Genomic DNA, 54,738 nt, shown 5'->3' with positions numbered 1-54,738 from the left:
CCTCCACGGCGGCGCCCGCGTCGTCGACGTGCACGTGCACGTTCCACAGTCCGTCGCCGCCCACCACGACGAGGGAGTCCCCGAGCGCGTCCAGCCGCTGCCGCAGCCGGGCCACGGCGGTGTCGTCGGCCTCCAGGAGGTAGATCACCTCGAAGGCGGGTCCACCAGCGGGTGTGGCGGGTGGGGTGGGTGCAACCGACGTGACTGGTGTGGCGGGTGTGGCGGGAGCCGTGAGCGCCGCACAGGTTCCCTGCCCGGCCTGGACCTCCTGCCCCGCTGGGGCCGCCTGCCCTGCTGGGGCCGCCTGCCCTGCTGGGGCCGCCTGCCCTGCTGGGGCCGCCCGCCCGGCCTGGGCCGCCTGCCCGGTGAACGTCTCGCCCGTGAACGTCTCGCCCGTGAACGTCTCCACCAGGGCGGCCAGCACCGCCACCAGGCCGCGGCCGCCCGCGTCGACCACTCCGGCGTGCCGGAGGGCGGCGAGCTGGCCCGGGGTGGCGGCGAGGGCCGTGCGCGCGCCCTCGTAGGCGGCCCGTGCGACGGTGCCGCAGTCGCCGCCGGTCCGCCCGGCCGCGTCGGCGGCGGCCGAGGCGACCGACAGGACCGTGCCCTCGACCGGGTGGGCCACCGCCTGGCGGGCCGAGTCGGCGGCGCGGCGCAGGGCGAGCCGCAGGCCGTGCCCGTCGGCGCGGTCGCCGTCGCCGCCGGCGGCGAGGACCTCCGCCATGCCGCGCAACAGCTGGGCGAGGATCGTCCCGGAGTTGCCCCGCGCGCCGATCAGCGCGCCGTGCGCCATCGCGCGGGCGGCCTCGGCCAGGGAGGGGCCCGGGACGGCCCCGGTGCCCGTCTCGTGGGCCGCGAACACGGCCTCCACCGCCGCGGCGGCGGACTCCGCGGTCAGGTACAGATTGGTGCCGGTGTCCCCGTCGGCCACGGGATAGACGTTGATCGCGTCGATCTCCTCGCGCGCCCGTCCCAGCGCCCGCAGGGACAGGGAGCACCAGATCCGCACCGCGGGCGCGTCGAACGTCTGCGCCACCTGCGCCACCCGCGCCTCCCTGTGCCCCGGTCCCTGTGCTCCGGACTGGACGCAGCGTAGACCCAGCGGCGGCGCTCACCGGAAGAGGGCCCGGGCGGGGTCCGGGAACGCCATGGTAGTTTCGTTGTACGGGAGCAGCCGTTGTATGCTGCTCCGGTTGCCCGATCCGATCGGGCTCTCCCCCTGGCACCGCCACTTCAGAGTTTCTCGTGCTCCTCGGAGTCCGAGATCTTGATCCCGGCATGCCGGGATCAACCGTAAGTGCATCTGAAGTCTTTGGAGTGACCCGTGGCTGCCAACTGCGACGTCTGCGGCAAGGGGCCGGGCTTCGGCAACAACATCTCGTTTTCGCACCGCCGTACGTCCCGTCGCTGGAACCCGAACATCCAGCGTGTGCGTACCGTGGTCGGCGGGACGCCGAAGCGCGTGAACGCTTGCACCTCGTGCATCAAGGCCGGCAAGGTCTCGCGCTGACGCACAGCAACAGCTAAGCGCGCGGCCACTGCTGGTTCGCTGCACTAAGCCGGTCCGTCCTCGACGGACCGGCTTTTTGCCATGCCCGGACCCGGGGCAGGACGCGTCAGCCCTGTTCCCGGAAGCGCCAGGCGTGGTCCACCGGCCCGATCCCGCCGCCGAGGGCGAAGCCGGCCGCGATCGCCCCGGTGACGTACGCCTTGGCGGCGGTCACCGCCTCGGGCACGCTCCGGCCCTTCGCCAGCTCCGCCGCGATCGCGGAGGCGAGGGTGCAGCCGGTGCCGTGGGTGTGCCGGTTGTCGTGCCGGGGGGCGCGCAGCCAGTGTTCGCCGGAGCCGTCGGTGAGCAGGTCCACGGCGTCCCCGGCCAGATGGCCGCCCTTGATCAGGACCCAGCGCGGGCCGTACTCCAGCACGGCCGCGGCGGCCTCGCGCAGTCCCGTCTCCGAGGTCACCTCGACGCCGGTCAGCTGGGCCACCTCGTCGAGGTTGGGCGTGGCCACCGTCGCCACCGGCAGCAGCCTGGTGCGGACGGACTCCAGGGCGGAGGCGGCCAGCAGCGGGTCGCCGTGCTTGGAGACGCCCACGGGGTCGACGACCTTGGGCGCGTCGGTCCCGGCGAGCAACGCGGCCACCGCCTCGACCAGTTCCGCCGAGGACAGCATGCCGGTCTTGACCGCCTGGACGCCGATGTCGTCCACCACACTGCGGTACTGGGCCCGGACGGCCTCCACGGGCAGCTCCCAGGCGCCCTGCACGCCCAGGGAGTTCTGCGCGGTCACGGCGGTGAGCACGCTCATGCCGTGCACGCCGAGGGCGAGCATCGTCTTCAGGTCGGCCTGGATGCCGGCGCCCCCGCCGGAGTCGGACCCGGCGACGGTCAGCACCCGGGGCGGTGCGGCGCTCATGACTCGATGTCCCCGAAGTGGTCCCAGCCGCCCTTCTTGGTCCACGGCGCTCCGTCGACCGTGACCTGGGGCAGGGCGGAGGGGTTGAGCACTTCGCCGATCACCTTCCAGCGGGCCGGCAGCTTCACGTCCGGGGGGAAGGTGGCCACGATCGCGTGGTCCTCTCCCCCGGAGAGCACCCACTGCAGCGGGTCGACGCCGACGGCCTGCCCGATGTCGTTCATCTGCGAGGGGACGTCGATGGCGCCGGACCGGATGTCGATACGGACCTTGCTGGCCTCCGCGATGTGCCCGAGGTCGGCGATGAGCCCGTCGCTGACGTCGCACATCGCGGTCGCGCCGAGTCCGGCGGCCGCCGGGCCCGCGTGGTAGGGCGGTTCGGGGCGGCGGTGCGCCTCGACGAAGGCGCGCGGCGAGCGGAAACCGCGGGAGAGCACCGCGTAACCGGCCGCGGACCAGCCCAGCCAGCCGGTCACGGCGACGAGGTCGCCGGGCTGGGCGCCCGCGCGGGTCACCGGCTCGTGGTTGCGCAGATCGCCGAGCGCGGTGATGGACACCATGATCGTGTCGCCGCGCACCACGTCGCCGCCGACCACGGAGGCGCCGGCGACCTGGCACTCGTCGCGCAGGCCGTCCATCAGTTCGGTGGGCCAGGTGACCGGGAGTTCGGCGGGCACGACCAGGCCGAGCAGCAGGGCGGTCGGGACCGCGCCCATGGCGGCGATGTCCGCGAGGTTCTGCGCCGCCGCCTTGCGGCCCACGTCGTAGGCGGTGGACCAGTCCCGGCGGAAGTGCCGCCCCTCCAGGAGTATGTCGGTGCTCGCCACGACCCTGCGGTCGGGTGCGGCGACCACCGCGGCGTCGTCGCCGGGACCGACCCGGACCGCCGGGGTGGTGGTGAGGCGGGAGGTCAGCTCCCTGATGAGCCCGAACTCCCCCAGCTCACCGACAGTGCCCTTCATGGCCGTTGCACCCCTTCTGTCCCTGTACGTTCCCGGTCGCGCGCGGACGCGCGGCTCGCCACGGTCGCCAGAACCGTCGCTTCCAGTCCTACCCGCACCCCGGCGCGCGGGCCACGTAGCCCGCGGGTCTCCCGCCGGCACAGGGTGACGCGGTACCGTGGCGTTCCTTTTCCCCACATGATCCTCGTGGCCGCCCTGGAGGTTCCGTGGTACAGGCGTACATCCTGATCCAGACGGAGGTCGGCAAGGCGTCGACCGTCGCCGAGACGATCGGCAGACTGCCCGGAGTGATCCAGGCAGAAGACGTGACGGGCCCGTACGACGTCATCGTGCGCGCGCAGGCCGACACCGTCGACGACCTGGGCCGGATGGTGGTGGCCAAGGTCCAGCAGGTGGACGGCATCACACGCACCCTGACCTGCCCGGTCGTGCATCTGTAGCCCCCGTCTACCCTGGGCCGGTGAGCTTTCTCCGTCACCGGCTTCTCGGTCCGCCTGCCGCCTTCGCCGCGCTGATCATCACCACGGGCTGTTCCTCAAGCGACGACAGCGCCACCGCTGCGGTTCCCAGCCCGGACACGGCGGTCGCGAAGCTGTGCCGGAACCTGGACAGGGCGCTGCCGCAGAAGGTGGACGGACTGAGCCGCCACGACCCCCGGCCCGCGTCGGAACTGACCGCGGGCTGGGGAAGCCCGGTGATCATACTGCGCTGCGGGGTGCCGCGGCCCGCCGCGATGAACGATCCCGACGCCGACGGGGCCGAGGTGGACGGGGTGGGCTGGCTGCTCCAGAAGCAGGGTGACGGATCGTTCCGGTTCACCACCACGCTGCGCACGGCGTACGTGGAGGTCACCCTCCCCGAGAGCCGCACCGGTCATGGCGTGGCGCCGCTGGTCTCGCTGGCCCCGGCCATCAAGAAGGCGATCCCCGAAGGGATCGCCGACTGACCGCAGCCCGTGCTCAGCGCAGGCCCGTGGACCGCTCCAGCGCCGCCCGGATCAGGCGGTCCACCAGCTCCTCGTAGGAGACCCCGGTGGCCTGCCACATCTGCGGGTACATCGAGATGGGCGTGAAGCCGGGCATGGTGTTGATCTCGTTGATCACGAACTCGCCGTCCTCGCCGAGGAAGAAGTCGGCGCGCACCAGGCCCTCGCAGGAGGCCGCCTCGAACGCCTCGACCGCGAGCCGCCGCACCTCGGCGGTCTGCTCCTCGGTCAGCGGGGCGGGCACGATGCCGGGGGTGGAGTTGATGTACTTCGCCTCGAAGTCGTAGTACGCGTGCTGCTGGGGCGGCGGGATCTCGGCCGGTACGGAGGCCCGCGGGCCGTCCTCGAACTCCAGCACCCCGCACTCGATCTCCCGGCCGCGCACCGCGGCCTCCACGAGCACCTTGGGGTCGTGCCGCTGGGCCTCCTCGATCGCCTCGTCCAGTCCGGCGAGGTCCTCGACCTTGGTGATGCCGATGGAGGAGCCCGCGCGCGCAGGCTTCACGAACAGCGGCCAGCCGTGCTCGCCGGCGAAGTCGACGATCTTCTTGCGGGCGGCGGCCCGGTCCCGCGCCCACTCGCGCGGCCGGATCACCACGTACGGGCCGACCTTGAGCCCGAAGGAGGTGAACACCCGCTTCATGTACTCCTTGTCCTGGCCGACGGCCGAGGCGAGCACGCCGGAGCCGACGTAGGGCACGCCGGACAGCTCCAGCAGGCCCTGGAGGGTGCCGTCCTCGCCGTAGGGGCCGTGCAGCACGGGGAAGACGACGTCGACCTCGCCGAGCGCCTTGGGCACCGAACCCGGCTCGCTGTAGACGACTTCGCGGCTGCCCGGGTCGACGGGGAGCACCACGCCGCCCTCGGTGGACTCGGCGAGGTCGTCGACGCTGGGCGTACGGCGGTCGGTGATGGCCATCCGGTCCGGGTCGTCCGCGGTCAGGGCCCAGCGGCCGTCCCGGGTGATGCCGATCGGCAGGACCTCGTACTTGGTCCGGTCGATGGCGCGCAGCACCGCTCCGGCGGTGACCACGGAGATCCCGTGTTCGGAGCTGCGGCCGCCGCAGACGACGGCCACGCGCGGCTTGCGAGGCGGCTGCTCAGGGCTCTGGGGGAGGTTCTCGGTGCTCATATCGCGATGAGCGTACCCGGTGGTACTGCCCTGGGGCAGGCTGGGAAACGCGGGTCGCTCAGCGTCGCTCGGGCTTCGCGCTGCGCGACATCAGCTCCTTGAGGGCGACCACCGGGGATTTGCCTTCGTGCACGATGCCGACGACGGTCTCGGTGATCGGCATGTCGACGCCGTGCCGGCGGGCCAGATCGAGCACCGACTCGCAGGACTTGACGCCCTCGGCGGTCTGCCGGGTGACCGCGATGGTCTCCTGGAGGGTCATGCCCCTGCCGAGGTTGGTGCCGAAGGTGTGGTTGCGCGACAGCGGCGAGGAGCAGGTGGCCACCAGGTCACCGAGGCCGGCCAGTCCGGAGAAGGTCAGCGGGTCGGCGCCCAGGGCCATGCCCAGGCGGGTGGTCTCGGCGAGCCCGCGGGTGATGAGCGAGCCCTTGGCGTTGTCGCCGAGGCCCATGCCGTCGGCGATGCCCACGGCCAGGCCGATCACGTTCTTGACGGCGCCGCCCAGTTCGCAGCCGATCACGTCGGTGTTGGTGTACGGCCGGAAGTACGGGGTGTGGCAGGCGGCCTGGAGGCGGCGGGCCACGGCCTCGTCGGTGCAGGCCACGACGCCCGCGGCGGGCATCCGGGCGGCGATCTCGCGGGCCAGGTTGGGGCCGGTGACCACGGCGACGCGGTCCGCGCCGATCCCGGTGACGTCCTCGATGACTTCGCTCATGCGCATCGCGGAACCGAGTTCGACGCCCTTCATCAGGGAGACGACGACGGTGTCCGGGGCGAGCAGCGGCAGCCAGGCGGCGAGGTTGCCGCGCATGGTCTGGGAGGGGATGGCCAGGACCGTGAAGTCGGCGTCGCGGGCGGCCTCGGCGGCGTCCGTGGTGGCCCGCACGGTGCGCGGGAGTTCGACGCCGGGCAGGTAGTCCGGATTGGTCCGGGTGGAGTTGACCGCGTCGGCCACCTCCTGGCGGCGGGCCCACAGGGTGACCTCGCAGCCGGCGTCGGCGAGGACCACGGCGAAGGCGGTGCCCCACGATCCGGTGCCGAAGACGGCGGCCCTGACCGGCTGGACCGGCTTGCTCACGTGCCCTGCTCCTCTTCCTGTACGGCTTCCGGTACGGCGTTCCCGGCGGTGTCCCGGGCGGCGGGTGCCTGGCGCCCGGCCGGGGCGGCCTGCTCCGCGGCCTTCTCCTGGCCGCGGGCGCGGTTCTGCGCCTGGGTCCTGCGGCGCTGCTCGATCCGCTCGCGGCGCGGGTCGTAGACCACGGCGGGTGCCTTCTCGCCGCGGATCTGCTCCAGCAGGCGGGTGACGGACGCCATGATGACCTCGGTGGCCTCCTTCAGCACGTCCGGGGTCATCTCCCGACCGTAGAAACGCGAGAGGTCCACGGGCGGCCCGGCCAGCACCTGGTGGGTCTTGCGCGGCCAGACGTGCGGCTTCTTGGCGTAGGGCGGCAGCAGTTCGTTGACGCCCCACTGGGCGACCGGGACCACCGGGCACCGGGTCTGCAGCGCGACCCGGGCGGCGCCCGTCTTGGCGGCCATCGGCCAGCCGTCCGGGTCGCGGGTGAGGGTGCCCTCGGGGTAGAAGGCGACGCACTCGCCGCGCTCCACGGCGTCGATCGCGGCGCGGAAGGCGCTCAGCGCGTCCGTGCTCTCGCGGTAGACGGGAATCTGGCCGGTACCGCGCATCGCGGCGCCGACGAATCCCTTCTTGAAAAGGCCGCTCTTCGCGAGGAATCGCGGGACCCGCCCGGTGTTGTACTGGAAATGGGCGTAGGCGAAGGGGTCGATGTGCGAATTGTGATTCACCGCGGTGATGAATCCGCCATCGGCCGGCATGTTCTCCATTCCACGCCAGTCCCGCTTGACCAGAAGCACCAGCGGTGGTTTGCAGATCACCGCAGCGAAGCGGTACCAGAAGCCGATTCTGCGGCGGGGCACACGGACACCTTCCTCTTGGGCTGACACCTGGGCCGGGGGGCCGCACAAGTGTCCGCCCCGGGCCGCCGGTCTGTCGAGGACACCGTACGCCCCGGCCTGCGCGGACCGAGGTGGGCCGGGGGAGAATGTCCGCGACGAGAGAGGGACGAACGCGCGTGCTGTGGACCTTGGTCATCCCCCTGAAGCCCCTGGCGCGGGCCAAGAGCAGGCTCTCGGACACCGCCCACGGCTCGATCCGCCCACGGCTGGCCCTCGCCTTCGCCCAGGACACGGTGGCCGCCGCGCTGGAGTGCCCGGCGGTGGCGGATGTGGCGGTCGTCACGGACGATGCCGTGGCCGGGCGGGAGCTGGCGGCGCTGGGTGCCCGGATCGTCCCGGACACTCCCGGCGCGGGCCTGAACGCCGCACTCGCGCACGGTACGGCGGCCGTGCGGGCGGTGCGGCCCGCCTGTCCCGTCGCGGCCATGAACGCGGATCTTCCGGCGCTGCGGCCGGCGGAATTGGGCCGGGTCCTGAATGCGGCGGCGGCATTTCCGCGCGCATTTCTCGCGGATATGGCACAGGTGGGCACCACCTTGCTGGCCGCGACGCCCGGCCACGCGCTGCGCCCGGCATTCGGCGGCGACTCACGCGCCCGCCACCGCACCTCGGGCGCGATCGAACTGCACCCGGCCGCAGTGCCCTCCGTACGCCAGGACGTGGACACCGGCGCCGACCTGCGCGCGGCCCTGTCCCTCGGCGTCGGCCCCCGCACGGCGGCGGTGGCGGCGCGCCTGCTGATCTCGGAGCGGTGAGGTCGGGGCGGGCGGCGGCCGAGGGTGAGCCGGTGGCGTCGGGCCCGCGGGCGGGGCTCGGGGGTGGGCAGTAGGCTGCCGTTCATGCAGGCGACCGCGTATACGTACGATCCCGAGAGCCGGAGCGGGCAGGTGCTCCTGGACGACGGGACCCCGCTGGGGTTCGACGCGCCGGCGTTCGACGCGGGCGGGCTGCGGCTGCTGCGGCCGGGGCAGCGGGTGCGGATCGAGACGGCGGGCGAGGGCGCCGCCCTGCGGATCACGCTGGTGACGCTGCAGACCTTCTGAGCTGCCCGGACACACCGCGGGCCGGGCTCCCGGAGGGGCCCGGCCCGGCGCGTGGGTACCGGTCGCGGTTACTTGCCGCGGGCGGTGGTCTTCTTGGCGGTGGTCTTGCGCGCGGTCGACTTCTTGGCGGGGGCCTTCTTCGCCGTCGCCTTCTTCGCGGGGGCCTTCTTCGCCGCGGTCTTCTTCGCGGCGCTCGCGGCCGTGGTCTTCTTCGCCGCCGGCGTGGCCTTCTTCGCCGCGGCCGTCGTCTTCTTCGCGGTGGTCTTCTTCGCGGCGCCCGCCGCCGCGGTCTTCTTCGCAGTGGCCTTCTTGGCCGCGGCCGCCGTCGTCTTCTTCGCGGCGGCCTTCTTGCCGACCGCCTTGGCGATGGTGGCGGGCGGGCCGGACAGGCTGCCCTTGGGCGCCTTCTTCACCGCGATGTCGTTCTTGGGCAGCTTCTTCGAGCCGCTCACCAGATCCTTGAAGCCCTGGCCGGCCCGGAAGCGGGGAACGGAGGTCTTCTTGACCCGCACCCGCTCGCCCGTCTGCGGGTTACGGGCGTAGCGGGCCGGACGGTCCACCTTCTCGAAGGACCCGAAGCCGGTGACCGAGACCCGGTCTCCCCCGACGACCGCGCGGACGATGGCGTCCAGCACCGCGTCGACGGCGTCGGCGGCCTGCTGCCGGCCGCCCATCTTGTCGGCAATCGCTTCTACGAGCTGCGCCTTGTTCACGTCTTCCCCTTCGGAGACCTCGCCAGAACGAAAGTGTTCAAGCTTTTTCGCACGTTAGGCAGATATATACCGCAAATCAAACACGAAACGGGCTAATCACCCTTGTGCCGCAACCGACTCGGTGATCTCGGGCTGTTCAGCCTTCCCCGCCGGGGATTCGGCCCTCGTCGAGGTCCGCGGTGAACCGCTCCAGACGCCTTGTCGCTGCGGCGAGATCGTGCTTGGCCGCGGCCGTAATGACCAGCAGCTTCCGGGTCAGCGCCATCCGTACGCCCTCCGGGACTTGCAGTGCGCGCACTCTTGCGTGCGCTTCCTTCAGTTGGGCCGCGACCGCCGTATAGAGCTGGAGTTGGCCGTCGTTGTCCATGCACAGATTGTGCCATCTGGGGCGAGTTGTCGCCTGCGCAGGGGGCAACTGCCGCCGTGTACGGCCTGTCCGGGCCGGCCGCCGACTACGGCCCGCGCAGTCGCCTACCCGGGCAACAACCGTCCTAACGTGGGAAGTTGTCCCGACGCACGGCGGCGCACCGGGCGCGGCGGGCACAAAAAAGGCTGTACCCCCGATCGGGCCGATCGGGGGTACAGCGGCGTTTCACGGTGGCCGAAACTCGACTTGCCTCGGGTCCTGCGGGCCCGGGGCCCGGTCAGCGGTCCGGGGGCCGGTTCGGACCCGTCAGACCGGGAGGGTGCGCGGCTTGAACGCCGGGCGCCCGGCCTCGTAGGCGGCGACGGCGTCCTCGTTCTGCAGGGTGATCGAGATGTCGTCCAGGCCGTTCAGCAGGCGCCAGCGGGAGTTCTCGTCCAGCTCGAAGGGGGCGGTGATGCCCTCGGCGCGCACCTCGCGGGCCTCCAGGTCCACGGTGATCTCGGCGGTGGGGTCCTGCTCGGTCAGCTCCCACAGCGCGTCCACGACCTTCTGGTCCAGGACCACCGTGAGCAGGCCGTTCTTCAGCGAGTTGCCCCGGAAGATGTCGGCGAAGCGGGCGGAGATCACCGTCTTGAAGCCGTAGTTCTGCAGCGCCCAGACGGCGTGCTCACGGGACGAGCCGGTGCCGAAGTCGGGGCCGGCGACCAGCACCGAGGCGCCCTGCCGCTCGGGGCGGTTGAGCACGAACTCGGGGTCCTTGCGCCACGCCTCGAACAGGCCGTCCTCGAAGCCGTCGCGGGTGACCTTCTTGAGCCAGTGGGCGGGGATGATCTGGTCGGTGTCGACATTGCTGCGGCGCAGCGGGACGGCCCGGCCGGTGTGGGTGGTGAAGGCTTCCATGATCTCTCAGACTCCAGCGGGCGTGGGGGCGTCGGCGTCGGACAGGTCGGCCGGGGAGGCCAGGTGGCCGAGGACCGCGGTGGCGGCGGCGACCTGCGGCGACACCAGATGGGTGCGGCCGCCCTTGCCCTGCCTGCCCTCGAAGTTGCGGTTGGAGGTGGAGGCGGAGCGCTCGCCGGGGGCCAGCTGGTCGGGGTTCATGCCCAGGCACATCGAGCAGCCCGCGTGCCGCCATTCGGCGCCGGCCTCCTTGAAGACCACGTCCAGGCCCTCGGAGACGGCCTGCAGGCCGACCCGCGCGGAGCCGGGGACGACCAGCATCCGTACGCCGTCGGCGACTTTGCGGCCGCGCACGATGTCGGCGGCGGCGCGCAGGTCCTCGATGCGGCCGTTGGTGCAGGAACCCACGAAGACGGTGTCCACGCCGATCGAGCGCAGCGGCTGGCCGGCGTCCAGCCCCATGTACTCCAGGGCCTTCTCGGCGGCCAGGCGCTCCGAAGCGTCTTCGTACGAAGCCGGGTCGGGGACGGCGGCCGAAAGCGGCGCGCCCTGGCCCGGGTTGGTGCCCCAGGTGACGAACGGGGACAGCTCGGCGGCCTCGATGACGACCTCGGCGTCGAACTCGGCGTCGTCGTCCGTGCGCAGCGTCCGCCAGTAGGCGACGGCGGCGTCCCAGTCCGCGCCCTCGGGGGCGTGCGGGCGGCCTTCGAGGTAGGCGAAGGTGGTCTCGTCGGGGGCGATCATGCCGGCCCGGGCGCCCGCCTCGATCGACATGTTGCAGATGGTCATCCGGGCCTCCATCGAGAGCTTCTCGATGGCGGAGCCGCGGTACTCCAGGACGTAGCCCTGGCCGCCGCCGGTGCCGATCCGGGCGATGATGGCCAGGATCAGGTCCTTGGCGGTGACGCCCTCGGGCAGCTCGCCGTCCACCGTGATCGCCATGGTCTTCGGGCGGGCCATGGGCAGCGTCTGGGTGGCCAGCACGTGCTCCACCTGGGAGGTGCCGATGCCGAACGCCAGGGCGCCGAAGGCACCGTGCGTCGAGGTGTGCGAGTCGCCGCAGACCACGGTGGTGCCCGGCTGGGTCAGGCCCAGCTGGGGGCCGACCACGTGCACGACGCCCTGCTCGACGTCGCCCAGCGGGTGCAGCCGTACACCGAAGTCGGCGCAGTTCTTGCGCAGCGTCTCCAGCTGGGCACGGGAGACCGGGTCCGCGATCGGCTTGTCGATGTCGAGGGTCGGGGTGTTGTGGTCCTCGGTGGCGATGGTCAGGTCGAGCCGGCGCACACCGCGTCCGCTCTTGCGGAGGCCGTCGAACGCCTGGGGGCTGGTCACCTCGTGCAGCAGGTGCAGATCGATGAAGAGGAGGTCGGGCTCGCCCTCGGCGCGCCGGACGACGTGGTCGTCCCAGACCTTCTCCGCGAGTGTCCTACCCATCGCTTTCCCTCCGGCCGGACGCACGGGGCGCCGGCCCAACTAGAGATCTTTGAGGAAGCGGCCCCGTGCCCCCCGTACGGGCAGCCGCCGCCGGGCCCGCCGGTCCACGGGCCGCTCTGTCTCCAGGGTGGCGCGTTCCACGGAAAATTGAACTTGCGTTTCACAGAGTGAGACGCGAGTATCGTTGCATGGACAACAGTAGCGGCGTCGGCGTTCTGGACAAGGCAGCCCTTGTCCTGAGCGCTCTGGAGTCCGGTCCGGCCACCCTCGCGGGTCTGGTCGCGGCGACCGGGCTGGCACGGCCCACGGCCCATCGTCTGGCCGTGGCTCTGGAACACCACCGCATGGTGGCGCGTGACATGCAGGGCCGTTTCATTCTCGGCCCCCGGCTCTCGGAACTGGCCGCGGCCGCGGGTGAGGACCGTCTCCTCGCCACCGCGGGCCCGGTCCTCACCCACCTGCGGGACGTCACCGGCGAGAGCGCGCAGCTCTACCGCCGCCAGGGCGACATGCGTATCTGCGTCGCCGCCGCGGAGCGCCTGTCCGGCCTGCGGGACACCGTCCCGGTCGGCTCGACGCTCACCATGAAGGCGGGCTCCTCGGCCCAGGTGCTGATGGCCTGGGAGGAGCCGGAGCGGCTGCACCGCGGCCTGCAGGGCGCCCGCTTCACGGCGACGGCCCTGTCGGGGGTGCGGCGCCGGGGCTGGGCCCAGTCGATCGGCGAGCGCGAGCCGGGTGTCGCCTCCGTCTCCGCGCCCGTGCGCGGCCCCTCCAACCGCGTGGTGGCCGCCGTGTCGGTCTCCGGTCCCATCGAGCGCCTGACCCGCCACCCCGGCCGGATGCACGCCCAGGCGGTCATCGACGCCGCCGCCCGCCTCTCCGAGGCGCTGCGCCGCACCGGCTGAGCAGCGTCCTCCCGTACGTCACCGGGGAGGACCCGCCCCGACGCCGCGGCGAGCCCTCCCCCATACCCCGTTCTCCTTTTCCCCGCTCCCCCACACCCCCGCTCCCCCGTTGCCCGGGCCGTCCGGTCTCCCGGTCACCCGGCTCCCGCGGCCGCGCTCAGCACTCCGGGACCATGTGCGGCGCGACCTCGCCCTTCTTGCTGATGATCGACGTACTGGAGTCGATCCAGCCGGAGCCGCCGTCGTAGGAGACCTTGTACCAGCCGTCGGTGTGGCACTTGACGGTCACCGGTGCCAGGACCGTCAGCTCGCCCACCTCGTGCGCCGAGGTGCCGCCGCCCGACCAGACCGTCACGGTGTCGTAGTCCGCGATCTTCCCGTCCAGGCCGTCGTCCCCGCAGCCGGCGAGCGTCAGCCCGCACAGCAGCGCGCAGGCCACGGCCGGCGCCGAGCGCCGTGCGGCGGTCACCGCACCGCCTCCCCCGAGCGGTGCGCGAACCGGTCCCCGGCGTACCGGCCCCGCGCGGCCAGCGGTAGCTGCCCGTGCGCCCCGGCCAGGCCGAACGCGGGCATGTCGACGTAGATCGACTCGTACGACCCCTCCGGCGCCACGTACGCCTCGTGCCACAGCCCCACGTGCCCGCGGACCGCGCCCGCGCGCTCCTTGCGGTTGACGACCGCCCAGACCCGGTGGTGGAACATGTCGGGCGCGGCGGCGTAGGCGTACAGCTTGTCCCTGGACTCCCAGTACTGGACGGCGTAGTAGGTGCGCGGCGAGGCCGTCAGCAGAACGCTCCCCAGCAGCCCCCGGCCGGGGTCGCGGGCCAGCTCCCGCCGCATGCGGATCATCGAGAGCATGACCAGCGGCCACTGGTGCACCGCCCAGAAGTGGTTGATCCGCATGCCGATCAGCAGGACCACCACCTCGCCTTCGGCGTCCGCGGTCGTACGACCCCGCACCGGCTTCGCGAACACGACAACCCCCTGACCCTCGGTCGGATAGCTCCGCTATCCATTCAGTTGGTGGTTGGATAGTGGCACTTCCCAAGGAGAGGCGCAAGAGATGCGGCTGGCCGAGCTGAGCAGGCGCAGCGGTGTGTCCACCGCGACGATCAAGTACTACCTGCGCGAAGGGCTGTTGCCGCCGGGACGCCAGGTGAACGCGACGAAGGCCGAGTACGACGAGGAGCATCTGCGCCGGCTGCGGCTGGTGCGGGCGATGATCCAGGTGGGCAAGGTGCCGGTGGCGACGGTGCGCGAGGTGCTCGGGCACGTGGACGACGAGGACCTGGGCCGCACGATCCGGCTGGGCGCGGCGCTGTGGGCGCTGCCGCAGGTGCCGGAGCCGGACGAGGACGACGAGTACGTCCGGGCCGCGCAGCGGGAGGTGCTGGCCCTCCTGGACCGGCTCGGCTGGGAGAACACCAGGCAGCTCACGACCATCTCGCCCGCGTACCGCTCGCTGGTGGTGGCGGTGGCCGCGTTCCGCCGGCTCGGGTACGGGTTCGGGGCGGAACTGCTCGCGCCGTACGCCGAGTTGATGTACCGGACGGCCGTTCTCGACCTGGACCACATGGAGGGGTACGCGTCGGACGCGGAACGGATCGAGTTCGCGGTGCTGGGGGCGATCCTCAACGAGCCGGTGCTCCAGGCGCTGCACCGGCTGGCCCAGGAGGAGGAGACGGCCCGGCGCTACGGCTTCGAGTGAGCCGGAGCCGGCCGGGCCGGATACGCCGATGGGCCCCGCCGGAGCGGGGCCCATCGATGGTGTACCCCCGACCGGATTCGAACCGGCGCTACCGCCTTGAGAGGGCGGCGTGCTAGGCCGCTACACAACGGGGGCCTGGACGCTGCGTTTCCGCAGGTCCGAGCTGGTCTACCTGGACTCGAACCAAGACTAACTGAACCAGAATCAGTCGTGCTGCCAATTACACCATAGACCAATGATGGTTTAGACCAGTCAGTACCCCCGACCGGATTCGAACCGGCGCTACCGCCTTGAGAGGGCGGCGTGCTAGGCCGCTACACAACGGGGGCCCTAGCGATCCCCACCCGGCGGTAGCCGGATGTTGTCACCGTGAAGTCAGTGGGAGCTACCCTGCCTGTCCTCGCGGGAAGGATCTGTACCCCCGACCGGATTCGAACCGGCGCTACTGCCTTGAGAGGGCAGCGTGCTAGGCCGCTACACAACGGGGGCTCGCGGATCAGATCCGCGGGTTGCAGATTGAAGCATCTGCGAGCTGGCCTACCTGGACTCGAACCAAGACTAACTGAACCAGAATCAGTCGTGCTGCCAATTACACCATAGGCCACTGGAACGCAAGCCCCGGAGGGGTCCTTGTTCTAGTACTGCGCCCCGGGGTTTCCGGCCTTCCGGCCCGCTTCCCGCGGCGCAGGAAGAACATTACCCGAAGGTGGACGGGGCTCCAAAACGGGTATCCGCGCCGAGCACCGCCGGGAGTTCGGCGAGGGAGGCGATCCGGCGCACGGCGGCGTCCCGGCCGGCGCCGGTGGGCACACCGCCGCGGTCGATCCAGACCGACAGCAGCCCCGCCTCGGCGGCGCCCCGCCCGTCGATCTCGGGGTGGTCCCCGACGTAGGCGACCTCGCGCGGGGCCAGGCCCAGTGCCTCGCAGGCCGCGTGGAACGCCCCGGCGGCCGGTTTCGACACGCCCAGCTCCGCGGCGCACAGCACGGTCTCGAAGCGGTCGCGCACACCGAGGACGCGCAGCTTGCGCTCCTGGACGTGCAGGCTGGAGTTGGACAGCACGGCGTGCCGGTGGCCGGCCGCGAGGGCGTCCAGGGCGGGCAGCACGTCCGGGAAGAGCGCCCAGGCGGCCTCGTAGTGCCCCAGGTAGCGCCGGAACCACGCCTCGGATTCGGCGTCGGTCAGCTCCGGGCGGCCCAGGAAGACCCGCACCCGGTCGCGCCGCTGCTCCTCGAAGGTCGCCTCACCGGCCGCGAACCGCGCCCACTGGGCGTCCGTGATCCGCCGCCAGTGCGCCAGCGCCCGCTCGACGGTGCCGTACCCCGCCAGCAGCCGTTCGGCGGCCAGGTGCGCCCGCATGCCGGTCCGGTCGGCCGAGGTGTAGTCGAACAGGGTGTCGTCCACGTCCCACAGGACCGCTTCGATGGCCATGCCCTCGACCGTACCGCCGGGCGGCCGGGGCGGTCCCGGGGTCCGCCCGGACAGCACGCGGGGGCGGCACCCGGGGTCCCGGGTGCCGCCCCTCGGCGGGGACCGGCGGCGTCAGGCGGCCAGCTTGGCCAGTGCCGTGTCGATGCGGGCGAGCGTCCGCTCCTTGCCCAGGATCTCCAGGGACTCGAAGAGGGGCAGGCCGACGGTGCGGCCGGTGACGGCGACGCGGACCGGGGCCTGGGCCTTGCCGAGCTTGAGGCCGTGGGCCTCGCCGGCCGCGAGGACGGCCTCCTTCAGGGACTCGGCCGAGGTCCAGTCGGCCGACTCCAGCTTCTCCCGGGCGGTGCGCAGCAGGGCGTCGGAGCCCTCCTTCATCGCCTTGGCCCAGCTCGCCTCGTCGAGGACCGGCTCCGGCAGGAACAGGAAGTCGACGTTGTCGGTGATCTCGGAGAGGACCTTCAGACGGGTCTGCGCGTGCGGGGCGATCGCCTGCCACTTGGCCTCGTCGAAGTCCTCCGGGGCCCAGGGGGCGACGGGGGCCTTGAGCCAGGGGGCGCAGCGCTCGGTGAAGTCCTTCACGTCGAGCAGGCGGATGTGGTCGGCGTTGATCGCCTCGCACTTCTTCAGGTCGAAGCGCGCCGGGTTGGGGTTGACGTCGCCGATCTCGAAGGCGGCGACCATCTCCTCGACGGAGAAGATGTCCTGGTCGGCCGAGAGCGACCAGCCCAGCAGGGAGAGGTAGTTGAGCAGGCCCTCGGGCAGGAAGCCGCGCTCGCGGTAGAGGTTCAGCGAGGACTGCGGGTCGCGCTTGGAGAGCTTCTTGTTGCCCTCGCCCATGACGTAGGGCAGATGGCCGAAGGCGGGGACGGACTTGGCGATGCCCAGGTCGGTCAGCGCCTTGTAGAGGGCGATCTGGCGCGGGGTGGAGGAGAGCAGGTCCTCGCCGCGCAGGACGTGGGTGATCTCCATCAGGGCGTCGTCGACCGGGTTGACGAGCGTGTAGAGGGGGGCGCCGTTGGCGCGGACGATGCCGTAGTCCGGGACGTTCTCCGCGAGGTAGGTGATCTCGCCGCGGACCAGGTCCGTGAAGGTGATCGCCTCGTCGGGCATGCGGAAGCGGACGATGGGCGCGCGGCCCTGCGCCGTGTACTCCTCGACCTGCGCGGCGCTCAGCTCGCGGCAGTGGCCGTCGTAGCCGGAGGGCTTGCCGGCGGCGCGGGCGGCCTCGCGGCGGCTGTCCAGCTCCTCCTGGGAGCAGTAGCAGTGGTAGGCGTACCCGCCGTCCAGGAGCTTGCGCGCGACGTCGGCGTAGAGGTCCATGCGCTGCGACTGGCGGTAGGGCGCGTGCGGGCCGCCGACCTCGGGGCCCTCGTCCCAGTCGAAGCCGAGCCAGCGCATCGCCTCCAGCAGCTGCTCGTACGACTCCTCGGAGTCGCGGGCCGCGTCGGTGTCCTCGATGCGGAAGACCAGAGTGCCCTGGTGGTGGCGCGCGAAGGCCCAGTTGAACAGGGCGGTGCGGACCAGGCCCACGTGCGGGTTACCGGTGGGCGAGGGGCAGAAACGGACGCGTACGGAGGAGCCGGGTGCGCTAGCCACGCTTGACAACCTTGTTGGTGAGAGTGCCGATGCCTTCGATGGTGACGGCGACCTCGTCGCCGACGCCGAGGGGGCCGACCCCTGCCGGGGTGCCCGTGAGGATCACGTCGCCGGGGAGCAGCGTCATGGCCTCGGAGATGTTGACGATCAGGTCCTCGATGGGGTGGATCATCTCGCTGGTGCGGCCGAGCTGCCGCTGCTCGCCGTTGACGGTGAGCTGGATGGTCAGGTCGGCCGCGGTGTCGAGGGCGAGGTCCGTCTCCACCCAGGGACCCAGCGGGCAGGAGCTGTCGAAGCCCTTGGCCCGCGCCCACTGCTTCTCGCGGCGCTGGACGTCGCGGGCGGTGATGTCGTTGGCGCAGGTGTAGCCGAAGATCACGTCCTTGACGCGGTCGCGCGGGACCTCGCGGCACATGCGCCCGATGACCACGGCCAGCTCGGCCTCGTGGTGCAGTTCCTCGGAGAAGGAGGGGTACTGGATCGGGTCGCCGGGGCCGATCACCGAGGTGGACGGCTTGAAGAAGGCGAACGGGGCGTCGGGCACCTCGTTGCCGAGTTCGCGCGCGTGCTCGGCGTAGTTGCGGCCGAAGGCCACCACCTTGTTGGGGAGCACCGGCGGCAGCAGCCGTACCTTGCTCAGCGGCACCTTGGTGCCGGACAGCTCGAAGTCCGCGAACGGGATGCCCTTGATGATGTCGAGGACGAGCTGGTCCGGCCGGTCGCCCTCGACCGCGCCGAAGGCGACGTTCCCGTCGATGGAGAATCTGGCGATGCGCACGGGATGCTTGGCCCCTTGACTGAGCTGGGAGGAGTCTGACGCTCCAGGCTAACGCGGCGGGCGCCCCGGGCCGCGCGCATTGCGCGCGCAGCGGCCGGCGCCACGCGGGGCGTGCGCCGCGCGCAGCGGGCGCCAACGGGGGCGTGCGCCACCGGGGAGGGGGCGCCGCCCGGTGACGGAACGGCTGCCGGGTGAGTGACGGCCCGGCTGCCGGGTGGCGGCATGGCGGAGGGGCGCCCCCGGCCGCGGGGGCGCCCCTGATCTCCGGATGGGGGCGGCTGCTACGGGGCGACGGCGGCCGCGACCGGTGCCTCCATGAGGATGGTGCGGCGGGGGTTGGCCGTCTGGGCCGGCAGCGCGACGGAGTGCTCCGGCAGCTCCGGCGTCCGCAGCGCCTCCGCGTCGTCGAGGTGCGCCAGCGTGGTGCGCCGGGGGTTGGCTATGTTGCGGAACATCATCGTCGTCTTCACGGTGGTAGGAGACCTCGTCGTGTACGGGCGCCCCGAGGGCCGAAGGGGACCCCCGCGCGGGCGCGGGTTGCCGGTTTCGCCATCTCTGTAAAGCGTCAGGCTAAACGTGCGATTCCCGGCCGAAGACGTGAAGAGCCCGTGATCTCCGTGTGAGTTTGCTCACGGCACCCTCGACAATCCGGACAATTCTTGAGTGGGCCGCGCACCGGTGAAACGGACATTAGCCCACTGAAGCCATCATTCCGCTCCCGATCATGGCGACTGGGACACCTGTGGCGCCTCGTCGGCTCGTGGTCATATGTCCGGAATGGAGAAGATCGCTTTCCACGTCTCGTGACGCGCCCCTCACGCGGTGTCACAGAGGTCACAGGGTGGCCCACATGCCTTGTTGGAGATCCTGCACTGTGCTGGAATGCCACGGACCGCCGCGGGATCGAGCCGGCGCGCAGGGGGCGCAACGCAGCGCCGAGCGGCGGCCGGAAGGGGGAGCCAGCGCCGGTCACTCACGACCACCGGGGAGCGTTTTCAGGGCGCTCTCCATGACGCCGACACCGTCTTTCCGCTCGCGTGGGAAGGCGCCTGGTCCAGAGGTTGCGACGCTAGTGCAGGGACGTTTCAAGAGGGATGGCAGCGCTTCGGCGGAGCCGGAGCCGCACGGCGGGACTGGCCCCATGGCCGTCAGCTCCTCGCCCCAGCACGCCCAGAACCCGGGCCAGGCCCCGACCGGTGACCACGGCGAGCGCCCGGGGCGCCCCGGCCTGGCCGGCCCTTCGGCGTCCTCCGAACCCGCCTCCTCGGACAAGCCGCAGCCCAAGACCCCCGCCCCGGTCGGTCCCGGCTCGCGCGTCTCCCTGCGCAACTGGCGCATCTCCACCCGTCTGGTGTCGCTGCTCGCGCTCCCCGTGATCGCGGCCACCACCCTCGGTGGCCTGCGCATCAACCAGAACCTGGACGACATCCAGCAGCTCGACAACATGAAGCTGCTGACGGACATGACCAAGCAGGCCACCGAGCTGGCCGCCGCGCTCCAGGAGGAGCGCGACGAGTCCGCCGGCCCGCTGACCCACCCCTCCGCCTCCACCACGGCCACCGTCAAGGGCGTCCGCGACAAGACGGACCGCGCCAAGGACAACTTCCTGGCCGCCTCCGAGGAGATCGACGGCGCCAGCAAGAACGGCGACCTCCAGGGCGTCCGCGACACCCTGGTGGGCCTGGCCAGCGAACTCAACGGCCTGGGCAAGATCCGCAAGACGGCCTACTCCAACGAGGGCAACTCGACCCAGACCGTCGAGGCGTACCACCGGCTCATCACCGAACTGCTCAGCCTCTCCCAGGACATGGCCGAGGCGACGAGCAACCCGGAGATGATCCAGCGCACCCGCGCGCTGTCCGCGTTCTCCTCCGCCAAGGAGTACGCGTCGATCCAGCGCGCCGTGATCGCCGCGGCGCTGCCCGCCAACGGCAGCGACACCGGCAAGCTCTCCACCAACGACCGCCTCTACGCGCAGTCGGCGCTGGACAGCCAGACCTCCGAGGTCAACAGCTTCCGCAACATCTACGGCAGCGGCGCGGAAGAGCTGATCAAGCCCATGGAGGAGGGCAACCCGATCATCCAGTCCTCGGACACGTACGCCAAGCGTGCCCTGGACAGCGACACCGGTCTGGCCCAGCAGGGCAAGCGCTCCTACCTGGACTGGGTGGACGACAGCTCGACGAAGATCGAGCAGATGAAGAAGATCGAGCACACGCTGCTCGAGGAGATGGAACAGAAGGCCCGCGAGCTGCGCAGCGCCACCGAGCGCGACGCGATCATCTCCGGTGCGCTGATCCTGCTCGTCCTCGGTGTGTCGCTGGTCGGCGCCTTCGTGGTGGCCCGCTCCATGATCCGCTCGCTGCGCCGGCTCCAGGACACCGCGACCAAGGTCGCCCAGGACCGGCTGCCCGAGCTGGTCAAGCAGCTGTCCGAGTCCGACCCGCAGGACGTCGACACGTCCGTGGAGTCGGTCGGTGTGCACTCCCGGGACGAGATCGGCCAGGTGGCCGCGGCCTTCGACGAGGTGCACCGCGAGGCGGTCCGGCTCGCCGCCGAGCAGGCCCTGCTGCGGGGCAACGTCAACGCGATGTTCACCAACCTCTCGCGCCGCTCCCAGGGCCTGATCCAGCGCCAGCTGTCGCTGATCTCCGAACTGGAGTCCCGCGAGGCCGACCCGGACCAGCTCTCCTCGCTGTTCAAGCTCGACCACCTCGCCACCCGTATGCGCCGTAACGGTGAGAACCTCCTCGTCCTCGCGGGTGAGGAGCCCGGCCGCCGCTGGACCCGCCCGGTCCCGCTGGTCGACGTGCTGCGTGCCGCCGCCTCCGAGGTGGAGCAGTACGAGCGCATCGAGCTGGCCTCGGTGCCGACCACCGAGGTCGCCGGCCGCGTCGTCAACGACCTCGTGCACCTGCTCGCCGAGCTGCTGGAGAACGCCACCTCGTTCTCCTCCCCGCAGACCAAGGTCAAGGTCACCGGTCACGCGCTGCCCGACGGCCGGGTGCTGATCGAGATCCACGACACCGGCATCGGCCTCTCCCCCGAGGACCTGGCCGCGATCAACGAGCGGCTCGCCTCGCCGCCCACCGTGGACGTCTCCGTCTCCCGCCGCATGGGCCTGTTCGTGGTCGGCCGCCTCTCGCAGCGGCACGGCATCCGCATCCAGCTGCGGCCCTCCGACTCCGGCGGTACGACGGCCCTCGTCATGCTGCCGGTGGACGTGGCCCAGGGCGGCCGCAAGCCGGTTCCCGGCAAGGCCGGCGGTCCCTCCGCCGGTGGTCCGGCGGCTGCCGCCGCCGCGGCCGGTGCCGCGGCGGCGCGCCGCCAGGGCGGCCAGGGGGGCGGGACCGGCCTGCTCGGCCAGGGGCCCGCTCCGCGCGGCCAGGTCGGCGCCGGCCAGGGCCCGCGGGCCGCGCTGCCCGGCACGGGCGGCCGTCCGGGCGGACCCGGTGGGCCGGGTGCGCCGGGCCAGGGGCGCGGGCCGCAGGGCGCGGGCCGGCCGCAGCAGGACCGTCCGCGGCCGGCGGGCGCCGGTGCCGGTTTCGGCGGACAGGCCCCGGGCGCGCCCCAGGGCCTGCAGGCCGCGAACCCGGCGGCCGGACAGGGCTTCGGCGAGGGCCGGCGCGGCGGCAACGGGCAGGACGCCTTCGGCGGCGCCCGCGGTGGCGCCCCGCAGAACCCGGTGGCCCCCCAGGGCCAGAGTCAGGGCCAGGGCTTCGGCGGCCGCCCGGGCGGCGATGCGCAGCAGGACGCCTTCGGCGGCGGCCGCGGCGCGCTGCCGCCGCGCCGGCAGCGCGGCGAGGGACAGGGCGGCCAGCCGCAGCTGCCCTCGCGCGGCGCTCCGCGCGCGGAGCTGCCCGGCGGCAACCCGCAGCCGAGGACGCCGAGCTGGGGCAGCGAGAACGCGCACGGCCCCGCCGCCCTCGACGCCCCGCGCGGGCACGACGAGGCGGAGCACGCGCAGGCCCCCCGCGGCCCGCGCGCCCAGGACCACCAGGGTCCGGGTGCCACGGCCGAGATGCCGGTGCTGCGGCCGGACGACCGGCAGGGCCCGGGCGCCGCGCAGGGCTTCGGCGACGGCCGGCAGGGCGGTGGCCAGGACACCGGCCGCCTCCCGGCTCCCGGCGCGGGCACCGCGCAGAACACCGGCGCGTTCGTCCGCTCGGACATCTTCGGCCCGGCGGCGCACACCACCCCGCAGCACACCGAGCGCGATCAGCAGCCGGGGAACCCCGCGGACACCGGCCAGTTCACGGCCCCGCAGGGCTACGACAACGGCTCCACCGGCCAGTTCGCCGCACCGCAGGCGTACGACAACGGCTCCACGGGCCAGTTCGCGGCCCCGCAGGGCTACGACAACGGCTCCACCGGGCAGTTCGCCGCGCCGCAGGGCTACGACAACGGCTCCACGGGCCAGTTCGCGCAGCCCGGCCACGAGGCCGGGTCCGCGGGCGGGCACCTGCTGCCGGGCCGTCAGGACCCGTCGGCCACCGGCCAGTTCGAGCGGCCGCAGCCCGTCGCCCCCGACGGCTTCGGCGCCCCGCGCCCGCAGGCCCCGCAGCCGCAGCAGCGGCCCGACGAGGGCCGCGGCGACGGATGGGCGCTGCCGCCGGCCGCGGGCCCCGGTGACGGCCGTACGCCGCTGTACGACACCCTGGAGACCAACTGGTTCCACGGTGAACGCGGTGAGCGCGGTGGGCAGCAGCAGGCGGAGAGCCCGCAGCCGGCCCCCCAGCAGGAACCGCAGCAGCAGCCGCAGGCGCCCGGCGCGCCCGCGGTCCCCCAGCGATCCGCCTCCGCGTGGCGCAGCTCGCCGAACGACGAACTCGTACGGCAGGCCGAGCGCGTACGGCAGCCGGCCGCGGGCGGGGTCACCACCTCCGGCCTGCCGCGCCGGGTGCCCCGGGCGAACCTCGTCCCGGGCACGGCTCAGCAGCAACAGCACCAGAACGGTCCGCAGGTCTCGCGTGCGCCCGATGACGTACGCGGCCGGCTGACCAATCTCCGTCGGGGCATCGCCCAGGGTCGTCAGGCCGGCACAGGCCAGACGGGCAGCTTCCCGAGCCCCACTCACCAGCAGGAGCGTTAGTTGAGCCCGATGAGCCAGGCGGCACAGAACCTGAACTGGTTGATCACCAACTTCGTGGACAACACCCCCGGGGTGTCCCACACCGTCGTGGTCTCCGCCGACGGACTCCTTCTGGCGATGTCCGAAGGCTTCCCGCGCGACCGCGCCGACCAACTGGCGGCCGTCGCCTCCGGCCTGACCTCGCTGACCGCCGGGGCGTCCCGGATCTTCGAGGGCGGCAATGTGGCGCAGACGGTCGTCGAGATGGAGCGCGGCTTCCTCTTCCTGATGTCCGTCTCGGACGGGTCGTCCCTCGCGGTCCTGGCCCACCCGGAGTGCGACATCGGCCTCGTCGGCTACGAGATGGCGCTGCTCGTCGACCGTGCGGGCGCGGTGCTCACACCGGACCTGCGCGCCGAACTACAGGGCAGTCTGCTTCACTGACCGGCCCCGGCACCACCCCTGTCACCACATCACCGTCCGGCCGCCACAATCCCCCCACCGGCCCCGTCCGACGGCTCGCCCGATCGACTTGCTGTCCCGCCCGGAGGATCCATGACCCCGCCCACCGCCCATCATGATCCGTACGCCGAGCCGTACGGGGACGAGGGCGACCAGCCGCTGGTCCGTCCGTACGCGATGACCGGCGGCCGGACCCGGCCGCGCTATCAGCTCGCCATCGAGGCGCTGATCAGCACCACGGCCGACCCGGCAGCACTGATGGGACTGCTGCCGGAGCACCAGCGGATCTGCCATCTGTGCCGCGAGGTGAAGTCGGTCGCCGAGGTCTCGGCACTGCTGGCCATGCCGCTGGGCGTGGCCCGGATCCTCGTCGCGGACCTGGCCGAGGCCGGCCTGGTGGCCATCCACCAGCCGGGCGGCGACGAGAACAACGGCGGCGCTCCGGATGTGACGCTGCTCGAAAGGGTGCTCAGTGGACTTCGCAAGCTCTGACACGGGCCGGGCCACCACCTCCGCGAAGATCGTGGTGGCGGGTGGCTTCGGCGTGGGCAAGACCACGTTCGTGGGTGCCGTATCGGAGATCAACCCGCTGCGTACCGAGGCCGTCATGACGTCCGCCTCGGCCGGCATCGACGATCTGACCCACACCGGGGACAAGACCACCACCACGGTGGCCATGGACTTCGGCCGCATCACGCTCGACCAGGACCTGATCCTGTACCTGTTCGGCACGCCCGGCCAGGACCGTTTCTGGTTCATGTGGGACGACCTGGTGCGCGGTGCCATCGGCGCGGTGGTGCTCGTGGACACCCGTCGCCTGGCCGACTGCTTCCCGGCCGTCGACTACTTCGAGAACAGCGGGCTGCCGTTCGTCATCGCCCTCAACGGCTTCGACGGCCACCAGCCGTACACCCCCGACGAGGTGCGCGAGGCGCTGCAGATCGGGCCGGACGCGCCGATCATCACCACCGACGCCCGGCACCGCGCGGACGCCAAGTCCGCCCTGATCACGCTGGTGGAGCACGCGCTGATGGCCCGGTTGAGGTGACGGCCAGGACACGTTGTACATAGCACCCAAGTCGGTAAGGCCGTACGGCAGTTGCCGTAGACCCATCGGAGCCGGCTGTGTCCTTGGACACGGCCGGCCCTGGTGTTCATAACGTTTCGGCAGAGGAATCGGGCCATATCGCCACGCGCAGCGCACAACTGGTCTCGCTGCGCGCACGACGGTCCCGCTTTTTGGTGTCGCTCGCTCTGTTTGACCGTTTTATCTGGGACTTACATCACTTCGAATCAGTGGATTCCACTGTTTGGAAGAGCACATGTCGGCGTGCTGGAATGCCTGAACTGCCCCATGGTCGCGGACGTACTCACCAGTACTGACGTCTACTGACGTCGCCCGCGACGCGTCGGGCTCTGAGACACTGCGGCACGAGGTCAGGTGCCGGCCGCCGAGAGGTTGTTGGTCGAGTGAGGCGAAGCAAGAACGGTCCTGAGCCGTCGGCCCGGGGCAACTTCACCCCGCCGCCGCGCGGCGCGGCCCCCGCACACGTGCCCGGATCGGAGCCGTCGGCCGCACCCGCTCCCAGCGGCGGCCGCTTCTCCCCGCGCAACTGGCGGGTGCCCACCCGGCTGAACGCGATCCTGCTCATACCCGTGCTGGTCGGCCTCGTCATGGGCGGCTTCCAGGTCAAGAACTCGATCGACACCTGGCAGGACGCCCAGGACGCCGAGCACACCGCCCGCCTGGTGCGGGCCTCGCTGATCTACGCCAACGCCCTCTACAACGAGCGCGACACCACGGCCGCCCCCCTGCTGGAGGGCAAGGGCCAGAACAACGCGACCGTCGTGCAGGCCCGCCGCCAGACCGACCAGGCCGCCGACGCCTTCGACCAGGCCGCCGGGAACATGCCGCACAAGGCCGGCCTGGAGCGCCGGCTCAAGCTGTTCCGGGAGACCGAGCCGCAGCTCCAGTCGCTGCGCCTGGCCGCGTACACCTCCAAGCTGAACGGTGTGCAGACCGAGGAGGGCTACATCCAGGTCGCGCACCCGCTGATGGAGTTCGCCAACGAGCTGGGCCTGGGCACCGGCAACATCACCTCCTACGGCCGTACGGTCTACGCCATCTCGCTGACCAAGGCCGCGCTGTCGCTGGAGCGCTCGATCGGCATGCACCTGCTGATCAAGCCCGGCCCGGACAGCGGCAACCTGGCCAGCCAGCGCATCTCGCTCTCCTCCTACGCCTACCTGGAGAACATCGCCATCGAGGAGTACCTCGGCGGCGGCACCCAGGCCGACGCGGACAAGCTGGACGCCGAGAAGAAGGACATCCAGACCCGGGCCGCGGCCATGGCCGAGGACGCCAAGGCGAAGGACCCGGACTACGTGGCCCCGCCCACCGACCCGCAGAAGATGGTCACGGCGCTCGCCACGCTGAAGGGCACCGACTCCGCCGAGCGCCAGGATCTGGTCGCCAAGGGCATCACCGCGCAGAACTGGTGGGCCGTCAACACCCTCAAGTTCGACGCCTACGGCAAGATCGAGTCGGACATGGCCGACACCGCCGTGAACGAGGCGGCCGGTATCGCCGACGACGCCAAGCAGTCGGCGTTCATCACCGGTGCCGTGGTCGTGATCGCCCTGCTGGCCGCGTTCATCCTGGCCGGCCTGGTGGCCCGCCAGATGAGCCGCTCCATGCGCCGGCTGCGCAGCGCCGCCTTCGACGTCGCCGAACAGCGCCTGCCGATGCTGGTCGACCAGCTCTCGCGCACCGACCCGGGCCGGGTCGACACCCGGGTCGCGCCGATCCCGATCACCTCGACCGACGAGATCGGCGAGGTGGCCCGCGCCTTCGACCAGGTGCACCGCGAGGCCGTCCGGCTCGCCGCCGAGCAGGCCCTGCTGCGGGGCAACATCAACGCGATCTTCACCAACCTCTCGCGCCGCAACCAGTCGCTGATCGAGGGCCAGCTGACCCTGATCACCGACCTGGAGAACAACGAGGCCGACCCGGACCAGCTGGAGAACCTCTTCCGCCTGGACCACCTGGCGACCCGTATGCGCCGCAACGGCGAGAACCTGCTGGTCCTCGCCGGCGAGGAGCCCGGCCGCCGCTGGGACCAGCCGGTCCCGCTGGTCGACGTGCTGCGCGCCGCCTCCTCCGAGGTGGAGCAGTACGAGCGCATCGAGCTGTCCGGCGTCCCGGAGGCCGAGATCCACGGCCGCGCCGTCACCGACCTCGTGCACCTGCTGGCCGAGCTGCTGGAGAACGCCACCACGTTCTCCTCGCCGCAGACCAAGGTCAAGGTCACCGCGACCCGGCTGCCGGACGGCCGGATCATGATCGAGATCCACGACAAGGGCATCGGCCTGACCGCCGAGGACTTCGCCGACATCAACCACAAGCTGGCCAACCCGCCCACCGTGGACGTGGCGATCTCCCAGCGCATGGGCCTGTTCGTGGTCGGCCGCCTCGCCGACCGGCACGGCGTCCGGGTCCAGCTGCGCCCCTCCGGCGAGCAGGCCGGCACCACCTCGCTGGTCATGCTGCCGGACGTCATCACCCACGGCGGCGGCGGCGAGCAGGCCGCGGGCCGCGGCGACTTCTCGGTCCCGCAGATCATCCCGGAGCAGCAGTTCCCGGAGCCGGACGCCGGCCGGCTGCCGCCGCCGCGCACGGCCGCCGAACTCGGCTTCGACGACAGCCGCTACACCGAGGTCCCGGACGACATCCGGGAGCTGGACCCGGTGGGCCGCTCGCTCCAGCGCGAGGAGCGCCGCCCCTCCCCGGAGGACCGGACCGACGCCCCGCAGGCGCCCGCGCCCGCCGCGTACACCGACGAGCCCACCGGGCAGCAGCAGGCGTACGGCTCCGGGCAGGCGGCCTACCCGGAGCAGCCGGGCGGCTACGACCGGCACCCGCAGACGGCGTACCAGGACCAGCGGCAGACGGCGTACGACCAGCAGGGCCCGCCGTCCTACGACCAGGCGTACTACGCGCCGGACGGACAACTGCCGCACCACGGCTACCCGGCGGGCGCCGGCTACCCGGGCGCCACCGGCTACGCGGAGTCCGCCCCGCAGGGACACACCGACGGGCAGGCCGCCGTCGCGGACCCGTACGCCGGTTACCAGGAGCAGCCGTACCAGGACGACTGGCCGCAGCCGGACGCCTATCACAACGGCTACGCCGCCCCGTACGCTCCGCAGGCGGAATCCGCGCAGGCCGCTGACGTGAACGAGGCCCACCGCGTAGGCTTCGACCGGCCGGAGCCGGACTCCCCCACCGCCCACGGGACGACCGACGCCGGGCTGCCCCGCCGCGGTTCCCCCGGGAGCGGCGCGAACGGCACCCGGTCCGCGCACCGGGAGACGCCGGAGCCCGCCCCCCAGGGCAAGGGCGCAAGCGGCTGGCGTTCGGCCAACGACGAGCGGTGGCAGCAGGCGTCGGCGCTCAAGAAGCCCAAGGCGGGCGGGGTCACCTCCTCCGGCCTGCCGCGGCGCGTGCCCAAGGCCAATCTGGTTGAGGGCACCGCGGAATCGACTCCGCAGGGCGGCCCACAGGTCTCCCGCGCCCCCGAGGACGTCCGGGGCAGGCTGAGCAACCTGCGCCAGGGCGTCCAGCGGGGACGCACCGCGGGAAGTGAAAAGAACGGTCAGGCCACAAGGAATGAACACAGCAGTGGCTCTGACAGCACCTACAACCAGGAGCGTTAGTGTGAGCCCGATGAGCCAGGCGGCACAGAACCTGAACTGGTTGATCACCAACTTCGTGGACAACACCCCCGGGGTGTCCCACACCGTGGTGGTCTCCGCCGACGGACTCCTTCTGGCGATGTCCGAAGGCTTTCCCCGCGACCGCGCCGACCAGCTCGCGGCCGTCGCCTCCGGTCTGACCTCGCTGACCGCCGGTGCCTCGCGCATCTTCGAGGGCGGCAGCGTGAACCAGACGGTTGTGGAGATGGAGCGGGGATTCCTGTTCATCATGTCCATTTCCGACGGTTCGTCACTCGCGGTGCTCGCCCACCCGGAAGCGGACATCGGTCTCATCGGGTACGAAATGGCCCTTCTGGTGGACCGGACGGGCACGGTCCTCACCCCGGACCTCCGCGCGGAGCTCCAGGGCAGCCTGCTCAACTGAAGGACGGACAGTGCGTTCTGCCGTCCCGGGGCCGTAAGGTTTCGGGACGCGGCTTCCACATGGCTGGGTGCCCGGCGCGGTCGGAGGAGGAGAGAGAGTGGCAACACCCCCAGGCGGTTCGTCTTCGGGAAACTGGTCCTACGGCCCGGCCCGGGGTCATGGCGACGGTTCCATGAACCCGTACGCCTACCCCTCCACCCCGCACCACCAGCAGCCGTACGCGCCGCAGGGCCCCGGCCCTTCGCCGTACGACCAGCCGTCGGCGCCGCGCATCCAGCCGGTGCAGCCGCAGCGACGCGCCCCCGAGCCGACGCCCGCCGCGGCGTCGAACCCGCTGGTCCGCCCGTACGCCATGACGGGCGGCCGCACCAGGCCGCGGTACCAGCTCGCCATCGAGGCCCTGGTGCACACCACCGCGCAACCGCACCAGATGCAGGGCCAGTTGCCCGAACATCAGCGGATCTGCCATCTGTGCCGCGAGATCAAGTCGGTGGCCGAGATCTCGGCCCTGCTGACGATTCCTCTCGGCGTGGCCAGGATCCTCGTCGCCGACTTGGCGGAGGCGGGCCTGGTCGCCATCCATCAGCCCGGCGGCGACGAGAACGCCGGCGGCCAGCCAGACGTGACACTGCTCGAAAGGGTGCTCAGTGGACTTCGCAAGCTCTAGCGGAGGGCCGGTTCCTCAGAGTCGCTCCACCACCTCCGCGAAGATCGTGGTGGCGGGCGGCTTCGGCGTGGGCAAGACCACGTTCGTCGGCGCCGTCTCGGAGATCAACCCGCTGCGCACGGAGGCCGTCATGACGTCTGCTTCGGCGGGCATCGACGACCTCACCCACACCGGGGACAAGACCACCACCACGGTGGCCATGGACTTCGGCCGTATCACCCTCGACCAGGACCTCATCCTCTACCTGTTCGGCACGCCCGGCCAGGACCGCTTCTGGTTCATGTGGGACGACCTGGTGCGCGGCGCCATCGGCGCGGTCGTGCTGGTCGACACGAGGAGGCTCGCCGACTGCTTCCCCGCCGTCGACTACTTCGAGAACAGCGGACTGCCGTTCGTCATCGCCCTCAACGGCTTCGACGGCAACCAGCCCTACAACCCGGACGAGGTCCGCGAGGCGCTCCAGATCGGCCCCGACACCCCGATCATCACCACCGACGCCCGCCACCGCGCCGACGCCAAGTCGACACTGATCACCCTGGTGGAGCACGCGCTGATGGCGCGGCTGCGGTAGTCACCGGGCACACCGGTCGGCCGGACACGAAGAAGGGCCCCTCCGCGCGGAGGGGCCCTTCTTCGTGTCTTCTCCTCGTGCGCTGTCCGCGGCCGTGACGCGGTGTGCACGGCCCTGCGGGGTGGCTCTAGCCGTGCCAGCTGCGCGGGGTGCGAAAGCCGTTCTCGCGCTCCAGGCGGCGCCAGCCGGCCTTGGGCCGGCCGCGGTGGGCCGGGGCGGTGTCGGCGGGGCGGGCCGCGGCGCGGGCGAGGAGCAGCGCCGTCAGGGCGGCGACCTCCTCGGGCTCGGCGTGACCCTTCTCGACGCGGATGTCAGGGATGTCCATGGGTGTCAGTCTCCGTGGCTGAGAGGTCCGCGGGATGACCGCGGTGCGTCCACTGGGTTACTGCGGCGGGTTGCCGTGCTTGCGGGAGGGCAGGTCGGCGTGCTTGGAGTGCAGCATCGCCAGCGACCTGACGAGGACCTCGCGGGTCTGGGACGGGTCGATGACGTCGTCCACCAGGCCGCGCTCGGCCGCGTAGTACGGGTGCATCAGTTCGGCCTTGTACTCCTTGACCATGCGGGCGCGCATGGCCTCCGGGTCGGCGGCCTCGGCGATCTGGCGGCGGAAGATGACGTTGGCCGCGCCCTCCGCGCCCATCACGGCGATCTCGTTGGTCGGCCACGCGTACGTGAGGTCGGCGCCGATCGACTGGGAGTCCATGACGATGTACGCGCCTCCGTACGCCTTGCGCAGGATCAGCGAGATCCTGGGCACGGTCGCGTTGCAGTAGGCGTACAGCAGCTTCGCGCCGTGCCGGATGATCCCGCCGTGCTCCTGGTCGACGCCGGGCAGGAAGCCGGGGACGTCCAGGAAGGTGACGATCGGAATATTGAAAGCGTCACACATCTGGACGAAACGCGCAGCTTTTTCGCTGGCCTCGATGTCCAGGACACCGGCCAGTACCTGGGGCTGGTTGGCGATGATGCCGACGACCTCGCCGTCCATCCGGGCGAGCGCGCAGATGATGTTCCGCGCCCAGCGCTCGTGGACCTCCAGGTACTCGCCGTCGTCGACGATCTCCTCGATGACCTTCGTCATGTCGTACGGCCGGTTGCCGTCGGCGGGGACGAGGTCGAGGAGCGCGTCGGAGCGGCGGTCGACGGGGTCGCCGCCCTCCGCGCGGGGCGGGTTCTCCCGGTTGTTCTGCGGCAGCAGGGAGAGGAGGTAGCGCACCTCGGCGATGCAGGTCTCCTCGTCGTCGTAGGCGAAGTGGCACACGCCCGACGTCTCGGCGTGCACATCGGCGCCGCCCAGTCCGTTCTGCGTGATCTCCTCGCCGGTGACGGCCTTGACCACGTCCGGACCGGTGATGAACATCTGCGAGGTCTCGCGGACCATGAACACGAAGTCGGTGAGGGCGGGGCTGTAGGCCGCGCCGCCCGCGCACGGGCCGAGCATCACGCTGATCTGCGGGATGACACCGGACGCCTTGGTGTTGCGCTGGAAGATGCCGCCGTACCCGGCGAGCGCGGAGACGCCCTCCTGGATGCGGGCGCCCGCGCCGTCGTTGAGGGAGACCAGCGGGGCCCCGGCCGCGATGGCCATGTCCATGATCTTGTGGATCTTGGTGGCGTGGGCCTCGCCGAGGGCGCCGCCGAAGATCCGGAAGTCATGGGCGTAGACGAAGACCGTGCGGCCCTCCACCGTGCCCCAGCCGGTGATGACACCGTCGGTGTACGGCTTCTTGGCCTCCAGGCCGAAACCGGTCGCCCGGTGCCGGCGCAGTTGCTCGACCTCCTGGAAGGACCCCGGGTCCACGAGCAGCTCGATCCGCTCGCGCGCGGTCAGCTTGCCCTTGGCGTGCTGGGCCACGGTCGCCTTCTCGCTGGGCCCCGCCACCGCCTGCGCACGCAGCCCGTGCAGTTCGGCGACCCGCCCGCGCGCGTCCGTCGGCTCGCCGGTCGGCTCACCCGTCGTCTCTTCCAAAACGGTCATGTAGCGACTCTACGAAGGACACCGAGGAATGCGAGCCGTCGACTCCGTACAGTCTCCGGCCCGTTTTCCTGGTACCCCTGAACAGAACCTCAGCGTCTTGCAGCCATTCCGACTGCTCAGAGGGGATCCGCGTTGTAGAGGTCGCACAAAGTCAGCGGGCGAGAGCCACCTCACATTCGTGGGTGGCACATGCCTTCCCCGGAGTGACGCGCAGACCCAGATGGGGGCCTCGGCGGACCACCTCGACACTGTCGTCGGCGCGCAGCACCCGGCGTACGGGGTGCTCCCGGGTGTCCCAGGCGATCTCCAGCTCCTCGCCGGTGCGCGCCGGCTCGCTCACACAGAGGGTAGCGGTACGGCCCCGCCGGCGGACGAGCACGCTCGCGCCGGCGGAGGCGGTCAGCGGGCCCGCCGTGCCGGCCCGCCAGAAAGTGGCGGCGAGCAGGCCGAGCGAGGGCACGGCGACCGCCTGGCGGCCGGCGTCGTTGGCCAGGACCGTCATCCAGTGCCGGTCGGCGGCGCGGGCGGCGACGGCGCGGCGGGTGGCGCCGGGCAGGAGGACGTAGGCGTAGGCGGCGCCGGCCGGGTCGGTGCCGTGGTCGAGCCAGAGGGTCTGCCAGCGGCGGGTGCGGCGCTCGGGCGAGCCGCCGGTGTTGATGTCGGCCCAGGCGCCGGTGCGGTCCTCACGCAGGGTGCGCAGCTCCTGGTGGCCGGAAATCACCCATCCGCCGTGGCCCTCCAGGTGTGCCCAGCCGTGCCCCCGTACGAACGCCTGCCCGCCGTTCTCGCCCAGGTTGCGGTTGTCGACGACCGTCTCGACGGGCACGCCGTCGGCGCAGGTGATCCCGGCGCCCAGGCAGATGACGGCGTCGTCGGCGCAGAACCAGGACTTGCGGGCATCGAGGGTGGAGCCGAGCCCCTTGAGGTGCTGGCCGATCGCCGCGTACGTGCCGTCCGTGGTGCCGCCGACCCAGGCCGCATCGGGCCGGGCGGCGCCCCACTCGCCGCCCGCGCCGTCGGCGAGGCGCTTGGTGGACACGGTGGTGCCGGGCAGCCGGTACCAGTCGACGGTCGGCCAGAACCAGTCCGTGTACTGGTCGGTGGGCCGCCCCGCCGCCCACCACAGGACCATGCCGGCGCCCGTGTGCCAGCCGCGCGGGTTCTCGCCGTTGCCGCACTCGTAGTAGGCGATGCGGTCGCTGCACAGGGCGAGGTTGGCGGTGAAGCGGGGGCGGCGGTGGACCGCGCGGTCCATGGCCGGAAAGAGACGGTGGCCGAGCGGTTCGGGCGCGGCGGGGACCGGGGCGGCGGCGACCGCGTGCAGCCGGGCGAGGTCCGCGATGTCGAACTGGGGTGCGGTCAGGGCGGGGGTGACGGTGTCCCGTGCGATCCAGCCCTTCACCCGCGCCTGCCAGCGCTCGCGCTCGGCCGGGCTCGCGGCCTGTGCGAGCAGCGCCACGGCGGCGATCAGGGCCTGGCCGTGGAAGTGGTCGGAGCGCAGGACGTGCGAGTCGTCGCCGGTCTGGTAACCCCGGCTGATGGCACGGCCGTTGACGCTGTCCATCACGAGCCCGTCGTGGATGAGCGGGGCGTAGGCGCGCTCGACGCTGTCGAGGACGTTCTGCCGGGCCGGGTCGGTGACCTCCCAGGGCGATCCGGCGAGCAGCGCGAGGAGCCGGCCGAGCCCGTCCAGCATGACCTGCCCGTACGTCCCCGAGTAGGCGATGTCGGTGTGCTGGACGAACGAGCCGTCGGCGTAGAGCCCGTCGCCGGTGGTGACGTACGCGAAGACCGGCGAGAGCGCGTCCCGGGCGAGCGCGATCTTCTCCGGGGTCCGGCCGAGCACGCCGCGCAGGGCGACGCCGCGGCACAGGTCGACGCGGTTGGCGCCGGTGGAGGTGCCCGAGTAGTCGCGCAGTACCGCGTCCGGGACGAAGTGGTCGACGGCGGCGCAGGCGGCGGCGAGTCGCGCGTCGGTGAGGTGGTCGTGGAGGGCGGCCGCGATGTCCATCAGCGGGCGCGGGCTGCCGATCTGCCACTCCCACCAGTTGCCGTAGGGGGTGGTGGCGGGGTGGTAGACGGTGGCGGAGAGGTGGTCGAGGCCGCGCAGGACACCGGCGAGGAGGTCGGGGTCACCGGTGCTGCCGGTGCCGGGGCGGACGTAGGCCAGGGTCATCGCCCACAGGCGCAGGTAGCTCGCCGTGATGCCGGAGGGCGGGTCGAAGGGCAGTTTTGGCCACAGGGAGGCGGGGGCCGGGGCCATGGTGTCCCGGTAGCCGCGCGCGAGCCGCCCGGTCGCGGCGAGCCGGGAGGCGTAGGGCTCGGCGGCCGGGTCGTACCCGGTGCCGAGGGCGAGGGTGAGCCAGCGGGCGCGGAGGGTGTCGTAGGGGTCGTCGGACGCGGCGGGGGCGGGGGCGGCCGTGGCGGGGGTGGGGGCGGCCGTGGCGGGGGTGGGGGCGGTGGCCGCGAGGAGGGCGGCGCTGAGGAGGACCGCGCGGCGGGTGGGCCGTACGAAGGCTCGGGGGTCGGGTTTCCCTTGCTGATGCTTCGTCATGGGGACTGGCTAGCGGCGGAGGGGCGGCACGTCAACGGGGCGGCCTGGTGGTCACTGGGTGTGACCAAGAGAAAACACAGCGGATAATGTTGAAAGTCGAACAGAATGGGTCTACGGTCGTGGACATCAGAACTGGTTGAACCTTCAACTTCAATCGGGAACTCTCGCCCCAAGGAGCATGTGATGGGCATCTTCGGCCGCAAGAACGACACCGGGACCACGGCGACCGCCGCCACGACCGCACCGACCCCGGCCCCGGCCCCGGCCGCGGTGAACCCGCAGCTCGCCGCGCTGACCGGCGCGTACACCATCGACCCGGCCCACTCCACGCTCGGTTTCGTGGTGCGGCACGCCATGGTCACCAACGTCAAGGGCAAGTTCACCGACTTCACCGGCACCCTGCACCTGGACGGCGGCGACCCGGCGAAGTCCACCGCCTCGCTCGACGTCGTGACGGCCGGCATCGACACCGGCTCCGCGGACCGCGACGGTCACCTGAAGAGCGCGGACTTCTTCAAGACGGAGGAGTTCCCGGCGATGACCTTCCGCTCCACCGGCGCGCAGGCACTGGGCGGCGACGACTACCGCGTCACCGGCGACCTGACCCTCCTCGGCGTCACCAAACCCCTCACCATCGACCTGGAGTTCAACGGCGCCGCCAAGGACCCCTTCGGCAACGAGCGCGTCGGCTTCGAGGGCAAGGCGGAGATCCTGCGCTCCGAGTGGGGCCTGACCTGGAACGCGGCGCTGGAGACGGGCGGCGTCCTGATCTCCGACAAGGTCAAGCTGAACTTCGACATCTCGGCGATCCGGCAGGGCTGAGCCCTCTCGGGCACCGCACGGAGAACTTTCTCGCGGGGAACTGTTATTCGACCCCCCTCCCTTGGTCTCCCAGGCATCGGACATCATCGACCGACGTCAAGGGACGGGGAAGTTCTCCTATGAGCACACAGCACTCGGTGGACCCGGCGGCACTGGTGACCGCTGCCCGCGCGGGGGATCCGGCGGCTCAGGACGCGCTGGTCAGCGCATATCTGCCGCTGGTCTACAACATCGTGGGCCGGGCGCTGAACGGTTCCGTGGACGTGGACGACGTGGTGCAGGACACCATGTTGCGCGCCCTGGACGGGCTGGGCGGGCTGCGTGACCCGGAGAGCTTCCGGTCCTGGCTGGTGGCGATCGCGATGAACCGGGTCCGGGCCCACTGGCAGGACCGGCGGGCCGCGCCGGACGCCGTGGAGGAGGCGGGGGACGTCGCCGACCCCGGCGGTGACTTCGTCGACCTCACCATGGTCCGGCTGCAACTGTCCGGCCAGCGGCAGGAGACCGCGCGTGCCACCCGCTGGCTGGAGCCGGACGACCGCGCGCTGCTGTCCCTGTGGTGGCTGGAGTGCGCCGGTGAGCTGACCCGGGCGGAGGTCGCGGACGCGCTGAAGCTGAGCCCGCAGCACACGGCGGTGCGCGTCCAGCGGATGAAGGCGCAGTTGGAGGCCGCGCGGGTGGTCGTACGGGCCCTCGACGCGCGCCCCCGCTGCACCGAACTGCACGGCCTGCTGGCGGGCTGGGACGGCCGACCCTCCGCGCTGTGGCGCAAGCGAATAGCCCGGCACGCGCGCGAGTGCGTGCGCTGCGCGGGGCTGTGGAGCGGGCTGATGCCCGCCGAGGGGCTGCTGGCCGGGCTGGCGCTGGTGGCGGCGCCGGTCGCGCTGCTGGCGCGGCTGCGGCCCGGCATGTCCGCCGCGTCCGCCGCATCCCCCGCGTCTCCCGGGGGGTTCGACGGGGTGCCCGTCGCCTCCGCTTCACCGGCGGCCGAGGGCGGTGGCCGGGGTGCGGCGCGGCACCGTTCGCGCGGCGGGCAGGGCGGGGGCCGGGGCACCGCCCGGGACGCCGCGCGCCGTCGCCGTCGCACCCGGCGGCGCGTCGTGGGCGCGGCCGTCGTGGCCGCCTGCCTGGCGGGCGGCGGCCTGTGGCTCTTCGGCGACGGCCCGGGCTCGGGTACGGGTACGGATACGGACGAGGGCGCCACGGCGGCGGACCGGGCACCCGTCACCCCCGTCACCGGCCTCGCCGCCCCCGGCACCCGCACGGACGGCTCCCCCTCGCCCACACCGTCGGTCTCACCCTCCGCCACCCCCTCGAAGAGCCCGAGCGCCTCCAAGAGCCCCAGCACACGGGCGAGTACGCCCCCGCGTGCCCCCAAGGAGCGGCCACGCCCGCCGCACACCGCCGCTCCCCCGGCGCAGCCGGCCCCGGCGGGCACGGTCGCGCAGGTGCTCGCCCTGGTCAACAAGGAGCGCGCGAACGCCGGTTGCGGCCCGCTCACCGAGGACCCCGAGCTGGAGGCCGCCGCCCAGGGCCACTCCGACGACATGGCCGCCCGCGACTTCTTCGACCACACCAACCCCGACGGCAAGGACCCCGGCCAGCGCATCACCGCGGCGGGCTACACCTGGTCCACCTACGGCGAGAACATCGCCCGCGGCCAGCAGACCCCGGCGTCCGTCATGGACTCCTGGATGCACAGCCCCGGCCACCGCGCCAACATCCTCAACTGCTCCTTCAAGAACCTCGGCGTGGGCGTCCACAAGGGCTCCGGGGGGCCGTGGTGGACGCAGGACTTCGGGGCGCGGATGTAGTCCCCTGCCGTGCTCCGACTCCGCCGGCGCCTCCGGCTCGCGGACCTCGCCGCACCCGCTCTCGTGCACCTCGACCCGGTGCTTTCGCCCACGCGGCCCGGCCTCATCGCCGGCTGAACGGAAGCAGGCCCGAAGCCCCTCCACCCTTACAGGAAGGGGGCTTTGGGCCTTCCTGCTCGTCGTACGCTGGGATGCGGAGGGTGGTGACGCATGTCGGACGAACTCGCACACAACGTACGACGCTACCGACGGGCGAAGGGGCTCAGCCAAGAACAGCTCGCGCAGCGCTCCGGCCTTTCGGTCGGGCCGGTCCGAAGGATCGAGCAGGGCGACGACAACGTCCGCATGGAGACCCTTCACTGCATCGCGCGAGGGCTTGGCGTGCAGACCTCGGACCTGATGGCGGCCGGCCCGCCCGAGCCGGTCAGGCACGACGACCCGAACAGTCAGAACCTGCGTGAGCTGCGTATCGCCCTCACTCCCGTGCTCAGCCTCGGCCCGGCCGGCGCCCCGGCCGGCGAGGAACCCGACCTGCGCCGCCTGCGCCGCATGACGTACGACAACTCCGTCCTCTACTTCAACGACACGTACCAGAGCGTCGCTGCGGATCTGCCCACGCTCATCAGGGCGGCGAACGACGCGGTGGCCTACTACGACTCCGGTGACCAGCGTGCGAACGCCCTGGTCGAGCGCTCCAGGGCGCTGAACCTGGCGGGACGGTACTTGACGCAGATCAGGCAGTTCGATCTCGCTCACGCGGCGGCCAGGGGGGCCATCGAGGACGCCAAGGCGGCGGGGAACAACCTCGTCGCGGCGTCCGCTGTCGGCGGGATGTGCTGGCTGCTCGTACGGACTGAGCGGTTCGACGAGGCGGAGGACATCGCGGTCGCGACGATGGACATCGTCGAGCCGAAGATCATGGGTGCTGCCCCGGACGAGTACGCGACGTGGGGCGGCCTGGCGATGGAGGCCGCGGCCGCGGCCGCGCGGAACAACCGCCCGAAGGAGGCCGAAGCCCTGCGCAAGGCGGCCGGCACTGCCGCGAAGGCTGTGGGCAGGACGCACAGGAACCTGCTGCGCCACTGGTCGATGTTCGGCCCCGTCACAGCCGCCATGAAGGAGCTTGAGGACTTCATGATCGCGGGCGATGCCCGGACCGTGGTCCGCAAGTCCAAGGAGGAACCGACCCTCCAGGCGAAGCACTGGGAACAGCTCGGCGGCCCGAGCACCAACGACGGCAACCGCTACCGGCTCGACCTCGCTCGCGCCCACGTGCGAACCGGTGACGCGACCCTCGCGATGGAGGAGCTGTCGCACCTCGATGAGACAGCGCCCGAGTGGTTTCGTCACCAGGCGTCCGCCGCGATCACCTTTGAGGAGATCACCAAGAAGCGCAGGACTCTCACGACGGACATGCGCGAGGTGGGCACTCACCTGGGTGTTTTCGCGTAACTACACTGCTTCCGTGCAGTTCTGACGTCCCGTTCGACAAAGTGCACCGGCACGCGCCTGGTGGCCTGCCGTCGCTGACCGTAACTTCGTGGTCATGGAAGGTCACGATGAGCGCGGCAAGCCGGGTGCTGCGGGGACTCGGGCGGTGAGCGGGCCGGCCTCGCCCGGGAGCTTCGTTCCCCCCGCGGCCTGAGCGGGACCGTTCCTTCGTCAGCACGCACCGTTCCCTCTCGCATGAGGAGTATCCGTGACGACTTCCACCGAGCGGCTCACCGGCGGCCGCCCCTGGGCCGCCGGCCGTCTCGCGCCCTACCCGACCATCATCCGGCGCCCGCACGCCACGGTCACCGTCGACCCGGTGACCCAGCTCGGCGTGTTCCGCGACCGCGACGGACTGGTGGTCGAGATGGGCAAGCACGGCACCAGCTCGGGCACCGAGACCTCGACGACCACCAACTCCGACTCGGCCAACGACCAGGGCCACGACCAGGACAGCAACCAGGACTGATGGCCATGACCGAGAAGAGGCCGGTGTTGGTGATCACCGAAGCGGACGACATCACCGCGGACATGGTGATCACCGAACTCAACCGGCGAAAGGTGCCGGTGGTTCGCTTCGACCCCGCCGACATCGGCGCGGGCCTCACGGTCTCGGCTCGGTTGGGCACCCACCCGGTCCGGGTGGCCGGGCAGGTGCGCACCCCGTCGAGGTCCGCGCGCCTGGACGACATCCGGTCCGTGTACTGGCGCCGCCCCCGCTGGCCCGGCTTCACCCATCTCGGCGACGACGACGCACGGTTCGCCGCCGCGCAGGTCCGGCACGGCCTGGGCGGCATCCTGTACTCGCTCGACGGCCCGCTGTGGGTGAACCACCCCCTCCGCAACGCGGCGGCCGACTACAAGCCCGCTCAGCTCGCCGTCGCCCAGCAGCTCGGGCTCGTGATCCCGCCGACGCTCGTCACCAACGACCCGGACGAGGCCCGGAGTTTCCTCGTCGAGCACGAGCACGTGGTCTTCAAGACGCTGCGCTGGACGCCGTACCGGCGTGACGGCGTACCGGTGACCGGATGGGCCGAGCCCGTCACGCCGGCCGAGATCGACCAGAGCGTTCGCGTCACGCCCCACCTCTTCCAGGCGCGCGTGCCGAAGGTGGCCGACGTGCGGGTCCTCGTGGTCGGCCGGCGCCTGTTCGCGGTCCGGATCGACTCCGGCCTGCTGGACTGGCGCAGGGACTACTCCGCCGCCCGCTACAGCGTGGTCGACCTGCCCGGCCAGGTGAGCAAGGCCCTCCTCGGCTGCCTGGACCACTACGAGCTGGTGTCCGGCAGCTTCGACCTCGCCCTCGACGAGTACGGGGCCTACTGGTGGCTGGAGCTGAACCCCAACGGACAGTGGGGATGGCTGGAGGAGAACACCGGGCTGGAGATGTCCGCCGCCTTCGCCGACCTGCTCACAGAAGGACACGCCGCATGACCGAATCCGCCGAGGAGCGACGCCGCCTCGCCGCCCTGCTGACCCGGGACGGGGTTCTCACGACCCCATGGCTGCGCGCGGCCGTCGAAGCCGTCCCGCGCGACCTGTTCCTGCACCCTGGCGTCTTCCTCCCGGAGGGCGGGGGCAAGTGGCGGCCGGTCACCGCGGTGGGGTCGGACCCGGACGAGTGGGTGAGACTCGCCCACAGCAACCAGACCTTGACCACCCAGCTCGACGGCCACGTGACCGCCGACCGGGTCAGCGAGCCCGTGACCGGTGTGCCCACGTCGTCGTCGACCATCCCGACCACCGTCGTCGACATGATCGAGAAGCTCGGCATCGAAGACGGGCATCGGGTGCTGGAGATCGGCACGGGTACCGGATACTCCACGGCCCTGATGTGCCACCGCCTCGGCGAGGACAACGTCACGACGGTCGAGGTCGACCCCGAGGTGGCGTCGCGGGCGGACGCCGCGCTGGAAAAGGCCGGCATCTCGACGTGGACCGCGACCGGTGACGGCCTCCTCGGTCACCCGCGCAACGCGCCGTATGACCGGGTGATCGCCACCTGCGCCGTCCGTCGCGTCCCGTACACCTGGGTCCGCCAGACCAAGCCCGGCGGCATCATCCTCAGCACCGTGGGTTCCTGGCCGTACGGCACCGGCCTCGCCAAGGTCACCGTGGACGAGGAAGGCAACGCTCACGGCGGCGTCATCGGCCGGTCCTCGTTCATGCAGGCGCGGGCGCAGGCCGTGGTGCCCGTGTCCGGTGACCTGTCCGCCCGGACCTGCTACGCGGACAGCGAGCGGGAGGCGAAGGTCCCGGTGCGCCTGCTGGACGAGTGGATGCCGGCCTTCCTCGTCCAGCTCGCGGCGCCGGGGGCGCACCTCGTGCGCGCCACCGCGCACGATGGCCGGCCGCTGCTGTACCTGTTCGACCCCGACCGCGAGTCGTTCGCGGAGTTCATCGCCGGCGATGGCACCTGGACGGTTCGCCAGGGCGGCCCCGTCCCCCTGTGGGACCGCGTGGAGGAAGCGCTGCTCGCCTGGCGGGCGGCCGGGTGTCCGGGCATCGAGACGGTGCGGCTCACCATCACCAAGGAGTCGCACTCCTACTGGATCGACACGGATCTGCACTGGGAACACCGCCTCGACTGAGCAGTGAGGTCGTAGTTCCTGAGAGCAAAAAGGTGGGGATGCGTAGAGGTCCCGTCCTCACCTCCTCCCCCACCACCTGGAGTGAGTTGCTTGACCGGGTCGCCGGCTGAGCGGGAGCTGCATCTCTACCGCCGGTACTTCGATCTCGTCGCCTCGGGGGCCAAGACAGTCGAGGTGCGTGTCAAGTACCCGCGCCTCGCCGACCTCGCCGCCGGGGACATCCTCCGCTTCCGGATCAGGGGCACGGAGGAGATCTGCGAGGTGAAGGTCAAGCGAGTCACCGGGTATCCCTACTTCGAGGCCCTGCTCGACGGCGAGGGAGCGGCCGACGTGAACCCGACCGCCACCCGCGACGAGCAGCTCGCCGGCATCCGGGCCATCTACCCGCCCGAGAAAGAAGCGCTCGGCGCGCTCGCCATCGAGGTGGAGCGGACGCGGGAGCACGGCTGACGCCGGACGGCCCGTATCGTCGAGGCGGCCATGCGCGTCAGGCGGGGCGCCGGCAGCCGAACTCGCACCACACGATCTTGCCGGGGGACCGCCCCTCCACGCCCCACTTGTCGGCCAGCGCGGTGACCAGCAGCAGTCCCCTGCCGTGCTCCGACTCCGCCGACGGCTCCGGCACCCGGACCTCGCCGCCCCCGCTGTCGTGCACCTCGACCCGCAGGAAGGGGCCCTCGTGCAGAGCGAGCAGCACGGCGAAGCCGCGTCCGGGCGGTACGCCGTGCAGCAGCGCGTTGGTGGCCAGTTCGCTCACGCAGAGCAGTACGTCGTCCCGGCGTGCGGTCAGCGACCAGTCGGCCAGCGCGGTGCGTACGAACTCGCGTGCGGTCCGTACCGACCTGCGGTCCTTCCGGAAGAACGCCACACGTTTCGGGGGGTGTTGGACTTCCACGTTCATAAGGCGAGTGTCACCGTGCGTCACTACTGTGGACCACGGAGTGAGGTCGTAGTTCGTTTCGCTACGACTCCATTCGTGCCACTTCACGCGCGCACGGGGGAAAGGACCGGCCATGAACTCGGGGAAGAAGAGCAAAAAGGTGGGGACCTGGCAGGCCGTGGGATCACTGGTCGCCCACTACCGCAGGCGGGCCGGTCTCACCCAGGAGCGGTTCGCGGAACTGGCCCACATCCACGTCGACACGGTGGGGTCGATCGAGCAGGGCCGGTTGGCTCTCCAGCCGGACCGGGCCGCGCAGTTCGACGAACTCCTGAACACGGGCGGGGCGTTGGCGGTCCTGGTCGCCTGTCTGCCGGTGCGGGACCGGGTGGTGCAGTTCGCACAGGGACTGGTCGAGCACGAGCAGGAGGCGGTGAGCATCCTGTCGTACCAGAGCCTGGCAGTGCCGGGACTCCTGCAGACCAGGGACTACTGCCGGGCCGTCTTCGACTACCGCTATCCGGCGATCGAGAGCGAGACGGCCGAGCAATGGGTGAACACCCGCATGGAGCGGCAGTTGATCTGGCAGCGCGACCGCCCCCCGGTGGGGCACTTCGTTCTGGAGGAGAGTGTCCTGAAGCGGCAGGTGGGTGGCCCGGAGGTGATGCGCGAGCAGTACCGCCAGATTCTGGAATACGCAGAACCGACCAACATGAGCTTCCAGATCGTGCCCGAGGAGCAGACTCCGCACGCAAGCTTGGACGGCCCCATGGTGCTGCTGGAGACTCCCGAGCACGAGCGTCTCGTCTATCTGGAAGTACAGCGCGCCAGCTTCCTCGTCGATGACCCGGAGGAGGTCAGCGATTACCACCACAAATATGCGATGCTGCGGTCACAGGCGCTCTCGCCCGACAAGAGTGCGCGCCTCTTGCACGGACTGCTAGGAGAGTCATGAAGACCGCGTGGTTCAAGTCCAGCTACAGCGGCAGCGAGGGCGGAGACTGCCTCGAAGTCCGCTACGACTGGCGCAAGTCCAGCTACAGCGGCAGCGAGGGCGGCAACTGCGTAGAAGTCGCCACCCACCCCACCGCCGTCCACATCCGTGACTCCAAAGCCGCCCCCATCGGCCCGATCCTCACCGTCTCCCCCCACACCTGGAGTGAGTTCCTCGGCCGAGTCGCCGACTGACCGGGCCTAGGAGAGTCCATGAAGACCGCGTGGTTCAAGTCCAGCTACAGCGGCAGTCAGGGCGGAGACTGCCTCGAAGTCCGCTACGACTGGCGCAAGTCCAGCTACAGCAGCCCCGAGGGCGGCAACTGCGTAGAAGTCGCCGCCCACCCCGCCGCCGTCCACATCCGTGACTCCAAAGCCGCCCCCATCGGCCCCCTCCTCACCGTCTCCCCCGCCACCTGGAGTGAGTTCCTCGATCGACTCGCCGGCTGAGCGGAGCCGGGCTGACGTCCGGCGTGTGACTCAGAAGCCGCCCCCGAAGTCCCCGCCCCCTCCGCCGCCACCGCCGAAGTCCCCGCCTCCGCCGAAGTCCCCGCCGCCGTCGAAGCCACCGCTGAAGTCGCCGGGGTCGAAGTCCGCGCCGGAGACGTCGCCGCCGTCGTAGCCGCCCCCGCCGAAGTCGCCGTAGCCGGTGCCGTAGTCGGCGGCGTAGGACGGGGTGGACATCATGCCGCCCAGGACGGTGCCGACCAGGAGGCCGGGGAGGATGCCGCCGCCGAAGTAGCCGCCCGCCCAGGGGCCGTAGGCCGGGCCCGCGTCCCAGTAGGGGCGGCGGCCGTGCTCGGTGTCGACCTCGCGGACCTGCGGGTCGCGGCCGTCGGCCAGGCGGACCTGATCGGCGGCGCAGACCGGGACCTCGCGGGCCGCGCCGCCGGGCGGGGTCCAGGTGGCGTCGGTGACCGAGGGGCCGTGCCGGGGGTCGAAGAAGCAGGGCGGGCGGCGCTCGGGCAGCGGGCGGCCCTCGCGGCGGGCGGCGAGCTGGGCCAGGGAGAAGCGGCCGTCCTCCAGGGCCTGGGTGACCGCCCGCACCTCCTCCGGCCGCCGCGCGTCCGCCATGTACTGCTTCGCCTGCTCGTAGGCGTCCAGGGCGCGTTCGTAGTCGGCGCGCATCGCGTCGTCCGCGCCGGGCTCGGCCGGGTGGAAGTCGAGGCGGTCCAGTTCCTCCCCGAAGGCCGTGATGTCCTCGTCCACGACCACCCGCAGCCGCTCCAGCGCGGCCCGCTGCTCCGCCTCCCGGCGGCTGCGGCCGCGCCGGACCAGGGCGTACGCGCCCGCGCCGCCCGCCACCAGGACCACGCCCGCCGTGATCAGCGCGGTGCCCGACACCCCGCTGCCGTGCCCGGCGGCGCCCCAGCCGGAGGGGGCCGAGCCGCGCAGGGTGGGCAGCGCCCGGTCGGTGAAGTCGTTCAGCTGGGTCCTGGCGTCCTCGCCCTGGACGCTGGTGACCAGATTGCGCACGGCGTTCTGCGACAGCACCGTGTGGTCGGCGCGGGCGTCGAAGCGGTCACCGAGACGGACGGCGTACGCGCCGGTGACGCCGGTGGCGGTACGCAGGTCGGTGAACAGGTTCTTGGTGGGGTAACCGGCCGGCAGGACGGCGACGAACAGCGGCTTGTCCGCGTCCTTGATCTTGCGGGCCAGCGCGTCGGCGTCGGCGGACGACAACTGGGCGGAGGCGGCCGGATCGACGTAGACGGGACTCTTGCGCAGCGCCTGCGCGATGGCCGACACGCCGGTGGCCGCCTCGGCACGCGGGGCACCGGTGGACAGCACGGCCAGGACAGCCACCGCGAGGGCGATCAGCAGGTGCAGCGGGGCCCGGGACAGGGCGACGGCCTTCATGGTTCGACGCTACCTGAGATGCGCTGGTGGGGCTGTCCGCGGGGCGGGCGGCCAGGGCCACCGGCCCGTGGCCGGCCAGGGGCACCGGCCCGTCGCCCGGCGGCGCGCCCGGGTCCGCGCGGGGACGTATCGTCGGCGGTGTGGCCGCTCCGACCGTCGACCGGGAGGCAGGTGTGCGGACATGTCCACGGCACGGGATCTGCTGATCGTCACCCTGGACGTGCCGGGCAGCCGCCCGGTCGAGCAGGGGGACCTGTCGCTGGCCCTGGCGGGGGCCGAGCTGGCCGACCTGCTCGCCGCCGGGTACGCGGGCGTCGCGGACGACCGGATCGTCCCGGGCCCGCCGCCGGGCACCGGCGACCGGCTCCTGGACGAGGCGGGGGCCGCGCTGGTGCGGCAGGCACCGTACGAGAGCGTCGAGGACTGGCTGTGGCGCCGGGGCCGCGGGCTGGCCGCCGCCTACGTCGCGGAGCTGGAGGCGCGGGGGGAGCCGGCCGGGCGGCGGCGCCGGTGGCTGCCCGCGCGCGAGGACCGGCCGGTACCGGCCGACGACACCGCGGCCCGGCGCGCGGCGGGCGACCGCTGGGCCTTCCACGAACCCGTCCTGGCCGCGCTGGCCGCCGCCCTCGGCATCCGCCCCGAGGCCGCCGGGGAGATCGCCGCCCCCGAGGACGAGGCGGTGGTGGCGGTGGTCGCCGCCGTCGACGGCGCGGTGACCGAGCTGGAGGCCGTACGGCAGCGGCGGCGCGTCGAGGACGCGGCCTTCGACAACATCTGGCGCTCGCCCTGAGCCGCCGGGTGGCCGCCGGTCAGGTCAGGGTGTGGGCTGGCCGATGCCGATGAGGTTGCCCTCGCTGTCGCGGAACCAGGCGGCGCGTTCCCCGCGGGCGCCCTTGCTCGGGTAGTTGCCCTCGATCTCGGCGATGCCGTCGTGCGTGCGGAAGCCGGGTGTGTCGACGTCCTCGAACACCACGCCGCGCTCGCGCAGCTGCGCCACGACCGCGGGCAGGTCCTCGACCTCCCAGCCCATCTGGGTGAAGGTGCCGGACGAGGCGCCGGTGGAGCGGAACACCACGAAGTCGGTGCCGCCGCACCGGTACAGCAGTCCGCCGGGGCGTTCGTCGACGGGCCGCAGGCCGAGCCGGTCGGCGTAGAAACGCCGGGCCCGGTCGAGGTCCTGTGCGGGCAGCCGGGTCGCCACGCGTCCCCGGCTCAGCAGACTTCCCTGCTCGGCGTCCATGGCTTCCACTGTGCCGTGCGCGGGGACGCGGCGGGCCGGGGACACGCCCGCGCGGGCCACGCCGGGCCGCGCCGGGCTACGCCGCCGGGGCCACTCCGGCGCGCAGCAGCCCGTAGGCGTACGCGTCCTCCAGGGCCTGCCAGGAGGCGGCGATGACGTTGTCGGCGACGCCGACCGTGGACCACTCGCCCTTGCCGTCCGAGGTGGAGATGAGGACGCGGGTGGTGGAGGAGGTGCCGTGCCGGCCCTCCAGGATGCGGACCTTGTAGTCGACCAGCTCCAGGGCGCCCAGCTGGGGGTAGATCTTCTCCAGGGCGACGCGCAGGGCGCGGTCGAGGGCGTTGACCGGGCCGTTGCCCTCGGCGGTGGCGACGATCCGCTCGCTCTTGGCCCACAGCTTGACGGTGGCCTCGTTGGCGTGGGTGCCGTCGGGGCGGTCCTCGACGATGGCCCGCCAGGACTCCACGTCGAAGTACTTCAGCGGGCGGCCCTCGACCTCGGCGCGCAGCAGCAGTTCGAAGCTGGCGTCGGCGGCCTCGTAGGTGTAGCCCTTGAGTTCGCGTTCCTTGACGCGCTCGACGACCCGGCCGACCAGCTCGCGGTCGCCGCCGAGGTCGATGCCGAGTTCCTTGCCCTTCAGCTCGATCGAGGCGCGCCCGGCCATGTCGGAGACCAGCATGCGCATGGTGTTGCCGACCTGCTCGGGGTCGATGTGCTGGTAGAGGTCGGGGTCGACCTTGATGGCGGAGGCGTGCAGGCCGGCCTTGTGGGCGAAGGCGGACAGGCCGACGTAGGGCTGGTGGGTGGAGGGGGTGAGGTTGACGACCTCGGCGATGGCGTGCGAGATGCGGGTCGTCTCGCGCAGCCGGCCCTCGGGCAGCACCTGCTTGCCGTACTTGAGTTCCAGGGCGGCGACGACCGGGAAGAGGTTGGCGTTGCCGACGCGCTCGCCGTAGCCGTTGGCGGTGCACTGCACGTGGGTGGCGCCCGCGTCGACGGCGGCCAGCGTGTTGGCGACGGCGCAGCCGGTGTCGTCCTGGGCGTGGATGCCGAGGCGGGCGCCGGTGTCGGCGCGGACGGTGGAGACGACCGCCTGGATCTGGGCGGGCAGCATGCCGCCGTTGGTGTCGCACAGGACGACGACGTCCGCGCCCGCCCCGGCGGCGGCCCGGACGACGGACTTGGCGTACTCGGGGTTCGCGCGGTAGCCGTCGAAGAAGTGTTCGCAGTCGACGAAGACGCGGCGGCCCTGGGAGCGCAGGTGGGAGACGGTGTCCCGGATCATCTCCAGGTTCTCGTCCAGGGTGGTGCGCAGCGCCAGCTCCACGTGCCGGTCGTGCGACTTGGCGACCAGGGTGATCACGTCGGCGCCGGATGCCAGCAGTGCCTGGACCTGGGGGTCGTCCGCGGCCTTCGCGCCGGGGCGGCGGGTGGCGCCGAAGGCGACGAGCTGGGCGTGGCGGAAGTCGATCTCGGCCTTGGCGCGGGCGAAGAACTCGGTGTCCCGCGGGTTCGCGCCGGGCCAGCCGCCCTCGATGAAGCCCACGCCGAAGTCGTCCAGGTGCCGGGCGATGGCCAGCTTGTCGGCCACCGTGAGGTTGATGCCCTCGCGCTGGGCGCCGTCGCGCAGGGTGGTGTCGAAGACGTGGAACGAATCGTCCAGCCGGCTGGTTTCGGACATGTCTCAAGGCTCCTGAACTGGGATCTCGGTCGTACCGGAATGACCGGCTCCACCGTCCCCCCAATACTCCCTCGCGCCCGTCCCCCGGCTGAAGGTGGGCCGGGAAAACGAAAAACCCCTCGCGGGTGCGAGAGGTCTGCGCGCGGGTCGAGGACGACGGTGGCCGCCCGTACCTGGTCGTACGTGGCGGTCACTGCGGACCGGCGCGCCTGCTGCCAATAATCATGGCGAACGAGAGCACGGGGGCAGTCTGGCACAGTCCCGCTCCCGCACTCACCGCCGTCTCAGGATGCGGTCGTGGTGCTGGACACCCGCGGCGCGCCCCCGGCGCTCCCCCGGCGCGCGGCTACCGGTTCAGGGACTCGTCCAGGAACTCCCGTACGTGGCCGAGGATCTGCTCGCGGCCGGTGCCGCGCAGGCCGATCGCCACGTGGATGGAGAAACCGTCGAGCAGGGCGCGCAGGCGTGCGGCGAACCGGTCGGCGTCCACCGGCCGGAACTCGCCGCGCGAGACGCCCTCGGCGACCAGGGCGGCCAGGTCGCGGTGCCAGGCGCCCTCGATGGCGGCCTGCCGGTCGCGGGCGCCGTCGGCGGCGTTCAGCGAGCGGTTCCAGACCTCCAGCCACAGCGTCCAGTGCGGGTCGCGGTGGCCGTCGGGGACGTACAGGTCGACATAGGCGTCCAGGCGCTCGCGGGCGGAGGCGGTACGGGTCAGCAGCCGCCCGCGTTCGGCCCCGAGCCGGCTCTCGCTCCACTCCAGGGTGCGCAGCAGCAGCTCGTCCTTGGAGCCGAAGTAGTACAGCAGGTGCCCGCTGCTCATGCCGACCTCGCGGCCGAGCGCCGCCATGGTGAGCTTCTCCAGGCCGCGTTCGGCGATCATCTCCATGGCGGCGGCGAGGACCTCCTCGCGGGGCGGGGCGGGGGTACGTCTGCGGGTCATCGCCCCGCCCGCGCCGGCGGCCGGACGGCGTCCGGGAGGGGGCGGGTGTCGTGACCGCCGGCACCGTGCCGGACGCGGGTGCCGCGGGGCACACCGTCCGGGCCGGGCGATCCGTCCCAGCCCGGGAACGGGGACGGGAACGGGAACTCGGGCATCTCGTCGAGGAGCCGGACCGGCTCGGTCAGTCGGCGGCCGCGGGCGGCGCAGAGCAGTACATCCACCCGTACGTTCTACCTGACCGCCGGCGGGGGCGGATCTCCGGCTGCGGCAGCTCGCCCTTCTGTCAGTGCAGCGCCTCGATCGCCCGCAGGATCAGGGAACGGGCTTCGGCGCCGTAGACGGCCATGCCGCGCAACTGCTCGAAGGCTCGTAGGTACAGCGCGATCTCCGCTGGCTGCGTGATCCTCACCCGGGCGGAGACCAATTCGACGGAGACCAAGCGGTCGTCGTAGATGTGGAAGGTCTCGCGCGGCCACTGCTGCCTGGCGGGCACGGACATCGGGACGATGCCAAGGGATACCTGCGGCAGGGCACCGGCGGTGAGGAGGTAGCCGAGCTGCGCGGCCATGGCATCCGCGTCGCACATCTGATGGCGCAGCGCGGACTCCTCGACGACGGCCACGAGCCGGTGCCCAGGCTCGTGGATGATCCGGCTTCGCTCGACCCGGGCCTGGGCTGCGGCCACGCTGTCATCGACTGGTACATCTCGGAAGCGGGCGCTGATCCCGAGGACCCCCGCGGCATAGCCTTCGGTTTGGAGCAGGCCCGGGACGAGGGACGACGAGTAGATGCGGAAGAGCGCGGTGTCCTGGAACAGTCGGGGCTCGCTGCCCTGGAGTGCTCGGAGACCCGCACGCACCTGCGTGCGCCACTCGGTGTACATGGACTCGGCATGGAGCGCCTGGGCGACCAAGTCCTCGATCTCGTCTGTGGCATCGCATGCCCGGCACCACAGGCGAATGTCCGTGATGGTGGGAGCGGTGCGTGCGTTCTCGATGCGGGACGTCTTGGCGTGGTGCCAACCGCAGCGACTGGCCAGCTCAGTGACCGTCAGCCCTGCGCTCTTTCGGAGGTCGCGCAACCGATGAGCGACTACCTCGCGGGCGGCCTGGGCCGATGAGGACGGGGAGGAGGGCATGAGCTGGCCTGTCCGACGGCTGTCAGTGAATCTCGTAGTGGTCGTGCGGGGTGGCACGTTCCCAGACAGATGCAAATGCCTCTGCGCACAGCTTGGCGGCCGCCGGGTCCTCGTCGACTTCCCCTCCGGCCGAGGCGCCCTCGCCGGTGAAGTGGTTCCAGTAGACGGTGTGGTCGTCGAAGAGCCAGAAGTCGTTGCCCGGCAGAGCGAGGGAGGACGCCTTCCGGCGGGGAAGCCAGCGCACCTGTTCGCCGGCGACCACGTTGGTGAAGGTGAAGCTGTGCAGGAAGCGGGTGTACTCGCTGACCGGCTCGGACACGATGCGCGCGCGACGCATGACGACTCCGCGTGCGGCCGTCTCCTGGACAAGGTCCAGCCAGGGCCGCCACCACGAGTCGCGATCCGATCGGTCAGGACGAACTCCGCGTCGCCAGTCGGCGAACGGTCCTGACTCGTAGTCGACACCGTAGGCGTCGCGCATCTCAAGGTGTACTGCGGACCGTGTTGCGCCGGCGAGAAGGTCAGTGAACGCCGGCGGCACGTTCGAGGGCATCGCACGCCTCCCTGATCATCGACACCATCCTCGCCGGGATACGGATCACTGCCTCGTTCTCGGGAATGCCCACCGCGTGTCCAGGCATCTCGAACGCCGCGCACTCGGCCCGGGTCTCCTCATCCGGCTTCCATCCCTGCAGGACCAGTTCGCTCCTGCTCTCGTCCACCCACACCGTAGGACTTTCGTGATCGCCGGTGTTCGGGTCGATGCCGATGAACGTTAACCGCACGGCTGCCTCCTTCGCTGGTATGTGCAGGACTGTGCACCACGCTCACCGGCATGGACGAGCCGGTCAAGTGCCTGTTCAGGCCATGCCCACCCAAGAGTGAGTATGTGCACACATCTGCACATCGCTGGCTGTGCCCCACACCACACTCCTAGCGTCACCGGAAACGACAGAGCCCCGGCGAGGCGGACGCCTCCCGAGGCTGGGGCCGACGGCCGAGGAGTGATGACGATTGCCCGATCCCCCGCAAGGCGCCGCACTCGCCTCCGTCGCGGTGCGCGCCGCGGCGAGCTGGTTCCTGGATCAGCGCACCCTGCCGCGCCACGGCACCGTGAAGGCCTTCGAGGCGGACTTCCGCGCGACGCTGGCCGAGCTGATCCCGCGCATCGAGGAGCTGGCCGCCGGCCTGCCCGGCGATGAACCGCCCGCGAAGGCGGCCCTGGCCGCGCTGGCCGAGGCGCGCTCCCGGCTCCGGGCCGTCGAGGCGGCGGGGCTCCGCGGTGAGGCGACCCGGGTGCGGCAGATCGCCGCGTCGGTCCTCGCCGCCTGCGACCACCACGACACCCTGACCGGCCTCCGCACCTGACTGCTCCGCGAGAGGCCCGTCACGCCGGACGACCCGGCGGAGCCGTACACGACGGCCCTCCGACCGACCGTCCCGCGGCAGGCCCGCAACCACGGACTCCCGTCCCGCCGACGAGCCCTGTGCCGCCGGCCGGCGGAGGACCGGCCGTCTTCCCACCCGGGCCGGCGGCCCGCACGATGAACACTCCGAAGGAGAATCATGATGAAGGTGATGGACAAGCTCACTTGGCGGACGGCCGGAGGCGGCGGCGGAGGCGAGGGCGGCGACGGCCTGCCCGGCGAGCCGTGGCCCGGCCCGCAGGAACCGCCGTCCCCCGACGGTGGCCCGAGGTGCGTCGGCTGACATGACACTCCGTCGAGTGGAGGGGGAGCGGTCCGCGCCGGGCCGCTCCCTGCTCGAACACAAGCACCTCACGCCGGAGTGGCTACCCGCCTTCGAGGCGGTGCCCCGGTCCGCGTTCCTGCCGACGGTGATCTGGCCGTACGACATGGAGGCCGGCGCCACGGTGTCCGTGGACCTCCGCGACGAACCGGACCTGTGGTCCTCGTACGCCGACGCCGACGTGCCGATCGTCACCCAGTGGGACGACGGCACCACCCGGGGCCGCGGCATCGTCCCGACGTCGTCCGCGTCCATGCCGTCCGTCGTCTTCCGCATGCTCGCCGCCCTCGACGCCGAACCCGGTCACCGCGTGCTGGAGATCGGCACCGGGACCGGCTGGAACGCCGCGCTCCTGGCCCACCGGCTCGGCGCGGACCACGTGGTGAGCATCGAGATCGACCCGAAGGTGGCCGACGCGGCGCGCGGCCGCCTGGCGGCCGCGGAGCTGCTGTGCACGGTCGTCACCCGGGACGGCGCGGACGGCGACGAGGCCGGGGGCCCGTACGACCGGATCATCGCCACCGCCGGCGTCCGGCGGATCCCGTGGGCGTGGCTTCGCGACGCCGCTCCCGGCGGCCGCGTCCTCGCGCCCTGGGGGACGCACTTCGGCAACGAGGACGCCCTCGTACGGCTCGACGTGGCCGAGGACGGGGGGAGTGCCTCGGGACGCTTCCTGGGGCCCGTGGAGTTCATGAAGCTGCGCTCGCAGCGGTCCCCGTTCGCCGGGCACGACACGTACGTGCCCAACGGCGTGGGCGGCGCCGACCGCGGCACCACGACCGTCACCGAGGAGCAGCTGCTCGGGGAGGGGCGGTTCGCCGTCGAGCGGTTCGCCGTGGGGCTGAGGGTGCGCGACTGCCACCACCAGGCCGCGGCCGCCCGGAACGGCACCCGGCCCGTCTGGTTCTACGGCCTGACGGACCGGTCGTGGGCGTGCGTCATGTTCACGGACGGCCGGGCCGGAGCACGGGTCTGGCAGTCCGGGCCGCGCAGGCTGTGGGACGAGGTGTCGGACGCCCTCGCGTGGTGGCGGGCGGCCGGTGAACCGGGCTACGAGCGGTTCGGGCTCACCGTCACGGCGCACGGGCAGCGTGCCTGGCTCGACCGTCCGTCGGAGTACTGGGACCTGTGAGACCGGCCCCCGGCGCTCGTGACGCCGGGGGCCGGTCTCCTCTCCTGTCGCAGGTTCAGCTCACTGACCTGCGCGCTTCGGCTGCTGCTGGGTGATGCAGTGGATGCCGCCGCCGCCCGCGAAGATCGTGCGGGCGTCCACCAGGGTCACCGTGCGCTCCGGGAAGAGGCGGCGGAAGATCCCGGCGGCGATCTCGTCGCGGGGGTCGTCGAAACCGCACAGGACGACGCCGCCGTTGCAGAGGTAGTGGTTGATGTAGGAGTAGTCGGCCCAGTGGCCGTCGGCCTCCAGGACGGTGGGCGCGGGGACCTCGACGACCTCCAGGGGGCGGCCGTGGGCGTCGGTGGCCGCGCGCAGGAGGCCGATGACCTCCTTGGTGACCTCGTGGTCGGGGTGGGCGGGGTCGGGCTGGTGGTGGGCGACGACGACGCCGGGGCGGGCGAAGGCGGCGACGATGTCGACGTGGCCGAGGGTGCCGAAGCCGTGCGGCGGGTAGTCGCCGGTCAGGCCGCGCGGCAGCCAGATCGCCTTGCGGGTGCCGAGGTGGGCGTGGATCTCCGCCTCGACCTGCTCCCTGGTCCAGTGCGGGTTGCGCTCCGGGCCGAGCTGGACCGTCTCGGTGAGCAGGACGGTGCCCTCGCCGTCGACGTGGATCGCGCCGCCCTCGTTGACCAGGTCCGAGGCGTACGTCTTCGCGCCGGCCAGATCGCAGACGTACGCGCCGATCTTCGCGTCGTGCTCCCAGCGGGCCCAGTCCTGGGCGCCCCAGCCGTTGAACGTCCAGTCCACGGCGGCCAGTTCACCGGCACCGTTGGTGAGGAAGGTGGGGCCGATGTCCCGCATCCAGGCGTCGTCGAGGTCGCGTTCGACGGTCTCGATCCCGTCGCCGAGCAGCGCGCGGGCCTCGGCCGACTGGCCGGGGCCGCAGACCACGGTGACCGGCTCGAAGCGGCGGACCGCGCGGGCCACCGACGCCCAGGCGGCCCGGGAGGCGGCGAGGTCCTCGGCGGTGTCGAAGGTCGGGTTGGCGCCCGGCCAGGCCATCCAGGTGCGCTCGTGCGGCGCCCACTCGGCGGGCATGCGGAAGCCGTCTGCGGCGGGGGTGGTCATGAGTGTCGGGTCCTTAGAGGAAGTACAGCCGGTTGAGGGAGACGGAGTCGGCGGGCTCGGAGCGCAGCGGGTCGCCGTCGAGGGTGACCAGGCCGGTGCGCTGGTCGACGTCGACCGCTCCGGTACGGGAGTTCAGGCGCAGGTCGGCGGGGCCGATGCCGCGGGTGCCCCGGACGGCGACCCGGCGCCTGCGGGTCGGCATGATGTCGTTGCCCTGGTCGAGGGCGGCCTGCGCGACGAAGGCGACGGAGATGTCGGCGGGGGTGGAGCCGTGCGCGCCGAACTGCGGTCCCAGGACGAGGGGTTCGCAGGTGTCGGTGGCCGCGTTGGGGTCGCCGACGACGCCGTAGGCGGGGAAGCCGGACTTCAGGACGAGCTGCGGCTTGGCGCCGAAGTACTCCGGGCGCCACAGCACGATGTCGGCGAGCTTGCCCACCTCCAGGGAGCCGACCTCGTGGGCCAGGCCGTGCGCGATCGCCGGGTTGACGGTCAGCTTGGCGATG

The 54,738-nt window shown here is 72.0% G+C and carries 59 protein-coding genes and 5 tRNA genes (2 of these 64 running past the window's edge); 29 read left to right on the top strand and 35 right to left on the bottom strand.

All coding sequences use genetic code 11. The features are described 5' to 3' along the window. Positions 1-1,045: the 5' portion of a DAK2 domain-containing protein gene (locus ABZ858_RS27845; RefSeq protein WP_361384217.1), read on the bottom strand. It extends 761 nt beyond the left edge of the window; only the first 1,045 of its 1,806 coding nucleotides appear in the window; it begins with the start codon at positions 1,043-1,045; the stop codon falls past the left edge of the window. Between the two features lie 279 nt (positions 1,046-1,324). On the opposite strand from ABZ858_RS27845, the gene rpmB reads away from it, so the two are divergent. Then, positions 1,325-1,510 carry a 50S ribosomal protein L28 gene (gene rpmB / locus ABZ858_RS27840; RefSeq protein WP_009190838.1) on the top strand — a complete coding sequence of 62 codons (186 nt, stop codon included), beginning with the start codon at positions 1,325-1,327 and terminating at the stop codon, positions 1,508-1,510. Positions 1,511-1,616: 106 nt separating this feature from the next. On the opposite strand, the gene thiD is transcribed toward rpmB, so the two are convergent. Continuing rightward, positions 1,617-2,417: a bifunctional hydroxymethylpyrimidine kinase/phosphomethylpyrimidine kinase gene (thiD, locus tag ABZ858_RS27835; protein ID WP_361384214.1), complete on the bottom strand. Its 801-nt coding sequence runs from the start codon at positions 2,415-2,417 to the stop codon at positions 1,617-1,619. Next, positions 2,414-3,379 carry a thiamine-phosphate kinase gene (locus tag ABZ858_RS27830; protein WP_361384211.1) on the bottom strand — a complete coding sequence of 322 codons (966 nt, stop codon included), beginning with the start codon at positions 3,377-3,379 and terminating at the stop codon, positions 2,414-2,416. Before ABZ858_RS27830 ends, thiD begins: the two co-directional genes overlap by 4 nt. A 206-nt stretch (positions 3,380-3,585) precedes the next feature. Here ABZ858_RS27830 and ABZ858_RS27825 point away from each other — a divergent pair, with 206 nt between their 5' ends. Together ABZ858_RS27825 and ABZ858_RS27820 are read left to right on the top strand one after the other, a co-directional pair. Further along, positions 3,586-3,819, top strand: a complete 234-nt coding sequence (locus tag ABZ858_RS27825; protein WP_361384208.1) for an Lrp/AsnC ligand binding domain-containing protein — start codon at positions 3,586-3,588, stop codon at positions 3,817-3,819. Between the two features lie 20 nt (positions 3,820-3,839). After that, positions 3,840-4,325 (top strand): DUF3515 domain-containing protein, encoded by a 486-nt coding sequence (locus ABZ858_RS27820; protein WP_361384205.1) that lies wholly within the window; start codon positions 3,840-3,842, stop codon positions 4,323-4,325. A gap of 13 nt (positions 4,326-4,338) precedes the next feature. Here ABZ858_RS27820 and ABZ858_RS27815 read toward each other — a convergent pair whose 3' ends face one another. From ABZ858_RS27815 to ABZ858_RS27805, 3 genes are read right to left on the bottom strand one after another with little or no spacing between them, the layout of a single operon-like run. Beyond that, the gene (locus ABZ858_RS27815) at positions 4,339-5,496 is read right to left on the bottom strand and encodes a D-alanine--D-alanine ligase family protein (RefSeq protein ID WP_361384202.1); all 1,158 of its coding nucleotides are present in this window, start codon (positions 5,494-5,496) and stop codon (positions 4,339-4,341) included. A 58-nt stretch (positions 5,497-5,554) separates the two neighbouring features. Continuing rightward, entirely contained in the window at positions 5,555-6,574 is a 1,020-nt protein-coding gene (locus ABZ858_RS27810; RefSeq protein ID WP_361384199.1) for an NAD(P)H-dependent glycerol-3-phosphate dehydrogenase, read from the bottom strand. Then, positions 6,571-7,434: a lysophospholipid acyltransferase family protein gene (locus ABZ858_RS27805; RefSeq protein WP_361384196.1), complete on the bottom strand. Its 864-nt coding sequence runs from the start codon at positions 7,432-7,434 to the stop codon at positions 6,571-6,573. The genes ABZ858_RS27810 and ABZ858_RS27805 overlap by 4 nt, the downstream gene beginning before the upstream one ends. 155 nt (positions 7,435-7,589) lie before the next feature. On the opposite strand from ABZ858_RS27805, the gene cofC reads away from it, so the two are divergent. Both cofC and ABZ858_RS27795 read left to right on the top strand, forming a co-directional pair. Next, positions 7,590-8,228 (top strand): 2-phospho-L-lactate guanylyltransferase, encoded by a 639-nt coding sequence (cofC, locus tag ABZ858_RS27800; protein WP_361384193.1) that lies wholly within the window; start codon positions 7,590-7,592, stop codon positions 8,226-8,228. 84 nt (positions 8,229-8,312) lie between these two features. Then, on the top strand, positions 8,313-8,516 hold the full coding sequence (locus tag ABZ858_RS27795; protein ID WP_361384190.1) for a hypothetical protein: 204 nt from the start codon (positions 8,313-8,315) through the stop codon (positions 8,514-8,516). Between the two features lie 68 nt (positions 8,517-8,584). Here the strand turns inward: ABZ858_RS27795 and ABZ858_RS27790 are convergent, their stop codons facing one another. The 4 genes from ABZ858_RS27790 to leuC all read right to left on the bottom strand — a co-directional run bounded on the left by ABZ858_RS27790 (position 8,585) and on the right by leuC (position 11,933). After that, positions 8,585-9,229 carry an HU family DNA-binding protein gene (locus ABZ858_RS27790; RefSeq protein ID WP_361384187.1) on the bottom strand — a complete coding sequence of 215 codons (645 nt, stop codon included), beginning with the start codon at positions 9,227-9,229 and terminating at the stop codon, positions 8,585-8,587. 136 nt (positions 9,230-9,365) lie between these two features. Next, positions 9,366-9,596 carry a hypothetical protein gene (locus tag ABZ858_RS27785; RefSeq protein WP_361384184.1) on the bottom strand — a complete coding sequence of 77 codons (231 nt, stop codon included), beginning with the start codon at positions 9,594-9,596 and terminating at the stop codon, positions 9,366-9,368. A gap of 306 nt (positions 9,597-9,902) precedes the next feature. After that, entirely contained in the window at positions 9,903-10,496 is a 594-nt protein-coding gene (gene leuD / locus ABZ858_RS27780) for a 3-isopropylmalate dehydratase small subunit (RefSeq protein WP_361384180.1), read from the bottom strand. A gap of 6 nt (positions 10,497-10,502) precedes the next feature. After that, on the bottom strand, positions 10,503-11,933 hold the full coding sequence (gene leuC / locus ABZ858_RS27775; protein ID WP_361384177.1) for a 3-isopropylmalate dehydratase large subunit: 1,431 nt from the start codon (positions 11,931-11,933) through the stop codon (positions 10,503-10,505). Between the two features lie 188 nt (positions 11,934-12,121). Between leuC and ndgR the strand changes: the two genes are divergently transcribed. Further along, positions 12,122-12,838, top strand: coding sequence for an IclR family transcriptional regulator NdgR (gene ndgR, locus ABZ858_RS27770; protein WP_361384174.1), 717 nt, complete (start codon positions 12,122-12,124; stop codon positions 12,836-12,838). A gap of 157 nt (positions 12,839-12,995) precedes the next feature. On the opposite strand, the gene ABZ858_RS27765 is transcribed toward ndgR, so the two are convergent. Both ABZ858_RS27765 and ABZ858_RS27760 read right to left on the bottom strand, forming a co-directional pair. Further along, a complete protein-coding gene (locus tag ABZ858_RS27765) occupies positions 12,996-13,307 on the bottom strand; it encodes an SH3 domain-containing protein (RefSeq protein ID WP_361384171.1) in 312 nt (103 codons plus the stop codon). Beyond that, complete coding sequence (locus ABZ858_RS27760) at positions 13,304-13,813, bottom strand: DUF4188 domain-containing protein (protein ID WP_361384168.1); 510 nt, start codon at positions 13,811-13,813, stop codon at positions 13,304-13,306. Before ABZ858_RS27760 ends, ABZ858_RS27765 begins: the two co-directional genes overlap by 4 nt. 88 nt (positions 13,814-13,901) lie before the next feature. On the opposite strand from ABZ858_RS27760, the gene ABZ858_RS27755 reads away from it, so the two are divergent. Then, entirely contained in the window at positions 13,902-14,546 is a 645-nt protein-coding gene (locus ABZ858_RS27755) for a MerR family transcriptional regulator (RefSeq protein ID WP_361384165.1), read from the top strand. Positions 14,547-14,608: 62 nt separating this feature from the next. On the opposite strand, the gene ABZ858_RS27750 is transcribed toward ABZ858_RS27755, so the two are convergent. The 9 genes from ABZ858_RS27750 to ABZ858_RS27710 form a co-directional block, all read right to left on the bottom strand. Next, positions 14,609-14,681: transfer RNA gene (locus ABZ858_RS27750), tRNA-Glu, on the bottom strand. A gap of 28 nt (positions 14,682-14,709) precedes the next feature. Then, a tRNA-Gln gene (locus tag ABZ858_RS27745) sits at positions 14,710-14,781 on the bottom strand. 21 nt (positions 14,782-14,802) lie between these two features. Continuing rightward, positions 14,803-14,875, bottom strand: a tRNA-Glu gene (locus ABZ858_RS27740). An 87-nt stretch (positions 14,876-14,962) separates the two neighbouring features. Beyond that, positions 14,963-15,035, bottom strand: a tRNA-Glu gene (locus ABZ858_RS27735). A 43-nt stretch (positions 15,036-15,078) separates the two neighbouring features. Continuing rightward, positions 15,079-15,150, bottom strand: a tRNA-Gln gene (locus ABZ858_RS27730). Positions 15,151-15,242: 92 nt separating this feature from the next. After that, on the bottom strand, positions 15,243-15,977 hold the full coding sequence (locus tag ABZ858_RS27725; protein ID WP_361384162.1) for an HAD family hydrolase: 735 nt from the start codon (positions 15,975-15,977) through the stop codon (positions 15,243-15,245). 111 nt (positions 15,978-16,088) lie between these two features. Next, positions 16,089-17,573 carry a glutamate--tRNA ligase gene (gene gltX / locus ABZ858_RS27720; protein WP_361384159.1) on the bottom strand — a complete coding sequence of 495 codons (1,485 nt, stop codon included), beginning with the start codon at positions 17,571-17,573 and terminating at the stop codon, positions 16,089-16,091. After that, the gene (locus ABZ858_RS27715; protein ID WP_361384156.1) at positions 17,566-18,351 is read right to left on the bottom strand and encodes a fumarylacetoacetate hydrolase family protein; all 786 of its coding nucleotides are present in this window, start codon (positions 18,349-18,351) and stop codon (positions 17,566-17,568) included. Before ABZ858_RS27715 ends, gltX begins: the two co-directional genes overlap by 8 nt. Before the next feature lie 281 nt (positions 18,352-18,632). Further along, positions 18,633-18,821 carry a hypothetical protein gene (locus ABZ858_RS27710; RefSeq protein ID WP_361384153.1) on the bottom strand — a complete coding sequence of 63 codons (189 nt, stop codon included), beginning with the start codon at positions 18,819-18,821 and terminating at the stop codon, positions 18,633-18,635. A gap of 602 nt (positions 18,822-19,423) precedes the next feature. On the opposite strand from ABZ858_RS27710, the gene ABZ858_RS27705 reads away from it, so the two are divergent. The 8 genes from ABZ858_RS27705 to ABZ858_RS27670 all read left to right on the top strand — a co-directional run bounded on the left by ABZ858_RS27705 (position 19,424) and on the right by ABZ858_RS27670 (position 30,262). Continuing rightward, positions 19,424-23,443, top strand: a complete 4,020-nt coding sequence (locus ABZ858_RS27705; RefSeq protein WP_361384150.1) for a nitrate- and nitrite sensing domain-containing protein — start codon at positions 19,424-19,426, stop codon at positions 23,441-23,443. A 9-nt stretch (positions 23,444-23,452) separates the two neighbouring features. Continuing rightward, positions 23,453-23,866 carry a roadblock/LC7 domain-containing protein gene (locus tag ABZ858_RS27700; RefSeq protein ID WP_003973453.1) on the top strand — a complete coding sequence of 138 codons (414 nt, stop codon included), beginning with the start codon at positions 23,453-23,455 and terminating at the stop codon, positions 23,864-23,866. Between the two features lie 111 nt (positions 23,867-23,977). After that, on the top strand, positions 23,978-24,376 hold the full coding sequence (locus ABZ858_RS27695; protein ID WP_009190816.1) for a DUF742 domain-containing protein: 399 nt from the start codon (positions 23,978-23,980) through the stop codon (positions 24,374-24,376). Continuing rightward, the gene (locus ABZ858_RS27690) at positions 24,357-24,932 is read left to right on the top strand and encodes an ATP/GTP-binding protein (protein WP_361384147.1); all 576 of its coding nucleotides are present in this window, start codon (positions 24,357-24,359) and stop codon (positions 24,930-24,932) included. Before ABZ858_RS27695 ends, ABZ858_RS27690 begins: the two co-directional genes overlap by 20 nt. A 422-nt stretch (positions 24,933-25,354) precedes the next feature. Beyond that, a complete protein-coding gene (locus ABZ858_RS27685) occupies positions 25,355-28,600 on the top strand; it encodes a nitrate- and nitrite sensing domain-containing protein (RefSeq protein WP_361384144.1) in 3,246 nt (1,081 codons plus the stop codon). Positions 28,601-28,610: 10 nt separating this feature from the next. Then, a complete protein-coding gene (locus ABZ858_RS27680) occupies positions 28,611-29,024 on the top strand; it encodes a roadblock/LC7 domain-containing protein (protein ID WP_361384141.1) in 414 nt (137 codons plus the stop codon). 97 nt (positions 29,025-29,121) lie between these two features. Next, positions 29,122-29,691 (top strand): DUF742 domain-containing protein, encoded by a 570-nt coding sequence (locus ABZ858_RS27675; RefSeq protein ID WP_361384138.1) that lies wholly within the window; start codon positions 29,122-29,124, stop codon positions 29,689-29,691. Continuing rightward, entirely contained in the window at positions 29,672-30,262 is a 591-nt protein-coding gene (locus tag ABZ858_RS27670) for an ATP/GTP-binding protein (protein ID WP_361384135.1), read from the top strand. Before ABZ858_RS27675 ends, ABZ858_RS27670 begins: the two co-directional genes overlap by 20 nt. A 127-nt stretch (positions 30,263-30,389) precedes the next feature. Here the strand turns inward: ABZ858_RS27670 and ABZ858_RS27665 are convergent, their stop codons facing one another. The 3 genes from ABZ858_RS27665 to ABZ858_RS27655 all read right to left on the bottom strand — a co-directional run bounded on the left by ABZ858_RS27665 (position 30,390) and on the right by ABZ858_RS27655 (position 34,794). Continuing rightward, positions 30,390-30,587, bottom strand: a complete 198-nt coding sequence (locus ABZ858_RS27665; RefSeq protein ID WP_361384132.1) for an acyl-CoA carboxylase epsilon subunit — start codon at positions 30,585-30,587, stop codon at positions 30,390-30,392. A 57-nt stretch (positions 30,588-30,644) separates the two neighbouring features. Next, positions 30,645-32,240, bottom strand: a complete 1,596-nt coding sequence (locus ABZ858_RS27660) for an acyl-CoA carboxylase subunit beta (protein WP_361384129.1) — start codon at positions 32,238-32,240, stop codon at positions 30,645-30,647. 151 nt (positions 32,241-32,391) lie between these two features. Continuing rightward, a complete protein-coding gene (locus ABZ858_RS27655; RefSeq protein WP_361384126.1) occupies positions 32,392-34,794 on the bottom strand; it encodes a polysaccharide lyase 8 family protein in 2,403 nt (800 codons plus the stop codon). A gap of 183 nt (positions 34,795-34,977) precedes the next feature. Between ABZ858_RS27655 and ABZ858_RS27650 the strand changes: the two genes are divergently transcribed. From ABZ858_RS27650 to ABZ858_RS27620, 7 genes are all read left to right on the top strand, one after another. After that, complete coding sequence (locus ABZ858_RS27650) at positions 34,978-35,616, top strand: YceI family protein (RefSeq protein WP_361384123.1); 639 nt, start codon at positions 34,978-34,980, stop codon at positions 35,614-35,616. Positions 35,617-35,735: 119 nt separating this feature from the next. Further along, entirely contained in the window at positions 35,736-37,430 is a 1,695-nt protein-coding gene (locus ABZ858_RS27645) for a sigma-70 family RNA polymerase sigma factor (RefSeq protein WP_361384120.1), read from the top strand. A 210-nt stretch (positions 37,431-37,640) separates the two neighbouring features. Then, on the top strand, positions 37,641-38,882 hold the full coding sequence (locus ABZ858_RS27640; RefSeq protein ID WP_361384117.1) for a helix-turn-helix domain-containing protein: 1,242 nt from the start codon (positions 37,641-37,643) through the stop codon (positions 38,880-38,882). 247 nt (positions 38,883-39,129) lie between these two features. Beyond that, positions 39,130-39,390: a putative ATP-grasp-modified RiPP gene (tgmA, locus tag ABZ858_RS27635; protein WP_361384114.1), complete on the top strand. Its 261-nt coding sequence runs from the start codon at positions 39,130-39,132 to the stop codon at positions 39,388-39,390. A gap of 5 nt (positions 39,391-39,395) precedes the next feature. Next, the gene (gene tgmB / locus ABZ858_RS27630) at positions 39,396-40,355 is read left to right on the top strand and encodes an ATP-grasp ribosomal peptide maturase (RefSeq protein WP_361384111.1); all 960 of its coding nucleotides are present in this window, start codon (positions 39,396-39,398) and stop codon (positions 40,353-40,355) included. After that, positions 40,352-41,512 (top strand): ATP-grasp peptide maturase system methyltransferase, encoded by a 1,161-nt coding sequence (tgmC, locus tag ABZ858_RS27625; RefSeq protein ID WP_361384108.1) that lies wholly within the window; start codon positions 40,352-40,354, stop codon positions 41,510-41,512. The genes tgmB and tgmC overlap by 4 nt, the downstream gene beginning before the upstream one ends. Before the next feature lie 90 nt (positions 41,513-41,602). Continuing rightward, positions 41,603-41,962, top strand: a complete 360-nt coding sequence (locus tag ABZ858_RS27620; RefSeq protein ID WP_361384105.1) for an ASCH domain-containing protein — start codon at positions 41,603-41,605, stop codon at positions 41,960-41,962. Positions 41,963-41,999: 37 nt separating this feature from the next. Here ABZ858_RS27620 and ABZ858_RS27615 read toward each other — a convergent pair whose 3' ends face one another. Further along, the gene (locus ABZ858_RS27615; protein ID WP_361384102.1) at positions 42,000-42,413 is read right to left on the bottom strand and encodes an ATP-binding protein; all 414 of its coding nucleotides are present in this window, start codon (positions 42,411-42,413) and stop codon (positions 42,000-42,002) included. 112 nt (positions 42,414-42,525) lie between these two features. On the opposite strand from ABZ858_RS27615, the gene ABZ858_RS27610 reads away from it, so the two are divergent. Genes ABZ858_RS27610 through ABZ858_RS27600 form a run of 3 tightly spaced genes read left to right on the top strand, consistent with a single transcriptional unit; the run spans position 42,526 to position 43,835 of the window. Continuing rightward, positions 42,526-43,347, top strand: a complete 822-nt coding sequence (locus ABZ858_RS27610; protein WP_361384099.1) for a helix-turn-helix transcriptional regulator — start codon at positions 42,526-42,528, stop codon at positions 43,345-43,347. Then, a complete protein-coding gene (locus ABZ858_RS27605) occupies positions 43,344-43,580 on the top strand; it encodes a DUF397 domain-containing protein (RefSeq protein ID WP_361384096.1) in 237 nt (78 codons plus the stop codon). Before ABZ858_RS27610 ends, ABZ858_RS27605 begins: the two co-directional genes overlap by 4 nt. A gap of 18 nt (positions 43,581-43,598) precedes the next feature. Beyond that, on the top strand, positions 43,599-43,835 hold the full coding sequence (locus tag ABZ858_RS27600; protein WP_361384093.1) for a DUF397 domain-containing protein: 237 nt from the start codon (positions 43,599-43,601) through the stop codon (positions 43,833-43,835). Positions 43,836-43,865: 30 nt separating this feature from the next. On the opposite strand, the gene ABZ858_RS27595 is transcribed toward ABZ858_RS27600, so the two are convergent. Continuing rightward, the gene (locus ABZ858_RS27595) at positions 43,866-45,245 is read right to left on the bottom strand and encodes a hypothetical protein (protein ID WP_361384090.1); all 1,380 of its coding nucleotides are present in this window, start codon (positions 45,243-45,245) and stop codon (positions 43,866-43,868) included. Between the two features lie 181 nt (positions 45,246-45,426). Between ABZ858_RS27595 and ABZ858_RS27590 the strand changes: the two genes are divergently transcribed. Next, on the top strand, positions 45,427-46,035 hold the full coding sequence (locus ABZ858_RS27590; protein WP_361384087.1) for a GPP34 family phosphoprotein: 609 nt from the start codon (positions 45,427-45,429) through the stop codon (positions 46,033-46,035). A 24-nt stretch (positions 46,036-46,059) separates the two neighbouring features. On the opposite strand, the gene ABZ858_RS27585 is transcribed toward ABZ858_RS27590, so the two are convergent. The 7 genes from ABZ858_RS27585 to ABZ858_RS27555 all read right to left on the bottom strand — a co-directional run bounded on the left by ABZ858_RS27585 (position 46,060) and on the right by ABZ858_RS27555 (position 51,029). Then, positions 46,060-46,485: a VOC family protein gene (locus tag ABZ858_RS27585; protein ID WP_361384084.1), complete on the bottom strand. Its 426-nt coding sequence runs from the start codon at positions 46,483-46,485 to the stop codon at positions 46,060-46,062. Between the two features lie 76 nt (positions 46,486-46,561). After that, positions 46,562-48,166, bottom strand: coding sequence for a citramalate synthase (gene cimA, locus ABZ858_RS27580; RefSeq protein WP_361384081.1), 1,605 nt, complete (start codon positions 48,164-48,166; stop codon positions 46,562-46,564). 346 nt (positions 48,167-48,512) lie between these two features. Continuing rightward, positions 48,513-49,106, bottom strand: coding sequence for a TetR/AcrR family transcriptional regulator (locus ABZ858_RS27575; protein WP_361384078.1), 594 nt, complete (start codon positions 49,104-49,106; stop codon positions 48,513-48,515). Continuing rightward, positions 49,103-49,327, bottom strand: a complete 225-nt coding sequence (locus tag ABZ858_RS27570) for a hypothetical protein (protein ID WP_361384074.1) — start codon at positions 49,325-49,327, stop codon at positions 49,103-49,105. Before ABZ858_RS27570 ends, ABZ858_RS27575 begins: the two co-directional genes overlap by 4 nt. 62 nt (positions 49,328-49,389) lie before the next feature. Beyond that, positions 49,390-50,244 carry a helix-turn-helix transcriptional regulator gene (locus ABZ858_RS27565; protein ID WP_361384071.1) on the bottom strand — a complete coding sequence of 285 codons (855 nt, stop codon included), beginning with the start codon at positions 50,242-50,244 and terminating at the stop codon, positions 49,390-49,392. A 22-nt stretch (positions 50,245-50,266) separates the two neighbouring features. Then, on the bottom strand, positions 50,267-50,797 hold the full coding sequence (locus ABZ858_RS27560) for a DUF6879 family protein (protein WP_361384068.1): 531 nt from the start codon (positions 50,795-50,797) through the stop codon (positions 50,267-50,269). Continuing rightward, entirely contained in the window at positions 50,766-51,029 is a 264-nt protein-coding gene (locus tag ABZ858_RS27555; RefSeq protein WP_361384065.1) for a hypothetical protein, read from the bottom strand. Before ABZ858_RS27555 ends, ABZ858_RS27560 begins: the two co-directional genes overlap by 32 nt. A 229-nt stretch (positions 51,030-51,258) precedes the next feature. Here ABZ858_RS27555 and ABZ858_RS27550 point away from each other — a divergent pair, with 229 nt between their 5' ends. The 3 genes from ABZ858_RS27550 (at position 51,259) to ABZ858_RS27540 (ending at position 53,125) form a co-directional block, all read left to right on the top strand. Continuing rightward, positions 51,259-51,612, top strand: coding sequence for a DUF6415 family natural product biosynthesis protein (locus ABZ858_RS27550; protein WP_361384062.1), 354 nt, complete (start codon positions 51,259-51,261; stop codon positions 51,610-51,612). 198 nt (positions 51,613-51,810) lie between these two features. After that, positions 51,811-51,954, top strand: coding sequence for a hypothetical protein (locus ABZ858_RS27545; RefSeq protein ID WP_361384059.1), 144 nt, complete (start codon positions 51,811-51,813; stop codon positions 51,952-51,954). Position 51,955: 1 nt separating this feature from the next. After that, positions 51,956-53,125 carry a methyltransferase domain-containing protein gene (locus tag ABZ858_RS27540; RefSeq protein ID WP_361384056.1) on the top strand — a complete coding sequence of 390 codons (1,170 nt, stop codon included), beginning with the start codon at positions 51,956-51,958 and terminating at the stop codon, positions 53,123-53,125. 60 nt (positions 53,126-53,185) lie between these two features. On the opposite strand, the gene ABZ858_RS27535 is transcribed toward ABZ858_RS27540, so the two are convergent. After that, entirely contained in the window at positions 53,186-54,235 is a 1,050-nt protein-coding gene (locus tag ABZ858_RS27535) for an agmatine deiminase family protein (RefSeq protein ID WP_361384053.1), read from the bottom strand. A gap of 13 nt (positions 54,236-54,248) precedes the next feature. Further along, on the bottom strand, positions 54,249-54,738 hold the final stretch of the coding sequence (locus ABZ858_RS27530; protein ID WP_361384050.1) for an urease subunit alpha. It continues 1,235 nt past the right edge of the window; only the last 490 of its 1,725 coding nucleotides appear in the window; its start codon lies beyond the right edge, outside the window; the stop codon is at positions 54,249-54,251.

It is taken from the genome of Streptomyces sp. NPDC047017 (assembly GCF_040644175.1).
Taxonomy (GTDB): domain Bacteria; phylum Actinomycetota; class Actinomycetes; order Streptomycetales; family Streptomycetaceae; genus Streptomyces.
This window is presented reverse-complemented; position numbering and strand designations above follow the sequence as displayed.

Bases quoted from the DNA above. Each gene is read 5' to 3' on its own strand.
- thiD (WP_361384214.1), bottom strand. From the start codon at position 2,417: ATGAGCGCCGCACCGCCCCGGGTGCTGACCGTCGCCGGGTCCGACTCC.
- ABZ858_RS27830 (WP_361384211.1), bottom strand. From the start codon at position 3,379: ATGAAGGGCACTGTCGGTGAGCTGGGGGAGTTCGGGCTCATCAGGGAG.
- ABZ858_RS27815 (WP_361384202.1), bottom strand. From the start codon at position 5,496: ATGAGCACCGAGAACCTCCCCCAGAGCCCTGAGCAGCCGCCTCGCAAG.
- ABZ858_RS27795 (WP_361384190.1), top strand. From the start codon at position 8,313: ATGCAGGCGACCGCGTATACGTACGATCCCGAGAGCCGGAGCGGGCAG.
- ABZ858_RS27785 (WP_361384184.1), bottom strand. From the start codon at position 9,596: ATGGACAACGACGGCCAACTCCAGCTCTATACGGCGGTCGCGGCCCAA.
- leuD (WP_361384180.1), bottom strand. From the start codon at position 10,496: ATGGAAGCCTTCACCACCCACACCGGCCGGGCCGTCCCGCTGCGCCGC.
- leuC (WP_361384177.1), bottom strand. From the start codon at position 11,933: ATGGGTAGGACACTCGCGGAGAAGGTCTGGGACGACCACGTCGTCCGG.
- ndgR (WP_361384174.1), top strand. From the start codon at position 12,122: ATGGACAACAGTAGCGGCGTCGGCGTTCTGGACAAGGCAGCCCTTGTC.
- ABZ858_RS27755 (WP_361384165.1), top strand. From the start codon at position 13,902: ATGCGGCTGGCCGAGCTGAGCAGGCGCAGCGGTGTGTCCACCGCGACG.
- ABZ858_RS27725 (WP_361384162.1), bottom strand. From the start codon at position 15,977: ATGGCCATCGAAGCGGTCCTGTGGGACGTGGACGACACCCTGTTCGAC.
- ABZ858_RS27700 (WP_003973453.1), top strand. From the start codon at position 23,453: ATGAGCCAGGCGGCACAGAACCTGAACTGGTTGATCACCAACTTCGTG.
- ABZ858_RS27695 (WP_009190816.1), top strand. From the start codon at position 23,978: ATGACCCCGCCCACCGCCCATCATGATCCGTACGCCGAGCCGTACGGG.
- ABZ858_RS27680 (WP_361384141.1), top strand. From the start codon at position 28,611: ATGAGCCAGGCGGCACAGAACCTGAACTGGTTGATCACCAACTTCGTG.
- ABZ858_RS27665 (WP_361384132.1), bottom strand. From the start codon at position 30,587: ATGGACATCCCTGACATCCGCGTCGAGAAGGGTCACGCCGAGCCCGAG.
- ABZ858_RS27660 (WP_361384129.1), bottom strand. From the start codon at position 32,240: ATGACCGTTTTGGAAGAGACGACGGGTGAGCCGACCGGCGAGCCGACG.
- ABZ858_RS27655 (WP_361384126.1), bottom strand. From the start codon at position 34,794: ATGACGAAGCATCAGCAAGGGAAACCCGACCCCCGAGCCTTCGTACGG.
- ABZ858_RS27650 (WP_361384123.1), top strand. From the start codon at position 34,978: ATGGGCATCTTCGGCCGCAAGAACGACACCGGGACCACGGCGACCGCC.
- ABZ858_RS27645 (WP_361384120.1), top strand. From the start codon at position 35,736: ATGAGCACACAGCACTCGGTGGACCCGGCGGCACTGGTGACCGCTGCC.
- ABZ858_RS27640 (WP_361384117.1), top strand. From the start codon at position 37,641: ATGTCGGACGAACTCGCACACAACGTACGACGCTACCGACGGGCGAAG.
- tgmB (WP_361384111.1), top strand. From the start codon at position 39,396: ATGACCGAGAAGAGGCCGGTGTTGGTGATCACCGAAGCGGACGACATC.
- tgmC (WP_361384108.1), top strand. From the start codon at position 40,352: ATGACCGAATCCGCCGAGGAGCGACGCCGCCTCGCCGCCCTGCTGACC.
- ABZ858_RS27615 (WP_361384102.1), bottom strand. From the start codon at position 42,413: ATGAACGTGGAAGTCCAACACCCCCCGAAACGTGTGGCGTTCTTCCGG.
- ABZ858_RS27610 (WP_361384099.1), top strand. From the start codon at position 42,526: ATGAACTCGGGGAAGAAGAGCAAAAAGGTGGGGACCTGGCAGGCCGTG.
- ABZ858_RS27605 (WP_361384096.1), top strand. From the start codon at position 43,344: ATGAAGACCGCGTGGTTCAAGTCCAGCTACAGCGGCAGCGAGGGCGGA.
- ABZ858_RS27600 (WP_361384093.1), top strand. From the start codon at position 43,599: ATGAAGACCGCGTGGTTCAAGTCCAGCTACAGCGGCAGTCAGGGCGGA.
- ABZ858_RS27595 (WP_361384090.1), bottom strand. From the start codon at position 45,245: ATGAAGGCCGTCGCCCTGTCCCGGGCCCCGCTGCACCTGCTGATCGCC.
- ABZ858_RS27590 (WP_361384087.1), top strand. From the start codon at position 45,427: ATGTCCACGGCACGGGATCTGCTGATCGTCACCCTGGACGTGCCGGGC.
- ABZ858_RS27585 (WP_361384084.1), bottom strand. From the start codon at position 46,485: ATGGACGCCGAGCAGGGAAGTCTGCTGAGCCGGGGACGCGTGGCGACC.
- cimA (WP_361384081.1), bottom strand. From the start codon at position 48,166: ATGTCCGAAACCAGCCGGCTGGACGATTCGTTCCACGTCTTCGACACC.
- ABZ858_RS27575 (WP_361384078.1), bottom strand. From the start codon at position 49,106: ATGACCCGCAGACGTACCCCCGCCCCGCCCCGCGAGGAGGTCCTCGCC.
- ABZ858_RS27565 (WP_361384071.1), bottom strand. From the start codon at position 50,244: ATGCCCTCCTCCCCGTCCTCATCGGCCCAGGCCGCCCGCGAGGTAGTC.
- ABZ858_RS27560 (WP_361384068.1), bottom strand. From the start codon at position 50,797: ATGCCCTCGAACGTGCCGCCGGCGTTCACTGACCTTCTCGCCGGCGCA.
- ABZ858_RS27545 (WP_361384059.1), top strand. From the start codon at position 51,811: ATGATGAAGGTGATGGACAAGCTCACTTGGCGGACGGCCGGAGGCGGC.
- ABZ858_RS27540 (WP_361384056.1), top strand. From the start codon at position 51,956: ATGACACTCCGTCGAGTGGAGGGGGAGCGGTCCGCGCCGGGCCGCTCC.
- ABZ858_RS27535 (WP_361384053.1), bottom strand. From the start codon at position 54,235: ATGACCACCCCCGCCGCAGACGGCTTCCGCATGCCCGCCGAGTGGGCG.